Raw genomic sequence first — 55,913 nt, forward strand, 5'->3', positions numbered from 1 at the left:
TGATCTCGACGCGCCCGGTGGTCTTGTCGAGCACGGGCTGGTTGATGCCGCGGTGGCCGAAGGGCAGCTTGTAGGTGCCGAAGCCCAGGGCGCGCCCCAGCAGCTGGTTGCCGAAGCAGATGCCGAAGAACGGCAGTCCGTCGCCGAGGACGGCGCGCAGCAGCTCGACGTGCTGATCCGAGGCCGCGGGGTCGCCGGGGCCGTTGGAGTAGAACGCGGCGACCGGCTCGATCGCGCGGATCTCGTCGATGGTCGCGGACTGCGGGAAGACGTGCACGTCGAAGCCGCGGGCGGCGAGGTTGTCGATCGTCGAGGTCTTCACGCCCAGGTCGAGCACGGCGAGGTTGCCGATGCGCTCCGCGGTGGCGGCGGTCACCTCGACCTCGGTGACGGACACCTCGGCGCTCAGGTTGCGCCCGGCCATGCCGGGAGCCTCGCGGACGCGGCGCAGCTGCTCGTCGGCGTCGAGGTTCGCGAGCTCGCCCGAGAAGACGCCGCCGCGCATGCTGCCCGAGGAGCGGATGCGACGGGTGACGGCGCGGGTGTCGATGCCCGAGATGCCGACGATGCCGTCTTCGACGAGCGCGTCGTCGAGCGAGCGGTCGGCCCGCCAGTTCGACACCATGCGCGAGGGGTCGCGCACGACGTAGCCGGCGACCCAGATGCGGCGCGATTCGGGGTCTTCGTCGTTCACCCCGGTGTTGCCGATGTGCGGGGCGGTCTGCAGCACGATCTGGCCCGCGTAAGAGGGGTCGGTGATCGTCTCCTGGTAGCCGGTCATGCCGGTGGCGAAGACGACCTCGCCGAGGGTCTCGCCGCGCTGGCCGTAGGCGCGGCCGGTGTAGCGGGTGCCGTCTTCGAGGACCAGGACGGCGGGGTCTCGCGAGATGAGTGAGGAAAGGGTCACGGCGGTCATGCGTCGCTTCCTGTCGTGAGGATGAGGGGACGGATGGCGTCGGCGAGGGCTTTCGCCGAGGCATCCTGGGGTCGGAGGTAGGTGTCGACGACGGTGTCGTCGTCGATGCGCCAGCTGATGCGCGTCAGGCCGTCGCGCTCGACCACGCGGTCGATGGCGACGGTGGCCTGAGCGGCATCCACCAGGCGGTCGCGGGTGAGCGCGATGCGGGGCTGGCCGGGCAGGTCGAGGGCGACACCGAGGGTCGTGACCGTGATGTCGACGCGGGAGCGGAAACCGAGACCCTTGATGGCGAGGCGCTCAAGCGGCTCGTCATGACGGGTCGTGGCGACGTAGAGCCCCGGGAACATCGCCGTTTCGACGGCGTTCTCGGGCAGCTCCCCCACCGGGGCCGTGTAGCGCGCATCGCGCCGCGTTCGTCGCACCCAGGCCCAGGCCAGCAGGGCCAGCAGCACGACGGCGACGCCGGCCATGACCAGCAGGGCGCCTTCGCGGCTCACGCGAGCACCCCGGGAGCGTCGAGCAGGGCGCCGTCGACGACCGTGGGGATGCCACGACGCACGGTCCAGCGCACCTCGCCCGGCAGCTCGCGGCCGAGGTACGGCGAGTTCTTGCTGCGGCCGCGCAGGTCGCCCACCCCGAAGGGGCGCGAGGGGCGCGGGTCGTACAGCGTGAACGACGCGGCCTGTCCCGCGGTCAGGGGGGTGCCGTGCCCGTCGAGACGGCCGATGCGCGCGGGGGCGGCCGACATGACCCGGGCGACGTCGGCCCAGTCGAGCAGGCCCGTGTCGACCATGGCCAGCTGCACGACGCGCAGCGCGCTCTCGAGGCCGACCATGCCGTTCGCCGCGGCGGCCCACTCACAGGCCTTCGCCTCGGCGGGGTGCGGGGCGTGGTCGGTGGCGACGATGTCGATCGTGCCGTCGGCCAGACCCTCGCGCACGGCCAGGACGTCTTCTTCGCGGCGCAGCGGCGGGTTGACCTTGAACCGCGCGTCGTAGTCGCGCACGAGTTCGTCGGTCAGCAGCAGGTGGTGCGGGGTGACCTCGGCGGTCACGTTCACGCCGCGCTTCTTGGCCCAGCGGATGATGTCGACCGAGCCCGCGGTGCTGAGGTGGCAGACGTGCAGGCGCGAGCCCACATGTTCGGCCAGCAGCACGTCGCGGGCGATGATCGACTCTTCGGCGACGGCCGGCCAGCCGGTCAGGCCCAGTTCGGCCGAGACGGCGCCCTCGTTCATCTGCGCGCCCTCGGTGAGCCGCGGGTCTTGCGCGTGCTGGGCGACGACGCCGTCGAACGCCTTCACGTACTCGAGCGCGCGGCGCATGATGAGCGGGTCGAACACGCAGAAGCCGTCGTCGCTGAAGACGCGGACGCGCGCGCGGGAGTCGGCCATCGCGCCGAGCTCGGCGAGCCGCTCGCCCTTCTGGCCGACCGTGACCGCACCGATGGGCTGCACGTGCACGTACCCGGCCGCCTCGCCGAGCGCGAGCTCCTGCTCGACGACTCCGGCGGTGTCGGCGGTGGGCGAAGTGTTGGGCATGGCGAAGACGGTGGTGAATCCGCCGGCCGCGGCGGCTCGCGATCCGGTGAGGACGGTCTCGGATGCCTCGAACCCGGGCTCGCGCAGGTGCACGTGCAGGTCGACCAGGCCGGGGAGGGCGATCAGCCCGTCGGCGTCGACGACGGTGGCACCCGCGTGCGACAGACCCGAGCCGGTCTCGACGATGACCCCGTCGCGCACGAGGAGATCGGTGGCATCCGTTCCCTCGACGCGCGCGCCGCGGACCAGAAGCGTCTGGGAGGGGGCGTGGCTCATCGAAGGTCCTCTTTCTCGGTGTCGGGCCGCTCGCCCGCCAGCAGCAGGTACAGCACGGCCATTCGCACGGAGACGCCGTTCGTGACCTGCTCGAGCACCGTCGAGCGAGGGGAATCGGCGGCTTCGGCGGAGATCTCCAGACCCCGGTTCATGGGGCCGGGGTGCAGAACGATGCTACCGCCCGGCAGGGCCTCCAAACGCCGCGCGTCGAGACCGTAGCGCCGTGAATACTCCCGTTCAGTCGGGAAATACGCGGCGTTCATGCGTTCGAGCTGGATGCGGAGCATCATGAGCGCGTCGGGCTCTTGCGCGATGGCGTGGTCGAGGTCGTAGTCGATCTCGACCGGCCAGCCGCGCACGTCCTGGGGAACGAGCGTGGGGGGTGCGACGAGGGTCACGTGCGCGCCGAGGGTGTGCAGCAGCCAGACGTTCGACCGCGCCACCCGCGAGTGCAGCACGTCGCCGACGATCGTGACCCTGATGCCGGCCAGGTCGCGCCCGCGGCTGTCATCGCCGAACAGACGCTTGCGGATCGTGAACGCGTCGAGCAGCGCCTGGGTGGGGTGCTCGTGCGTGCCGTCGCCGGCGTTCACGACCCCGGCGGTGATCCATCCGCTGGTCGCCAGCGTCCGCGGGGCGCCGGACGCGCCGTGGCGGATCACCACGGCATCCGCCCCCATCGCCTGGAGCGTCTGGGCGGTGTCCTGCAGCGACTCGCCCTTGCTGACGCTGGAGCCCTTCGCCGAGAAGTTGATGACGTCGGCGCTCAGGCGCTTCGCCGCCGCCTCGAACGAGATGCGGGTGCGCGTGGAGTCCTCGAAGAAGAGGTTGACCACGGTCTTGCCCCGCAGGGTGGGGAGCTTCTTGTTCTCGCGGCGTTGGGTGTCGGCCATGTCCTCGGCGACGTCGAGGATCGACAGGGCTGCGGTGCGCGAGAGGTGCTGGGTGTCGAGGAGGTGCCTCATGATCCGATCGTCACCTCTTCGACGCCGTCGATCTCGGCGAGGCGCACGTTGACGCGTTCGTCACGGGCGCTGGGGAGGTTCTTGCCCACGAAGTCGGGGCGGATCGGCAGCTCGCGGTGCCCCCGGTCGATGAGGGTCGCGAGGCGCACGGCCGCGGGGCGGCCGATGTCCTGCAGCGCGTCGAGCGCGGCGCGGATGCTGCGGCCCGAGAACAGCACGTCGTCGATCAGCACGACGACCCGGCCGTCGATGCCGCCGGCGGGGATCTCGGTCTTGCGCGGCGCCCGGGTGGGGTTGCGGTGCAGATCGTCGCGGTACATCGTCACGTCGAGCGAGCCGACCGGGACCGGCGCTCCCCCGAACTCGCTGACGAGCGGCCCGATGCGGTTCGCGAGCGTGACACCGCGGGTCGGGATGCCGAGGAGGACGAGTCCCTCCGGTCCTTTGTTGGACTCCAGGATCTCGTGCGAGATGCGCGTCAAAGCGCGGGCGATGTCGGCATCGTGCATAACGGTGCGCGTACTCATCCGTCGCTCCCTTCTCCGCCTCACGGGACGGGGTTAAAGGTTGCTGTGGTTCGTGGTCGAGTCTAGCGGGTGGATGCCGGGACGGCAGGTCCGGGACGGTGGCGCCGTGGCGCCCGCTGCTGCGCCCGCGCGCGCTCAGCCCGCGGCGACCTCGGCCGTCTCGGCGGCGCGCGTCGAGCGGATCGGGTGACCCGTCGTCGTCAGGCAGCGGCCCGTCGCCAGGTCCCACTTCCAGTCGTGCAGCGAACAGGTCAGTACGCCGCCCTCGATCTTGCCGGTCTTGGTCAGGTCGGCGCGCAGGTGCGGGCACCGACGCTGCACGGTCCAGCCGTCGATCTCGGCATCCTCGGTCTGATCCGACTGCTCGGCGTACCAGTTCTCGACGTATTCGATGCGGTCGCGCGAGAGGCACTTGAGGAACGTGGTGAGGAACTCGTTGAACTTGCCGGAGCGACCGACCTCGAACTGCATCGACAGGAAGATCGAGTTCGACCAGTCGATCTCGTGGTCGCGGATGTTCGTCGACACCAGGTCGGCGGGGATCGTGTACCAGTAGATGCAGTCTTCGCCGGCGTACTCGCGCACCTTCGCCTTGGGGAAGTCCACGACCATGTCGAGCTCGCCGATGCGGAAGCGCACCGCTCCCCCGACGCCGTTGCGGATCGTGCGCGCGCGGCGGAGCAGCGGCTCCCACCATTCCTTGATCGCGGCCAGCATCTCGGCGGGCGGCAGGATCTCGGCGCGCGATGCCACCTCGGCAGCGACCTCGCTCTGGCGCGCATCGCGCTGCTCGGCCAGGTAGTTCCACTTGTCGCCGAAGACCCGGTCGATCTCGGCGTCGGTGTAGAGCGTCTGCGTCACGGTGACGTCGGACCCCCGCACCTCGACCTCGGCGCCGGGGAGGAACAGGTAGCCCTTCTGATCGGGGCGCTGCTGCTTCATGTGCGCGAGGAACTCCCACTGATCCGTGAAGATCGAGTCGTTCTCGAGGCCGGTGCCGTTGTAGCGGAAGAGCTCTTCGCGCAGGAACATCGGCGGGCCCGCCATGGGGAAGACGTGCTCGGCATCAACCTTCTCGATGTAGTACATTGCGCGCTTGTTCTGCGCGTCGCGCTTGAGCTGCGCGAAGTTCTCTTTCGCATCGAGCGGCAGGTCGTAGACCATGGGCCACCAGATGGCGCCCGACACCTGCGTGAAGTAGGCGTCGGGCTTGCCGAAGTGCATGAGTTTCTCGAGGTCGAGGGGATGCGAGTCGTTCTGGTTGAGGATCGACGCGGTTCCGTCGTCGACCGACAGCGACGAGTCGCCGATGGGGCCGTCGGAGGGGGCGCGCAGCGGCGTGATCATGAGCTTCAGATCGCCGTACTGCAGGGGGACGCCCGCTTCGGTGCGCACCAGGTTCGTGTACCCCAGGGCCACCAGGTCGCGCTCGAGGTCGTCGGTGGGGTACTCGGGCAGCAGCACGCGGATGTCCTTCGACACGTACCGCTCGAGCACCGCCGGGTCGAAGTGATCGCGGTGGCGGTGCGAGATGTAGAGGAAGTCCGCGGCGCCGTACCGCTCCCAGTCGAGCTGGCGGTTGTCGGGGAACGGGAACCACGAGCCGAAGAAGCTCGGACCGATGACCGGGTCGCAGATGATGCTGCCACCCGCGGTCTCGATGAACATGCCCGCGTGGCCGAGGCCGGTGATTCTCATGTCGCTCCTGTGTCGTTGGCGAACCTGACGAGTCTACGCGGGGGTGGCTGAACGGGTTCGGGGAGCCACGGCGGGTCGCTCGCGAGAACGGATGCCGGGGTGCCCGCGCTGCGCCCCGCGTCAGGGCCCCAGCAGCCCCCGGATGTCGTCGGCGTCGAGCGCGGCCGCGAAGGCGTCGTCGTCGTCGATCACGGCGTCGAACAGTGCCGCCTTGCGATGCTGCAGCGCCCGCACCTTCTCTTCGACCGTGCCCGCGGCGATGAGCCGGTAGACGAACACGCTCCGGGTCTGGCCGATGCGGTGGGCGCGATCGATGGCCTGCGACTCCGCGGCGGGGTTCCACCAGGGGTCGAGCACGAACACGTACTCGGCCTCGGTGAGGGTGAGCCCGAAACCCCCGGCCTTGAGGCTGATGAGGAACACCGGGGCGTCTCCCCCGCGGAAGCCCTCGATCACCTCGCCGCGGCGAGCCGTGCTGCCGTCGAGATGGGCGTAGGCCAGGCCCGCGGCATCCAATCGCGCGGCGGCCAGGTCGAGGAACGAGGTGAACTGGCTGAAGACCAGCGCCCGATGTCCCTCGGCGGCGACCTCGACGAGACGCTCCAGCAGCACGTCGAGCTTGGCCGAGCCCAGGTGCGCGTCGTGCTCGTCGACGAGGCCCGGGGCCAGCGCCAGCATGCGCAGCAGCGTCAGCGAACGGAAGACGATGAAGCGCTGCCGGTCGAGGTCGTCGAGCAGCCCGAGCACCTTCTGCCGCTCGCGCTGCAGCACCCGATCGTAGAGCTCCTGGTGCGCGGGCCCCAGGGCGACCGCGATCTCCTGCTCCTGCTTGGGCGGGAGATCGGAGGCCACGACGTCTTTCGTGCGGCGCAGGAGGAAGGGCCGCACGCGGCGGCGGAGACGGTCCAGCGTCTTCTCGCGGTGCGCGCCGGCCGCGGCGGCCGACAGCGCGGTGGGCGCGTCGGCGGGAAGTTGCTCGATCGCGCGCGTGTAGTCCTCGCGGAACTGCCGGATCGACGGGAACAGCCCGGGCGCGGTCAGCGCGAGCAGGGCCCAGAGATCGTCGAGGCCATTCTCGATGGGGGTGCCGGTCGCCGCGAACACCGCGTCGGTGCGCAGCGCCGCGATCGCGCGATGGATGCGGGTCGCCGGGTTCTTCACGAACTGCGCCTCGTCGAGCACGACCCCCGCCCAGTGCGGATCGGCGAACTCGTCGGCATCGGCGCGCACGACCCCGTACGGGGCGACCACGATGTCGACGTCGGCGGCGACCTCGGCGATGGTGCGGTCGCGACGGACGGCGGTGGCTTCGACGACGGCGACCCGCAGGCCGGGAGCGAACCGCGCGGCCTCGTCGCGCCACGTCGGCAGCACCGAGGTCGGGGCGACCACCAGCCACGGCCGCTCGTCGCCGAGGTTTTTCGCGTGGGCGATGAGGGCGAGCAGCTGCAGGGTCTTGCCGAGCCCCATGTCGTCGGCCAGGATTCCCCCCAGTCGATGCCGGTGCAGCAGGGCCAGCCACGACAGGCCCTCGCGCTGGTACGGGCGCAGCTCGGCGCGGAATCCGGGGGGCGTCGGCACCTGCGGCACGTCGGCGACGTCGCGCAGGGCGCGGGCGAGCCGGCGCCACTCGACCGCCGCCTCGGACTGGTCGGCGAGGTCTTCGAACTCCGCCCACAGCGACAGATGGGTGCGCGGCAGGCGCGGCCCGGCCTCCCATTCGTCGAGGGCCGCCGCCTCGTCGAGCAGATCGCGGAGCCGCTGCAGAGCGGGGTGCGCGAGCGAGAACCACGCGCCGTCGGAGAGCTTGATGCGCGTGCGCCCGCGGGAGAGAGCCGAGAACAGGGTGGCGAACGGGATCGTCCGGCCCTCGATCGTCACCACGATCCCCAGGTCGAACCAGTCGCGGTCGACGGACTCCACCGCCGTGATGCGCAGCGAGGGGTCGCCCCGGAGCTCGCGGAACGACGGTGCCGTGCCGGTCGTGCGCACCCGCACCTCGTCGAGCAGGTCGACGGCGGGGAGCACGCGCGAGACGAACACCGCCGCGTCGGCGTCGCGCAGCGTGGCGCGCGCCGTCACCGGCAGGTCGGATGCCGCCAGCCACGCCGTCTCGAATCGTTCGCCGATCTGCGCTTCGGCGCGGGGGTCGCGCTCGGGGTCGTCGGCCGTGGCGTCGTAGGCGACGCGGTGCGTGCCGGGGTACGCCCAGGTGAGGACGAAGGCCACGTCGTCGTCGACGTACGTCACGGCGACCTCGAGGGTCGGCCGCGGCGGCGGTGGGGCCGGAACCCCCGCCCCCACCGACAGCGGGGCGCGCCGGGCGAGACGGGGGTACATCTCGGCCAGGAACTCCGCCGCATCGGCCGATGACACCTCGACGACCCCGCCGCCGAGCAGGGCGGGCAGGGGCGCCGGTAGCTCGACGGCGGCGAGCACGATCGGCACCGGGTCGCGGTCGAGTTCGTAGGCGAACAGCCCCGCGGCGCCGAGGGCGCGCGCGTGGGCGGCGTCGACGCGCCGCTCGTCGATCTCGAGGTCGGCCGACACGCGCAGCGCTCCCCCGCCCACCGCGTCGAGCGCCACGCGCGCCGTGGCGGTGCGCGCGAGGCGGACGCTCTGCTGCGCATGCATCGGCACGATCGGGATGCCGAGCACCTCGGCACTGCGCAGGAGCGGCCACAGCAGGGGCGAGTCGGCGGCGTCGAGCGCGACCGTATCGCCGGACGGCGCGAAGGGGCCGGTGGTGCGCAGCGCCTGGGCCAGCGCGTGCAGTTCCGCGAACCAGCGCACGTGCGCCGGGTCGAAGCGTCCCGACGATCGGCGCACGGCATCCCAGGTGGCATCGGCGCGGATCCAGGCGTCGCGGGCTCCGCGCACGAGCGGACGTGCGACCAACTGCAGGTCGTCTTGGCGCTGGGCGAGCGAGCGCGGGGTCACCGGCACGACCGCGCGGGCCTCCCACCGCGCCGGGTCGTACGCCTCGCGCTGGCGCAGCTCGACGCCGAGGGCGAGCGGCTCGAACGCGGTCGTCTCGCCCGCGGGGACGAGGTCGCGCCACGAGGTCACGGGAGCATCCTGCCGGGAGCCTCCGACATCGGCGCGGGTGCGGGCGCCCGACGCGCGGACACCCGGGTCTCGGCATCCGGGAAACGACGCGACGCGACCGCCGACACCGGGTCGGGGCCGCGTCGGAACACGTCGAGAGGGGTCAGGACGAACGCGCGATGCGCGCCAGCACGCCGTGCACGAACGAGCCGGAGTCGTCGGTCGAGAACTCCTTGGCCAGCTCCACGGCCTCGTCGATGGCGACGGCCACGGGAACCTCGTCGTTGTAGAGGATCTCCCACGCGGCCATCCGCAGCAGGGCACGGTCGACGGCCGGCATGCGCTGGAGCGACCAGTCCTTCGAGAACGTGGTGATCTGCTCGTCGATGGCGTCGCGGTTGTCGATCACGCCGTCGACGATGTCGCGGGCGTACAGCCACGAGGCTTCACGCGCGGGCTCGGATGCCGCGCGCTTGGCCTCGGCGGCCAGCATGATCGCGAGCTCTTCGCCGCGCACGTCGGCCTGGAAAAGGATGTCGAGGGCGCGCTTGCGCGCCTTAGTCCTCGCGCTCATTTCGTCAGAACCACGGGGTCAGCTGATGCGACCGAGGTAGTCACCCGTGCGGGTGTCGACCTTGATCTTCGTGCCGGTCTCGAGGAACAGCGGAACCTGCATCTCGTAACCGGTCTCGACGGTGGCGGGCTTGGTGCCGGCCGACGAGCGGTCGCCCTGCAGGCCCGGCTCGGTGTAGGTGACCTCGAGGATGACCGACGGCGGCATCTCGACGTAGAGCGGGTTGCCGTTGTTCAGCGCGATCTGCACCTGCTGGTTCTCGAGCAGGAAGTTGGCCGCGTCGCCGACGGTGGCGGCTCCCACGGTGATCTGGTCGTAGTCGAGCACGTCCATGAAGACGAAGCCGTCACCGTCGTTGTAGAGGTAGGTGAAGTCGCGGCGGTCGACGTTCTCGGTCTCGATCTTCGCGCCGGCGTTGAACGTCTTGTCGACGACCTTGCCGCTCATGACGTTCTTGAGCTTGGTGCGGACGAACGCGCCGCCCTTGCCGGGCTTGACGTGCTGGAACTCCACGACGCTCCAGAGCTGACCGTCGATGTTCAGGACGACGCCGTTCTTGATGTCTGCGGTGGATGCCATGAGGTCGCTGTTCCGTTTCGTGTGAGGAGGGTCCGCGCTGTGGCGCGCACCCGGCGACCGAGTCTACGCGATGCCCCGACGCCGGTGCGATCCGCGCCCGGGCGCGGCGCGTCAGCCCTCGGCGCGTCCGGCGATGACGGGGATCAGCAGGTCGACCGCGCGCGCGTAGCCCGGGACGCCCTCGCCGATGACGTGCACGACGGCGACGTCTTCGATGTACGAGAAATGCCGGAACGCCTCTCGCTCTTTGATGTTCGAGATGTGCACCTCGGCGACGGGGAGGGCGACGGATGCCAGGGCGTCGCGCAGGGCGATGGAGGTGTGCGTGAGTCCTCCGGCGTTGATCACGATGCCGGCGCAGTCGAGGCGCGCGTCGTGGATCGCGTCGATCAGCACGCCCTCGTGATTGCTCTGCACGGCGCGCACCTCGAGCCCGTGACGCGCGGCGGCCTCGTCGACGACGCGTTCGACGTCGGCGAGCGTGTCACGACCGTAGATCTCGGGCTGCCGCGTGCCGAGCAGATTGAGGTTGGGGCCGTTGACGAGCAGCAGGCGGCGGGGCGTGGTCATGTCGGGCACGCTATCAGCGCCGCCCCTGCGCGGTGAGGCGCACCGGAGCGGTCCCGGCGCCATAGCCGGCGTAGGCGTCGACGCGCTCCACGAACTCGAAGAAGACCTCGCCGATCGTGCGCGTGTAGAAGTGCAGGTACTCGCCCGCATCGTCGCGGTCGTAGCCGAGGTGCAGGTCGCGCAGCTCGTCGACGGCGGCCTCCGACAGATCGAAGCGGGCGGCGATGTCGTCGTAGTAGTTGGCCGGCATCTCGAGCGGCGCGAAGCCGCGTTCGCGCGCCGCGCGGGCGACGTGGCGCACGTCGTCGCAGACGAAGGCGACGTGCTGCGGGAGTGCGGCTCCCGCGCGTTGCGAGGCCAGGATGGGCGGGGCGACGTTCAGGGGAAGGCGCACGGTGCTCCCCGGCGCGACCAGCACGCGGCTGGCGACGAGACCGCGGGGCCCCGGCACGTCGGTGCTGCTGTCGACGCGCAGCGCGAAACCCGCGGTGTAGAACAGCGTCGCCTCCTCGATCGCGTCCCAGGGCTGGCTGAGGCTGACGTGATCGACACCCGTGATGGCCGTCTCTCGCGCGGCCTCGCCGTGCTCGAACTCGCCCACCCACGCCGGGTCGCCCTCGTCGGCCGCTTGCGCCCAATACACCTCGGTGCCGTCGGGGGCGATGGCGCCGTCGAGGCGCTCCTCGGTGGCGTAGGTGCGGCGGTAGGCCCGCGGTACGCGCAGCTCGTCCATGCGCAGGTCGACCGCCTCGGCGTCGTCGACCTCGAGCCCGACGGCCGCGAGCCGGGGCTCCCAGCCCCGGGCGTGCTGCTCGTTGAGCACCACCCGCGCGTCGCCGGCGGTCCACAGGGTCACGGGCTTCGTGCGGTGGCGTCCGCGCGAGGTGAAGCCGAGCTGGCCGAGCAGCTCCTCGATCGCGGAGGTGTCCTCGGCCTTGACCTCGACGAAGTCGACGCCCGACGGGGCCGCCGAGTCGGGCAGCATCGACAGATCGCCGCGGTGGGTCGTGGCATCCGGGATCTCGCGGGCCACCGCGTCTTCGAGCCAGCGCAGCGACCGGCGGGCGTGCAGCGCCGTGCGGCGCGGGTCGGTCTGGCGGAACGTGTCGTTGAACACCTCGAGCGACCAGGGTCCGGTGTAGCCGGCCTCGACGATGCGCGCGGTGAACTCGGCGAGGTCGAACTCGCCCTCGCCGGGGAACAGACGGTGGTGGCGGCTCCACGAGAGCACGTCCATGCTCAGGCGCGGGGCGTCGGCGAGCTGGACGAAGAAGATCTTGTCGCCGGGGATCGCGGCGATCCCGGCGGGGTCGTGCCCGCGCGAGAGGATGTGGAACGAGTCGAGGCAGACGCCCACCGCGGGGTGGTCGGCCTGCTCGACGATGCGCCAGGCGCGCCGGTAGTCGTCGACGTAGCGGCCCCAGGCGAGGGCTTCGAACGCGATCCGGATGCCGTATCCCGCGGCCAGGTCGCCGAGGCGTCGCAGCTGGTCGGCGGAGACGGCGTCGTCGTCGATCGTGGCGGTGCCGACGTTGCTGCAGCAGAGCACGAGGTCCATACCGAGGCGGCGCATGAGCTGGAACTTGGCCTCGGCGCGGCGGAGCACCGCGGCGAACGCGGCCTCGTCGACGCCCTCCACGTCGCGCATCGGCTGGTAGAGGTCGAGGCTGAGGCCCAGGCGTCCGGCCAGTGCCGCGATCTCTTCGGGGCTCTCGGGGGCGGCGAGCAGGTCGGGTTCGAAGATCTCCACCCCGTCGAAACCGGCGTCGGCGCAGGCGTGCAGTTTGTCGGCGAGCGTTCCGCTGATGCAGACGGTCGCGATGGAGGTCCTCATGGCGGCCGAATGTACCATCTGGTACAAAGCGGGTCCACTAGTCTGACCGAATGGCCGAGGCACGTCGAGACGCCGAGCGCACCCGCGCCGAACTCCTCGCGGTGGCCACGGAGGTCTTCGCCGAAGACGGCTTCTCGGGAGCGCGGGTCGACGAGATCGCCGCACGCACGCGCACCACGAAGCGCATGATCTACTACTACTTCGGCGGCAAAGAGGGCCTGTACCGGGCCGTGCTCGAAGAGGCGTACCGCGGCATCCGCGAGGCGGAGCGGGCGATCGACGTCGATCACGCCGACCCCGTGGATGCCATCCGCGCGCTCGCCGAGCTGACCTTCGACCACCACGTCGGGCACGACGCCTTCATCCGTCTCGTCGCGATCGAGAACATCCACCGCGGCGAGTTCATCCGCCAGATCGAGGGGCTCCGCACCCTGTCGCAGCCGGCGAAGGGCCTGCTCGACGAGATCCTCGAGCGCGGGCGCACCGCGGGGGTCTTCCGCTCCGACGTCGACGCGATCGACGTGCACCTCGTCATCAGCTCGTACTGCGTGTTCCAGGTCGCCAACCGCTACACGTTCGGCCACCTCTTCGACGTCGATCTCACCTCGCCCGACCGGCGCTCGCACCTGCGCGCGGTCATCGGCGACGTGGTCGTCGGTTGGCTGACGGCCCCCGCGCGCTGACCGCGCTCCCGCTCGGCCCCCGCGCGCTGACCGCGCTCGGCCCCCTCCGCGGCCCAGACCCTCATTGAGTGTCCACGACATGCCGTGTCGGCCCTGGGGCGTGCGGCGTGTTTTGGACACTCGACTATCCGGGCGGGCCGCGCGTGCTGACCGCGCGCCGGGTGGGTCCCGCGCGCTGAGCGTGCGCCGGACAGGCCCCGCCCCCTCCCCTCGGCCCCCTCCCCGGCCCAGACCCCGTTGAGTGTCCACGACATGCCGTGTCGACCCTGGGGCGTGCGGCGTGTGTTGGACACTCGACTATCCGGGCGGGCCGCGCGTGCTGACCGCGCGCCGGGTGGGCCCCGTGCGCTGAGCGTGCGCCGGGTGGGCCCCGTGCGCTGGGCGTGCGCCGGGTGGGCCCCGCGCGCCGACCGCGCCCCCGCTCGGCCCCCTCCCCGGCCCAGACCACCGTTGAGTGTCCACGACATGCCGTGTCGGCCCGGCGGCGTGCGGCGTGTCCTGGACACTCGACGATCGCGATGGTCCGGGACGCCCGGGTCCCGGCCGCGGCGCCGTATCGAAGTCGTCGTTGACACGATGCGTTCGGCATGGTTTCCTCTGAACGTACCGGTTAGTACATAACCGGCTCGCGGAGACGAAGGAGTACCGTGATCGACGCGCACCCGTATCTCGTCGGCCTCATCGGCACGGGGGTCCTCCCCTCGTTGACGCCGCCGATGCACATGGCCGAGGCGCGCGCGCTCGGACTCACCTACGTCTACCGTCCGCTCGACCTCACCGCCCTCGGCATCGACCCCGAGCGCATCGGCGACGTGCTGGCGTGGGCCGAACGGCTCGGCTACGACGCCGTCAACGTCACCCACCCGTGCAAGCAGAGCGTGCTCGCGCACCTCGATCGCATCGACCCCGTCGCCGCCGCCCTCGGCGCGGTCAACACCGTGCTGTTCACCCCCACCGGACGCGTCGGATACAACACCGACACGACGGGTTTCGCCGCCGCCTTCACCGACGGACTCCCGGATGCCGCGACCGACCACGTCGTGCAGCTCGGCGCCGGCGGGGCCGGGTCGGCCGTCGCCGACGCCCTGCTGCGACTCGGGACGCGCCGGCTCACCGTCGTCGACCTCGACCCTGCCCGCGCCGCGGCCCTCGCCGACGACCTGGCGTCACGGCATCCGCTCGCCGTCGTCGACACCGCCGCGCCCGACCGGCTCGCCGACGTGCTCGCCGGCGCCGATGGCCTCGTGCACTGCACCCCCGTCGGAATGGCCGAGCACCCGGGGCTCCCCCTCGACGCCGCGCTCCTCCGCCCCGAGCTGTGGGTCGCCGACATCGTCTACCGCCCGCTCGACACCGAACTCCTCGTCACCGCGCGCGAGCGCGGCTGCCGCACACTCAGCGGCGGACGTATGGCGGTCCACCAGGCCGTCGACGCGTTCGCCCTCATCACGGGGACGCGACCCGACCCCGACCGCATGACCGCCCACTTCCTCGACCTCGTCACCACCGACAGCATCCCCGACACGACCGCCGACCCGGCCGTCGCCCGATAAGGAGCACACTCGCATGACCACCCCCGCAACGACGCGGAAGACTCCCGTGAAGGCGGCCACCGCCAGCTTCATGGGCAGCGCCGTCGAGTACTACGACTTCTTCCTGTTCGGCTCCGCCGCCGCCCTGATCTTCCCGACGGTCTTCTTCCCGTCGGGCGATCAGGCGGCGCTCGTGATGTCGTTCGCGACCTTCGGGTTCGCCTACATCGCGCGCCCCTTCGGCGCCGTCATCCTCGGCCACTTCGGCGACCGCATCGGGCGCCAGAAGGTGCTGATGTTCACCCTGCTGCTGATGGGCCTGTCGACCTTCATCATCGGCTGCCTCCCGGGCTTCGCCCAGATCGGGTGGTTCGCGCCCGCGCTGCTGGTGCTGTGCCGTCTCGCCCAGGGGCTGTCGGCCGCCGGCGAGCAGGCGGGGGCCTCGTCGCTCACGCTGGAGCACGCCCCCGACTCGCGCCGGTCGTTCTTCACGTCGTGGACGCTCACCGGCACCCAGGGCGGGCAGATCCTCGCCGCCCTCATCTTCATCCCGGTGGTCGCCCTGCCCGACGACATCAAGTTCTCGTGGGGCTGGCGCATCCCGTTCTGGCTGAGCGCCGTGGTCGTGGTCGTGGCGTTCTTCATCCGCCGGAGCCTTCACGAGACGCCCGAGTTCGAGCAGGCCAAGGCCGACGGGAAGATCGCGCGGATGCCGCTGGTGCCCCTGCTGAAGAACCACTGGCGCGACGTGCTCCGCGTGATCTTCTGCGCCTTCATCGCCGCGGTGTCCACCGTGTTCGGCACGCTCGCGATCGCCTACGGCAAAGAGGTCGGTCTCGCCGCCAGCGTGACGCTGTGGCTCGTCGTCGTCGCCAACGTCGTCGCGCTGTTCACCCAGCCGCTGTTCGGCAAGCTGGCCGACCGCATCGGCCGCAAGCCCGTCTTCATCTACGGCGCGCTGTCGTCGGCGGCGTTCATGCCGTTCTACATGCTGTCGATGGGCGCCGGGAACGACCTGCTCACCTTCGGCCTGGCGATCCTGACGTTCTCGTGCGGGTATGCCGCGGCCAACGCCGTGTGGCCCTCGTTCTACGGCGAGATGTTCAGCACCCGGGTGCGTTTCTCGGGCATGGCGATCGGTACGCAGCTCGGCTTCCTGATGGCCGGCTTCGCGCCGAGCATCGTCGCCGCTCTCGGTGGCGGCGGTGCGGGCGGCTGGGTCGTCATCAGCATCTTCACCGCGGTCATCGCGATCATTGCCTCGGTCAGCGCCCTGACCGCTCGAGAGACGAAGGACGTTCCCACCGACCAGCTGGGTCTGTCGTCGCGCGAGCGCGCGACCGTCTCGGTCTGACGCCCGACCTCGGCCCCGTCTCCCCCGGGAGGCGGGGCTTCGTCGTTCCCGCGCGCGGTCGTGGGTGCGGGGACGCGACGGGTGGGCCAGGCTTCGGCGGCCGTGTCAGCGCAACGAGCGGGTCATGGCGAGCTCGCGGCCGATCGACGTGGTGAACTCCTCGCCCGTCGCGACGAATCCCGCGCGACGATACGCGGCCTGCGCGCGTCCGTTGTCGACGTGCACGTCGAGCGACAGCGTCTCGAATCCCCGCGCCCGGGCCCAGTCGGCGGTGGCCTCGAGCAGAGCGTCGATGACCCCGGACCCGCGGTACGCCGGGTCGACGAAGACGCCGACGATCCCGGCGTGCGCCTGGGTCCGTCGACGGCCCGTGTGGTCGACGTCGCCGGCCCGGCGCACGAGCACCGTCGCCGATCCCGCCCACTCGCCCTCGGTCTCGACCACGAACATCGCGCCCGCGTCGCCGCCCGCGCCGCTCGCCGCGCGGGCATCCCAGAACGCGGGATCGCGCGCGATCTCTTGCTCGTAGCTGGTCAGGAACGCCAGGGCGGCGTTCGGATCACGGACGGCACGTAGCCGCAGTTCACGGACGCGCGCGCCCTCATCCGCGCGCACACGGCGCGCGGCGGGGGTCACGCACCGACCTCCTGGTAGGCCGCGAAGAGCAGTGACTCGTCGGGGGCCTGCAGCACGGTGGGCCGAGCGAGGTCGTCGAGCACGATGAAGCGCAGCATGCCGCCGCGGCTCTTCTTGTCGCGCTGCATCGTCGCCTTGAGCGTCTGGAAGGCCCCGGCACGGTACGACGTGGGAAGACCCAGTGACTCCAGCACCGAACGGTGACGCTGCGCCACGTCGTCGGGAAGACGGCCGGCCAGACGCGACAACTCGGCGGCGAACACCATGCCGACCGAGATCGCGGCACCGTGGCGCCAGCGGTAACGCTCGGCGTGCTCGATGGCGTGGCCCAGGGTGTGACCGTAGTTCAAGACCTCGCGAAGACCCGCCTCGCGCAGGTCTTCGCCGACGACGCGCGCCTTCATGTCGATCGCGAGCTCGATGCAGCGGCGGAATCCGTCGCCCCGCGGATCGACGATGTTCTCGGGGTCGGCCTCGATGAGGTCGAGGATCTCGGGATGCCAGATGAAACCGGCCTTGACCACCTCGGCGAACCCGGCGGTCGCCTCGTTGCGCGACAGGGTCTCGAGCAGGTCGAGGTCGCAGACGACCGCGACGGGCGGCCAGAAGGCGCCGACGAGGTTCTTGCCCTCGGCGGTGTTGATCCCGGTCTTGCCGCCCACGGCGGCGTCGACCATGCCGAGCACGGTGGTGGGCACCTGCACCAGCGCGACGCCGCGCAGCCAGGTCGCAGCGACGAAGCCCGCGAGGTCGGTCACCGCTCCACCGCCGAAGCCGATGACCGCGTCCGTGCGGGTGAAGTCCGCCTGCCCCATCACCTGCCAGCAGAACGCGGCCACTTCCACGCGCTTGCCCGCCTCGGCATCCGGGATCTCGGCGAGCAGCACCTCGCGATCGCCCACGAGCTGCGCCCGCAGCGCCTCGGCTTGAGCCGCGAGCGTCGGCGGGTGCACGATGAGCACCTTGCGGGCCGCCGGCGGCAGCTTCTCGCCGAGCGAGGCCAGCAGGCCGCGTCCGACGGTGATGTCGTAGCCGGGGTCGCCGGCGACGCTGATGGTGGTGGTGTCGGTCATGCCGTCTCTCCGGCCGGCACACGGCGTGCCCAGGCCACGATGTCGTCGACGACCCGCGCGAGCGGGCCCGACGACGTGTCGAACACGATGTCGGCGGCCTCTTCGTACACGGGCCGTCGTTCATCGAAGATGCGCTGCCACCGGGCCACGGGGTCTTCGCCGCCCAGCAGGGGTCGCTCGTCGCCGTGGATCCGCGACGCCACGACGTGCATCGCGACGGTGAGGAGCACGACGCGGTGCGCGTGGAGCCGCTCGCGGGTCACGGGGTCGAGCACCGCTCCCCCACCCAGCGCCACGACGCCGCCGCGGGCCAGTGCCTCGGCCACGGCGTCGCGCTCGAGCGCGCGGAAGTGGGCCTCTCCGTGCGCGAGGAACAGATCGCGGATCGGCCCGTGGTCGCGCACGACGATCTTGTCCGTGTCGGCGAAGGGCTCGCCGAGCGCGCGCGCCACGCGGCGCCCCACGCTCGTCTTGCCCGCTCCCATGGGGCCGATGAGCACGACGGCGGGGCCGTTCGCGTCGGCGCCGGTCGAGAGGCCGCCCGTCGCGTGCTCGGGCGCGACCTCAGGCGAGGTCATGCGCGAGCAGCGCGGCGTCGGACGCGTCGGTGGTGCGCAGCGTCTCGGGCAGGTGGGCCAGGTACGTCTCGAGGTTGCGTCGCGTCTCGGCGATGTTGTCGCCGCCGAACTTCTCGAGCACCGAGTCCGCGAGGGTGATCGCCACCATCGCCTCGGCCACGACACCCGATGCGGGCACGGCACAGACATCGGAACGCTGGTGGTGGGCGGCGGCGGTGTCACCGGTGGCCACATCGACCGTGCGCAGGGCCTTGGGGATGGTCGCGATCGGCTTCATGCCGGCGCGCACGCGCAGCACGGTGCCGGTCGACATGCCGCCCTCGGTGCCGCCCGCGCGGTCCGACGAGCGCGTGATGCCCTCGCCGGTGGCGAACAGCTCGTCGTGCGCCTGCGAGCCGCGGCGGGTGGTCGTGAGGAACCCGTCGCCGACCTCGACACCCTTGATCGCCTGGATGCTCATGATCGCCTGGGCGAGCTTGGCATCGAGGCGTCGGTCCCACTGCACGTGCGAGCCGAGTCCCGGGGGCAGGCCGTAGGCGAGCACCTCGACGACGCCGCCGAGCGTGTCGCCGTCCTTCTTCGCGGCGTCGACCTCGGCGACCATGGCGGCGCTCGTGTCGGCGTGGAAGCAACGCAGCGGATCGGCGTCGAGCAGGTCGACGTCGTCGGGGGTCGGCAGAGCGGCGTCGTCGGGAACGCGCACGGGGCCGATCGAGAGGGTGTGGCTGACGAGGCGGATGCCGAGCTCGCCGAGGAACGAGCGCGCGATCGCGCCGAGCGCCACGCGGGCGGCGGTCTCACGGGCCGACGCGCGCTCGAGGATCGGACGGGCCTCGTCGAAGCCGTACTTCTGCATGCCCACCAGGTCGGCGTGGCCCGGGCGCGGGCGCGTGAGGGCGGCACCGCGTCCGCGCGAGCGGTCCGACAGCTCGACGGGCTCGGGGCTCATCACCTCGGTCCACTTCGGCCACTCGGTGTTGCCGATGCGGAGCGCGATGGGGCTGCCGATGGTGAAACCGTGCACGATGCCCGTCGACAGCGACAGTTCGTCTTCTTCGAACTTCATGCGCGAGCCGCGGCCGTAGCCCAGTCGGCGTCGCGCCAGTTCGGCGCGGATCTGCGCGGACGAGACGGGAACGCCGGCGGGCATCCCCTCCATGAGGGCGATCAGTTCGGGGCCGTGGGATTCGCCGGCCGTGAGAACGCGAAGCATGGACCTAGTCTCCCATGAGCGCGGTGCGCATCGCGGCCAGGACGGCGTCCTCGCGATCCACGGGGAGCGAGGGGTCGCCCCCGACGAAGACGCGCACCTGCAGCAGCGCCTGGTGCAGCAGCATCGTCAGGCCGTCGTGGGCGGGTCGACCGGCGCGTTCCCACGCCTGTGCGAGCGGGGTGGGCCAGCCGCCGTAGACGACGTCGACGAGGGGTCCCGACGTGGATGCCAGGGCCTCGGCGAGGGGTCCGAGATCGGTGCCGCCGGGAAGAGCCGCGATCGTGGCATCCACGGGCTCCCCGTCCGAGGCGGCGTCGGCGAGGGCATGGACGCGTACGTCGATCCCCAGCTCCGGCCCGAGCGCGCGGAGCGAGGCGGCCGCCTCGACGCGCCGGGCGCGCACCTCGACGACGCCGGCGCCCGCTCGCGCCGCCGCGACGACGGCCGAGGTGGCGGTCGCTCCCGCACCGAGCACGCGGATCACGCCCGGCTCGCGAACCCCGAACTCGTCGAGCGCGCGCGCGAGCCCGCCCACGTCGGTGTTGAAGCCGCGCGGACCATCGGCGTCGAGCAGGTAGGTGTTCACCGCCCCGGTCCGTCGGGCGTCGTCGTCGAGCGAGACGGCACTGCGAGCGGCTACGTGCTTCAACGGCATCGTGAGCGAGAGGCCGCGCCAGTCGGCATCCAGTCTGCTCAGCGCAGCCGGGAAGCCCGCCTCGTCGACCCGTTCGCGGCCGTAGCGCCAGTCGAGTCCGAGCACCTCGTAGGCCGCCGCGTGCAGTCGGGGCGACCGCGAATGCGCGATCGGGTCGCCCCAGACGGCGAGGCGCGTGCGGTCGGTCAGCATCCGCCGTCGGGGTTCGCCGCGCACCACGCCTGCCACTGGGCGACGGCCTTCTCGTGCTCGCTGTAGGTCGAGGTGAAGACCGTCTCACCGGTGTCGAGGTTGACGGTCACGAAGTACAGCCACGGACCGTCGGCGGGCTTCATGGCCGCGTCGATCGCGAGGTCGCCGGGGTTCGCGATCGGACCGACGGGCAGGCCCGGGTACATGTACGTGTTCCACGGGTTGTCGGAGTTGCGCGCCTCGGTCGAGGTGCTCACCGAGCCGCTACCCATCTCGCCCGCGCCATACTGCACGGTGGAGTCCATCTCGAGCTTGCCGAACGTCTCTTGGTTCGTCGGCTGCAGACGGTTCTCGATCACGCGCGAGACCTTGTAGAAGTCCTCGCTGCTGCGCGCCTCGCGCTCGATGATCGAGGCGACGGTGAGGATGCGCTCCCGATCGGCCTCGGGCACCCCGGCGGCGTCGAGCGACTGGATCGTGCGCTGCACCATGCGCGTGATGGCGTCTTTCGCGGTGACGCCCTCGTCGAAGTCGTACGTGGCGGGGAAGATCCAGCCCTCGAGGGTGCCGGCGGGCACGCCGTACTGCGAGGGATCGGCGGCCGCGGCGGTGAGCTCCTCGCGCGGGATGCCGATCTGCTCCGAGATCAGGTCGAGCGACTGGTTGAGGGTGAGCCCCTCGCGCAGCTGCACGGAGTTGTCGAGACGGTTCGCCGGGTCGCGGAGCGCCGTGAGCACGGCCTCGGACGTCATCTGCTGCTGGAGCTGGTAGATGCCCGGCTGGAACGTGAAGACGACGGAGTTGTCGAGCATGTACTTGTACAGCGAGTTCGAGGCCTTGGTGATCCCCGCGTCGAAGAGCTTCGGCGAGACCGACTCGCCGGTGTCACCCGCGACGATCGTGATGCGGGCTTCGCCTGTCGCCTGACCGGCGTCGAACTCGATCGGCTCGCTCGTGCCGAAGAACGCCTGCACGCGCGTGCCGTAGGTGTTCCACAGCGCGAAACCTCCACCGACGATGCCGGCGAGGAGGAGAAGGACCACGCCGAGGGCGATCCAGCCGCCGATGCGACGGCGCTTCTTCGGCGGACGCGGCGGCGGGGAGCCGATGTCGTGCGTGGTGGTCTCGCCGGTGAAGAGCTCCTCGAGCGATCCGGATGCCACCGGCCCCCGCGACGCGGACGCGGCCGACGCACCGACGCCGGCGCCGACGAGAGCGGGCTCGCGGTCGCGCGACGGCTCGGTCGTCCGGGGCGTCTCGGCACGGCGAGCGGCGTCGGGACGCCGGGCGGCGGGGACGTCGGTCGACGCGCGGCGCGGCGACTCGGCGGAACGCGGGGTGGCGGCGGGGGCATCGGCGCGTCGGGCGGCGTCGAAGCGCCGTGTGACGGGGGGCTCGGCCGCCGCGGTCGGGCGGGGAGCCTCGGCGCGAGGCGCGGAGACGTCATCGCGCGCAGCGGCCACGGCCGGCCGGGGAGCCGGAGCGTCGCCGGCGGCCGGGCGTGACGCGTCGTCGCCGACGGCGGATCGCGGGGCGTCCACGGGACGCGCGGCGGCGTCGGGAGCGCCCGCGGCGGGCGCGGGGGACGACGGCGTGGCGGTGTCCCCGACGGTCGAATCGCCCTGCGCGGGGGTTTCCGACACGTTCGAGTCCGCCGCCGAGGTGGCGGTGGGACCGGTCGCGGCGCGGCGGGCCTCGCGGGCGGCGCGGCGCGGCGAGAGGGTCTCTCCCTCGGCACCGTCCGGCGTCGAGGCGGCAGATGGGCGTGCGCCCGTGCGCGGGTCGGGAAGGCGCCCGTACAGATCAGCGAACGGATCGTTCTCGGGAGGCTGGTTCTCGGGCATGTCAGGCGGGCTCCTGTCCCGGTGAGACGGTGGGTCCGGCCGGCTCGCCGGACTGTCGCTCCACGTCGAGCGCCTGCTGCAGCAGCACCACGGCGGCGACTTGATCCACAATGCTACGAGACGCTCGCTGGGAACGGCCTGCCTCTCGCAGGACGCCGTGCGCCGACACCGTGCTCAGACGCTCGTCGACCAGGCGCACCGGCATCGGCAACGCCTCGGCGAGGGCGACGGCGAACGCGCGGGCGTCGGTCGTCGACGGGGTGTCGTCGCCCCGGAGGTTCAGCGGCAGGCCGACCAGCACCTCGAACGCCTCGTACTCCGCCGCGAGCTCGACGATCCGCCGCACCGGCTCACCCTTTCGCGGCACGGTCTCGACGGGCACGGCGAGCACGCCGTCGGGGTCCGAGCGGGCTACGCCCACCCGGGCGCGCCCGACGTCGATCCCCAGGCGGATACCGCGCCGGAATCCCGTCACGCGGCGGTCGCCCGCACGTCGGTCACGATGCCCTCGAGCGCCGTCGGCAAGGCCGCGGCATCCGTTCCGCCGCCCTGGGCGACGTCGGGGCGTCCGCCACCCCCACCGCCGAGCACGCCCGCGGCGTTCTTGGCGAGGGCACCCGCGGCGAGGCCGCGCTCGCGCGCGCCCTCGTTGGTGACGACGACCACCGTGGCGCGCCCGCCGGCGACAGAGGCCAGGGCCACGACGGCGGGGTCGGAGCCGAGTCGGTCGCGCACCTGCAGGGCGAGCGAGCGCACATCGTCGGCCGAGGCGCCCTCGCCGAGGCTCTGGGCGACGACCCGCACGGCGCCGACCGCGACGGCCGACTCGACGAGCTGCGGCAGACGCCCGCTCAGGGCCTGAGCCTCGAACGCGGCGATCTTCTTCTCGGCGGCCTTGAGGCTGGCCGCGAGGTCGGCGATGCGGGTGGTGAGCTGTTCGCGCGGCGTCTTGAGGCTCGAGCTCAGCTGCGACACGATCGCCCGCTCGGCGGCGAGATCGCGGAACGCGTCGAGCCCGACGAGCGCCTCGACGCGGCGGTTGGAGGCACCGACGGACTGCTCCCCCACCAGGTTGACCAGGCCGATCTCGGAGCTGCGGGCGACGTGCGTGCCACCGCAGAGCTCGCGCGACCACGGTCCGCCGACGTCGACCATGCGCACCGTGTCGCCGTACTTCTCACCGAACAGCGCCATGGCACCCGCGGCCTTCGCCTCGTCGAGCGACATCACGCGCGTGGTGACCTCGAGGTTGTCGCGGACGGCGTTGTTGGCGATGTCCTCGATCTCGGTGCGCGTCTCGGGAGACAGCGCGGCGCCCCAGCTGAAGTCGAAGCGCATGTAGCCCGCGCGGTTGAGCGAACCGGTCTGCGTGGCGCTCTTGCCGAGCGTGTCGCGGATCGCGGCGTGCACGAGGTGGGTGGCGGTGTGCGCCTGCTGCGCCGAGTGGCGGTTGAGGGCGTCGACGACGGTCGTGGCGCGGGCGCCCACCGACACCTCGCCGGTGCTGACCTCGACGGTGTGGCTGACGAGGCCCGGAACGGGACGCTGCACGTCGAGCACCTCGAGCTCGTACCCGGGGCCGACGATCACGCCCTTGTCGGCGACCTGGCCACCCGACTCGGCGTACAGCGCGGTCTCGGCGGTGATGATCTCGGCGATCTGTCCCTCGGCGGCGCGGTCGGTGCCGCGGCCGTCGATCAGGATGCCGAGCACCGTCGACTCCGTCTGCAGCTCGGTGTAGCCGGTGAACACCGTCTCGCCGAGCGCGCGGAACTCGCGATAGGCGCTCTGGTCGGCAATGGTGCCCTTGCGGGCACGGGCATCGGCCTTGGCGCGGGTGCGCTGCTCGAGCATGAGCTCGTCGAAAGCGGCGCGGTCGACGGACAGGCCGGCTTCTTCGGCGATCTCGAGCGTCAGGTCGATCGGGAAGCCGTAGGTGTCGTGCAGCAGGAAGGCCTCCGAGCCCGACAGCGTCGTGCCCCCGTCGTTCTTCGCCTCGACGACGGACTGATCGAGGATGGCCGAACCCGCGGCCAGCGTGCGCAGGAAGGTCTGCTCCTCGGCGATCGCGTAGGCCGAGAGGCGCGCGTAATCGGTGCCGACCTCGGGGTAGGACTCCTTCATCGCATCGCGCGAGGCGGCGAACAGCTCGGGGAAGGTCGCACCCTCGACGCCCAGCAGGCGCATCGAGCGGATGGCGCGGCGCATGATGCGGCGCAGGATGTACCCGCGGCCCTCGTTCGAGGGCGTGACACCGTCGGCGAGCAGCATGAGCGAGGAACGCACGTGGTCGGCGACGATGCGCAGGCGCACGTCGTCTTCGTGCGACTCGTGGCCGTAGGCCTTGCCGGCCAGCTTCGCCGCCAGGTCGAGCACGGGGCGCACCTGGTCGGTCTCGTACATGTTGTCGACACCCTGCTTGAGGAACGCGATGCGCTCCAGGCCCATGCCGGTGTCGATGTTCTTGGCGGGGAGCTCGCCGACGATGTCGAAGTCGTACTTCGAGCGCACGTTGGTGATCTCGTACTGCATGAACACGAGGTTCCAGATCTCGACGTAGCGGTCGTCGTCGGTGGCGGGGCCGCCGTCGATGCCGTACGCGGGTCCACGGTCGAAGAAGATCTCGGAGCAGGGACCGGCGGGACCGGGAAGACCGGTCGACCAGTAGTTCGTGTCCTTGCCCAGGCGCTGGATGCGCTCCTCGGGCAGGTCGGTGAGCGAGCGCCACAGATCGTGCGCCTCGTCGTCTTCTTCGTAGACGGTGACCCACAGGTCTTTCGCGTCGAAGCCCAGGCCGCCCTCGGATTCGGGCGAGGTCAGCAGTTCCCAGGCGAAGCGGATCGCGTCTTCTTTGAAGTAGTCGCCGAAGGACCAGTTGCCGAGCATCTGGAAGAACGTCCCGTGGCGGGGGGTCTTGCCGACCTCTTCGATGTCGTTGGTGCGGATGCACTTCTGCACGTCGGCGGCCCGGGGGTACGGCGGCGGAACGACACCGCTGAGGTACGGGATGAACGGCACCATGCCCGCCACGGTGAAGAGCAGGGCCGGGTCGTCGGTGACGAGCGAGGCCGACGGGACGATCGTGTGATTCTTCTTCTCGAAGAAGTCGAGGAAGCGCTGGGCGATCTCGGCGGTTTTCATGGCGGGTCTTTCCGTGCGCGTGAGGTATCGGCCCCGCCACGCGGAACCCGATGCCGGGGAGGTCAGTCGGAGGGCGAAGCGGCTTTCTTGGCGGCTGCTGCGGCGTCGTCGACGGCGTCCGCTGTCTTGTCGACCGCCGAGGAGGCCACGCTCTTGACGTCGTCGATGATCTCCGACAGACGCGTCTCCTGCTGGCGGTACGCGTCGCTCATGTGATCGGTGAACTCGCCGATGCGCGAGTCGAGCTGGGCGAGGACTTCCTGCCCGCGGGGGTCCTTGTTGACCATGTGGGCGGCGACGAATCCGCCGACGATGCCCAGGGCGAACCAGACGAGGCTTCTCACGATCACCACTTCTTCCTCGATACGACGCCGCGGTCGCGGCATCCCTCATCGTAGGCGACCACCCCTGTCCGCCGCGAAAGAGGGATCGATGGATGCCGTGCCCGCCGGCATCCGAGGGCGATCGGGCGGTGAGCGGGGAGCGCGTTCGGAACGAAAGAAGGGCGCCGGGAGAACCCGGCGCCCTTCAGCTCGCTGAGATCAGCGGGCGGCGTAGTACTCGACGACGAGCTGCACGTCACACGTGACGGGCACCTCGGCGCGCTTGGGGCGACGGAGCAGGCGAGCCTGCAGCGTCGCCAGGTCGACCTCGATGTAGCCCGGAACGGGGGGCAGCACTTCGGCGTGCCCACCGGCGGCGGCGACCTGGAAGGGCTCGAGGCCCTCGCTCTTGGTCTTGACGTGGATCATCTGGTTCGGCTTGACGCGGAACGACGGGCGGTCCACGAGCTGGCCATCGACCATGATGTGGCGGTGCACGACGAGCTGGCGAGCCTGCGCGGTGGTGCGGGCGAAGCCCGCGCGCACGACGAGGGCGTCCAGACGCATTTCGAGCAGCTCGACCAGGTTCTCACCGGTCAGGCCGTCGGTGCGGCGGGCCTCGTTGAACGCGATGCGCAGCTGCTTCTCGCGGATGCCGTACTGCTCGCGCAGACGCTGCTTCTCGCGCAGACGAACGGCGTAGTCGCTGTCGGCCTTGCGCTTGGTGCGACCGTGCTCACCCGGAGCGTAGGGACGCTTCTCGAGGTAGCGGGCGGCCTTGGGGGTGAGCGCGATGCCGAGGGCTCGCGACAGACGCACCTTACGGCGGTCCTGAGACTTCGTGGTCACGAAGTGCTCCTTCCGATGACGCGGCCGCGCCTTTCGCGGCTCGCGGGCGTATCGCCCCCTTCCGCCCGATCCGAAGCGCACGCCGGGGCGCACCGGAAGGTGATCACTGGAAGGAGGGGATGCCCGAAAACCCTGTTTCGAGCCGGTTCATGCTATCAGAGCACTCGGCGAGAGCCCTGCGCGGGTGTCACTGCCCGTCGAGGATGCGGCGGATCTTCTCGAGCCGTGCCGAGACATCGCGCTCGGTGCCGTGGTTCGTGGGCTCGTAGTAACGCTTGCCCCGCAGCTCGTCGGGGAGGTACTGCTGCGTCACGATGCCGATCTCGCTGTCGTGGGCGTACTTGTAGCCCTTGCCGTGGCCCAGGCGCTTGGCGCCCGGGTAGTGGGCGTCGCGCAGGTGCATCGGGACGCGTCCGAAACCGCCGGCGCGCACATCGGCGATCGCCGCATTGATGGCGTTGTACGCGGCGTTGGACTTGGCTGTGGTCGCGAGGTACACGGTCGCCTCGGCGAGCGGGATGCGCCCTTCGGGCATGCCGATGAACGCCACGGCGTCGGCCGCGGCGACGGCGATCTGCAGGGCCTGCGGGTCGGCCATGCCGATGTCTTCGGCGGCCGAGATGACGAGGCGTCGGGCGATGAAGCGCGGGTCCTCCCCCGCTTCGATCATGCGGGCGAGGTAGTGGATCGCGGCGTCGGGGTCGGAGCCGCGCACCGACTTGATGAACGCGCTGATCACGTCGTAGTGCTCGTCGCCCTGACGGTCGTATCTCAGTAGAGCGCGGTCGACGGCTTGGGCGATGTGGTCGGCGGTGATGACCGGCAGATCGTCGGCGGGACGCGAGGGGTCGTCTGCCCCGGCATCCGATTCGTCGTCGTCGTCATCGTCATCGTCATCGCCGTCGTCGTGACGGGTGGCCACCGGCGCGGCGACGCCGCCGTCGTCACCGGCGACCGCGGCGGCGGCCTCGAGGGCGGTCAACGCGCGACGTGCGTCGCCCGATGCCAGGCGCACCAGCGTGGCGCGGGCCTCGTCGTCGAGCACGACGCGCCCCGCGAGTCCGCGCGGGTCGGTCACCGCCCGATCGACGAGGGCGCCGAGGTCGTCGTCGCCCAGGGGGCGCAGCGTCAGCAGAAGGGAGCGCGAGAGCAGCGGGGAGATCACCGAGAACGAGGGGTTCTCGGTCGTCGCGGCGATGAGCACGACCCACCCGTTCTCGACTCCCGGCAGCAGGGCGTCCTGCTGGGCCTTCGTGAACCGGTGGATCTCGTCGAGGAAGAGGATGGTCGACTGCCCATACAGGTCGCGTTGCGTCAGCGCCTCTTGCATGACCTCCCGAACGTCCTTCACTCCCGCGGTGATCGCCGACAGCTCGACGAAACGACGCCCCGACGAGCGCGCGATGGCCTGCGCCAGCGTGGTCTTGCCCGTTCCGGGAGGACCCCAGAGGATGACCGACACCGCCGAGACGGATGCCGAGGAGTCGGTGGTCGCGAGGGTGACCAGCGGAGAGCCGGGGCGCAGCAGGTGACCCTGGCCGGCGACCTCATCGAGGCTGACGGGTCGCATTCGCACCGCGAGCGGGGTTGAGCCCTGGAAGAGGGCGGAGGCACGGGTCACTGCTCCAGGCTAACCGGGGCCTCCGACACCGGAGCGAGCAGCGGTCCCCGCCGCTCTCGTCGGAGGCCGCCGGACGACCGCCGGCACCTCGGTCCGTGGGGCCCGTGCGTAGGATCGAGGCGTCCGAGCGCGAGGAGGTCGATGTGGCGACGCGGGGGAAAGACCGTCAGACACGGGAGCAGCGCGAGCGCGCGCGGGTCTACCAGGCGCGCCTCGAGCTGCACGAACGCCAGGGGCGTCGGCGTCGCCGCGACACCGTGATCGGCGTCGTCGTCGGACTTGCGGTCATCCTCGGTGCCGGGGCCGCTCAGACGTTCTACTTCGTCGCGGGTCCGGGCGCACCCGTGCCCGCCGTCACCGATGCGCCGACCCCGGCGCCGACGGCCGTTCCCGAGACGCCCGCACCGGTGCCGACGGAGTGAGCCGGGGCGGCATCCTGTTCCGTGGGTGCGGCCCGTACTAGGCTCGGAGAGTCCTACTCCCCCAGGCGGTTCTGCCGCGATGAGGTGCTACCCGTGACTTCCGCTCCCACCCCCGAGACCTCCGACCCGCGCGACGGCGCGAGTGATGCCGAGGTCGAACCCACCGCCGCGCCCGAGGGCGCGACGGCCGCCGAGGCCGATTCCGCGCCCGGCCTCGACTCGCCCGTCGCCTCCGACGACCACGGCGCCGACTCCGTCCCCGACGTGGACCCGTCCGCGGCATCCGATGACACGGACGATGCAGCCCCTGACGCCGACGCGGTCGACGCCGCGTTCGGCACCCCCGCCGCGACCGACGGCGACGAGCCCAGTGCCGATGAGCCCAGTGCCGATGAGCCCGGTGCCGATGAGCCCAGTGCCGATGAGCCCAGCGCTGACGAACCCAGCGCCGACGAGCCTGCCGCCGCCGAACAGTCGGAGGAGCCCGCCGCGCCTCGCACGCCGGCGCCGTCGCCGCGTCCCGCCGCCACCCCCATGGCTCGTCCGCGCCCGGGTGCCCCCGTTCCCTCGAAGCCCGCCGGCGCTCCCGCGTCGAGCGCGCCCACCGAGCCGTGGGGCCGCGTCGACGACGACGGCACCGTCTCGGTGCGCGAGGGTGACGACTGGCGCGCCGTGGGACAGTACCCCGACGGCACGCCCGCCGAAGCACTCGCCTACTTCGAGCGCAAGTACTCCGACCTCGCGAGCGAGGTGACCCTGCTCGAGGTGCGCCACCGCCGCGGCGGTGCGTCGGCCGGCGATCTGCGCTCGACGGCCAAGACGGTGCGCGGCAAGCTCGACGGCGCCGCCGCCGTCGGCGACCTCGCCGCCCTGGTAGCGCGCCTCGACGCCCTCACGTCGCAGCTCGCCGAAGCCAGCGAGACCGAGGCGGCCGCCGCGAAGGAAGCCGTCGACGAAGCCGTGCGCGAGCGCACGGCCATCGTCGAGCAGGCCGAGGCCCTGGCCGCCCGCGACCCGCAGACCGTGCAGTGGAAGCAGATGACCGCCGATATGGCGGCGCTCTTCGATCGCTGGCAGGCCCACCAGCAGAACGGGCCCCGCCTGTCGAAGTCGACCGCGCAGCAGCTGTGGCGCCGGTTCCGCGACGCCCGCGCGACGGTCGACCGTCACCGCCGCGAGTACTTCTCGCAGCTCGACGACACCCACAAGTTCGCGCGCGACGCCAAGACGCGTCTCGTCGAGCGCGCCGAGGCCCTGGCCCCGCGCGGCGAGGACGGCATCGGCGCCTACCGCGACCTGCTCGACGCCTGGAAGGCTTCGGGCCGCGCCGGCCGCAAGGTCGACGATGCTCTGTGGGCACGTTTCAAAGCCGCCGGTGACGCCCTGTACGGCGCTCGCATCGAGCGGGAGTCCGCCGAGACCGAGGCCTCGAAAGAGAAGATCGAGCAGAAGAAGGTGCTCCTCGCCGAGGCGGCTCCGCTCGTCGACGAGAAGAACCTCGCCACCGCGCGACAGAAGCTCACCGCCATCCAGCGCCAGTGGGACGAGATCGGTCGCGTGTTCCCGCGCGACAAGGAGCGTGCCCTCGACGACGACCTGCGCAAGATCGAGCAGAGCGTGCGCACCCGCGAAGACGCCGACTGGAAGCGCAACGATCCCGAGCAGAAGGCGCGTGCCAACGACATGACGCGCCAGCTGTCCGACGCGATCGACAAGCTCGAGGCCGAGCTCGCCGACGCCACCGCGCGCGGCGACAAGCGCGCGGCGGCTCAGGCGTCCGAGGCCCTCGAAGCGCGACGGACCTGGCTGCGCGCCCTCGGCGGCTGAGCGGGTTCTCCACAGATCTCTACGGTCAACAGGAAGGGCGACACCCTCGCGTCACACTGACGGGATGGTGTCGCCCTTCCTGTTCTTCGCCGACGAGCGCATGGCCCTGGCCGAGCTCACGGCCGCGTGCCTCGACGGCATCCTGGTCGCCCTGGGCGAGGGGTTCATGCCCGCCGATGCCGTCGAGAGCCCGTGGATGCGTGCGCGAAGCCTCCGTCCGCTCCTCGGAGACCGCTGGGCGGCGGTACGCGCGAGCGCGGCGTGGATCCACGGTGGACAGACCGTCGAGCCGACCCGCCACCACGCGCAACGGGTGAGCGCGATACGCCACATCGTGCGGGGAACTGCCCGCGCGCAGTATCACGAGGTGCGTCTCGGGGCGGCCGACGTCGTCACCGTCGCGGGGGTGCACGTCACCACGCCGGCGCGCACCCTCATCGATCTCGCGCGCTCCGGCGACGCCGCCGAGCGAGCCGTGGCCTGCGCGTGGGCCGCCGAGGAGCCGAGGATCGCCGCCGCAGCGACGCTCTGGCTGCGGGCGCACCCCCGCTTCCCCTACGGTCGGCGAGCTGTCGACGCGCTGCGGTGCGCCCGCGGAGCAGCAGAGCCCGGCTACGCCGCGCAGCACGAGGCACGGAGCAGCGATATGTCCCACGGTCACCCGGGATCACCGGGTACGGCCATCGCCCGTGCCGGCGCGGACGAGGACCGCGTCGCCCCTCAGGAAGACGTGACGCGGTAGACGTCGTAGACCGCGTCGATGCGGCGCACCGCGTTCAGCACCCGATCCAGATGCACGGTGTCGCCCATCTCGAACACGAACTTGCTGAGCGCGAGTCGGTCGTTCGTCGTCGACACGGTGGCCGAGAGGATGTTGACGTGGTGCTCGCTGAGCACCCGCGTGACGTCGCTGAGCAGGCCCGAGCGATCGAGGGCCTCGACCTGGATCTGCACGAGGAACACGCTCTTCGAGGTCGGCGCCCACTCGACCTCGATGAGTCGATCGGGCTCTTCTTTGAGCGACTTCACGTTCGTGCAGTCGCCCCGGTGCACCGAGACGCCGCTGCCGCGCGTCACGAAGCCGACGATCTGATCGCCCGGCACGGGGGTGCAGCACTTGGCCAACTTGACCAGGATGTCGGGCGCGCCGCGCACGAGCACTCCCGAGTCGCCACCGCGCGGGGCCCGGCTGCGTCCGACGGGGATGTCGATGGGGCCGGTGTTCGACTCCTCGACGTTGACCAGAGCCGTGACCTTCTCGATCACCGACTGGGTCGAGACGTGACCCTCGCCGACGGCGGCGTACAGCGCCGAGACGTCTTCGTAGTGGAAGAGCCGCGCGACCTCGGTGAACGAGTCCTGGCTCATCAGACGCTGCAGGGGAAGGTTCTGCCGGCGCATGGCGCGGGCAATGGAGTCCTTGCCCTGCTCGATGGCCTCTTCGCGACGTTCCTTCGTGAACCACCCGCGGATCTTGTTGCGCGCGCGGGTGCTCTTGACGAAGCCGAGCCAGTCCTGGCTGGGGCCGGCGTCGGGGTTCTTCGACGTGAAGACCTCGACCACGTCGCCGCTCTGCAGGGCCGACTCGAGGGGCACCAGGCGACCGTTGACCTTCGCCCCCATGGTGCGGTGGCCGATCTCGGTGTGCACGGCGTACGCGAAGTCGACGGGCGTCGCCCCCGTGGGCAGACCCACGACGCGCCCCTTCGGCGTGAAGACGTAGACCTCTTTCGCGCCGATCTCGAACCGCAGCGAGTCGAGGAACTCCCCCGGGTCGGCGGTCTCTGCCTGCCAGTCCGAGATGTGCGCGATCCAGGCCATGTCGGCGTCGACGGCCTTGGCATCCGTCTTGCCGCCGGCCATGCGCTCTTTGTACTTCCAGTGGGCCGCGACACCGAACTCGGCCTGCTGGTGCATCTCGTGCGTGCGGATCTGGATCTCGACCGTGCGGCCACCCGGTCCGAGCACCGTCGTGTGCAGCGACTGGTAGAGGTTGAACTTGGGAGTGGCGATGTAGTCCTTGAAGCGCCCCGGCAGCGGCGTCCACCGCGCGTGGATCGCACCGAGCACGGCGTAGCAGTCGCGCACCGTGCCGACGAGGATGCGGATGCCGATGAGGTCGTAGATGTCGTCGAACTCACGCCCGCGCACGACCATCTTCTGGTACACCGAGTAGAGCTGTTTGGGTCGCCCCATGACCCGGCCGCGTACCCGCAGTTCGCGCAGGTCGGCGTCGACGGAGTCGATGACGTTCTGCACGTACTGCTCGCGCTGCGGAGTGCGCTGCCTCACCAGGCTCTCGATCTCGGCGTAGAGCTTCGGGTGCATCACCGCGAACGAGAGGTCTTCGAGCTCGCTCTTGATGGCCTGGATGCCGAGACGATGCGCCAGCGGGGCGTAGATCTCGAGCGTCTCGGTCGCCTTCTTCGCGGCCTTGTGCGGGGGGACGAATCCCCAGGTGCGCGCGTTGTGCAGGCGGTCGGCGAGCTTGATGAGCAGCACGCGGATGTCTTTCGACATCGCGACGATCATCTTGCGCACCGTCTCGGCCTGGGCACTGTCGCCGTACTTGACCTTGTCGAGCTTGGTGACGCCGTCGACGAGCATGGCCACCTCGTCGCCGAAGTCGGCGGCGAGTTCGTCGAGGGGGTAGCCGGTGTCTTCGACGGTGTCGTGCAGAAGCGCCGCCGCGATCGCCTTGGGCCCCAGACCCAGCTCGGCGAGGATCTGCGCCACCGCCAACGGGTGGGTGATGTACGGCTCACCGCTCTGGCGCTTCTGTCCGTCGTGCGCCTTGTCGGCGACCGCGTAGGCCCGTTCGACGATCGCGAGATCGCCCTTGGGGTGGTGCGTGCGGACGGTGCGGAGCAGCTTGTCGACGTCGTCGCGGCGGGCAGCACGTGAGAAGATGCGCGGCACCAGGCGACGCAGTGACGACGGGGGCGGCGTGGACGACGTGGTCTCGGTCATCGCCACCTCTTCCTCACGGCCAGTCGATCAAGTCTACGCCCCGCGGGGCGGGGCCCCGGCGTCAGGCCGGGACGCCCGCCTTCTCGCGTGCGGCCACGACGCGGGCGTCGCGATCGGCGATCGGCTTCTCCTTCTCACGCAGGAGGGCGTACATCGGGACGGCGACGAACAGCGTCGAGTACGCCGCGACGATCGTGCCGACGAAGATCGACAGCGAGATGTCGCTCAGGGTGCGCGCGCCCAGCGGCACTCCGATGAACAGGATGGCGCCGACGGGGAGGATGGCGACCACCGTGGTGTTGATCGATCGGATCAACGTCTGGTTCGCGGCGAGGTTGACCGACTCCGCGAACGTGCGGCCGGAGATCTCGCCGTCATCCCGGGTGTTCTCTCTCACCTTGTCGAAGACGACGGTGGTGTCGTACAGCGCGTACGAGAGGATCGTCAGGAAGCCGATGACGGCGGCCGGCGAGATCTCGAAGCCGAAGAGCGCGTACACGCCGATCGTGATGACGAGCACGTCGACGAGGCCGATGATCGCGGCGACCGACATCTTCCACGTGCGGAAGTACAGCGCGAGGATCAGGAAGGTCAGCGCGAGGAAGATCGACAGACCCCACAGCGACTGGCGCGTGACGTCGTTGCCCCAGGTGGGTCCGATGAACGAGTTCGTGATCTCGGACGCATCGACGCCGTAGGCGGACGCCAGGGCGGCGGCCACCGCCTGGGTCTCGTCGTTGTCCATCTGGTCGGTCTGCACGCGCACGGCCTGGTCGCTGATGGTGCTGACGCGCGTACTCGCACCGGGCACGACCGAGGTCACGGCGTCGGTGGCGAGCGACTGGTCGAACGAGGCCGGGTTCGACACCGTGAACTGCGAGCCGCCGGTGAACTCGATCGAGAACTGCACCGGGCGGATGAGCGGCACCAAGGCCGCGCCGATCACCAGAACGGCGGCGATGATGAACCAGAGGCGACGGCGCTGAACGAACGGGAACGAGGTCTTCCCGGAGTAGAGGTCGTTGCCGAGCTGCGTCATGGAGCGCATCAGACGTCTCCCTCTTTCGTCGAGCGGCTATCGCTGCGCGCGGCGGCGAGCTCGGCCTGCTTGCGTTCGGCGATCGTCTGGCGGCGCTGGGCCTCACCGCGCGAGCGCTTCGCACGGCCGGCGTCGGCGACGGGAGCACGGAACTCGGCGCGGCCGCGGTAGACGGCGCCCAGCGCGTGCGGGTCCATTCCCGACAGGGGGTGTCCCGACCCGAAGAACCGGGTACGTGCCAACAACTGCATCACGGGGTGGGTGAACAGGATGAAGATCAGGATGTCGATCGCGGTGGTGAGCCCCAGCGTGAACGCGAAGCCCTTCACCGTGGAGTCGGCCAGGATGTACAGCACGACGGCGGCGAGGATGTTGATCGACTTCGAGATGTAGATGGTGCGCTTGGCGCGCGACCATCCGTCTTCGACGGCGGCCGTGATCGACTTTCCGTCGCGCAACTCGTCGCGGATGCGTTCGAAGTAGACGATGAACGAGTCGGCCGTGAAGCCGATCGTCACGATCAGACCGGCCACACCGGCGAGCGACAGGCGGAAGCCGGCCCGCCACGCCAGGATGCACAGGGCGAGATAGGTCAGCACCGCCATCACGCCCAGCGAGGCGATGATCACCGTGCCGAGGGCCCGGTACACGATCAGGGAGTAGATCGCGACGAGCCCCAGACCGATCAGACCGGCGATGAAGCCCACCTGGAGCTGCTGCGAACCCAGGGTCGCCGACACCGTGTCGGAGCTGACCACCTGGAAGCTCAGGGGCAGGGCGCCGTACTTGAGCTGGTCGGCGAGGGCCTTCGACGACTCCTGCGTGAAGCTTCCCGTGATGCTCGGGCGGCCGTCGACGATGATGCCGTTCATCGACGGCGCCGACAGCACGCTGCCGTCGAGCACGAAGGCGAACTGGTTGAGCGGGGCCTGAGCGCCGTAGAGGCGCTGGCTGATCTCGGCGAAGGTCTGCGTGCCCTGGTCGTTGAAGACGAGGTTCACGGCCCACTGGCCGGTGTTCTGCTCCTGGCCGTTCGTGGCGTTCGAGATGTCGGTGCCGTCGAGCTCGACGGGACCGAGGATGTACTTGGTCGAGTCGCCCTGGCCGCACGTGATCATGGGCTGATCGGCGGGAGCCTGCGCCGGGTTGCTCGGCGGGTTCGCGCAGTCGTATGAGAGGAACTGCGCCTGCAGCGCCGGGGTGATCCACGCGGGGTCGCTGCCGTTGGTGGGCGACGCGGTCGGGGTCGCGGGCAGCGACGGGTCGGGCGTCGGGTACGGCGTGGTGTTGCCGTCCTGGCCGACGAACGTCGTGGCGGGCGAGCCGGTGAACAGCACCGGGCGCAGCTGCAGCTGAGCCGAGCTCTGGATCCGTTCGCGGGTGGCCTCGTCGGCCTCGCCCGGGATCTGCACGACGATGTTGCGGCCGCCCTCGGTGGCCACGTCGGCCTCACTCACGCCCGAGGCGTCGACGCGCTGGCGGATGATCGAGACGGCCTGTTGCAGCTGTTCGCTGTCGGGGTTGGCCCCGTCGGTGGTCTGGGCCTGCAGGATGATCTGCGTGCCGCCCTGGAGGTCGAGCGCGAGCTCGGGGGTCCAGGAACTTGCGGAGAAGGCGTACACGCCCAGCGCGTTGATACCGAAGAGCACGCCGGTGATGGCGAGCAATCCGGTCAACACGCGCCAGGCATGACGGACAGGAGTCGAGGGCGCCACGGAGTCGGCTTTCTGTGCGGCGGTGAACGAGGAAGGGCCGGTGAGGGCGTCAGACCTGCGGGCGGTCCTTGTCGGCGCGCTCGGCGTCGGTGAGGCCGGCCTCGGTGTGCTCGTCGTGACGCGCGGCGCGGCGGTCGTCGCTGATCGAGGTGATGTCGCCGTCGGCGACCCCGGCGACGTACTCGGCCTCGGCCTCTTCGGCCTCGATGAAGTCGTCTTCGGTCACGAAGCCCTCGGCCGGGTTGACGATGCGGAGCACGGCCTGGCTGTGCACCTTGATCACGACGCCGGGAGCGATCTCGACGTGCGCGGGCTTGTCGAGGTCTTCACCGTCGTACTCGACGATGGTGCCGTACAGGCCGCCCTGCAGAAGGACCTCGGCGCCGGGAACGGTCTCGCGCGCCTTCTGCTCGATGTCGGCCTTCTGCTTCTTCATCCGACGGCGCGAGCTGTAGAACATGAAGACCAGCAGGCCGATGAGCAGGATGATGATGCCGTAATCGGCGAAGAACCGGGCGATATCCATCGAGGCGGTGCACCTTTCAATTCAGGCGCGCCGTGCGGCACTGCCTAGCGGGGGTCGGGGAATCCCTCGCCGAGTATAGGTCATGACCCCTGGCTGAACCGGAGGACGCCGTCGGGGTGGGGAGCGCCGAGGTGGTCGTACGCCTCGGGGGTGGCCACGCGTCCGCGGGGCGTACGCCCCATGAAACCGATGCGCACGAGGTACGGCTCGACCACCGACTCGATGGTTTCGGGCTCCTCGCCGACGGCGACGGCGAGGGTGCTCAGCCCCACCGGTCCCCCGCGGAAGCGGCGGACGAGCGCGTCGAGCACCGCGCGGTCCAGGCGGTCGAGCCCGATGGCATCCACGTCGTACAGGTCGAGGGCGGCGCCCACCGTCCGCACGTCGGCGTCTCCCTCGGCGGCGCCGTCGGAGGGGCCGTACACGACGAGGTAGTCCCGCACGCGGCGCAGAAGGCGGTTGGCGATGCGGGGCGTCCCGCGCGAGCGTCGCGCGATCTCGGACCGAGAGGTGCCGGGCAGGCCCACGTCGAGCATGGATGCCGATCGGGACACGACCCGCTCGAGCTCTTCGGGTTCGTAGTACTCCAGGTGCGCGGTGAAACCGAAGCGGTCGCGGAGGGGGTTGGGGAGGAGCCCCGCGCGTGTCGTCGCCCCGACGAGGGTGAAGGGGGCGAGATCGAGCGGGATGCTCGTCGCGCCCGCGCCCTTGCCGACCATGATGTCGATGCGGAAGTCCTCCATCGCGAGGTACAGCATCTCTTCGGCCGAGCGCGCCATGCGGTGGATCTCGTCGATGAAGAGCACTTCGCCGGGGGTGAGCGACGACAGCAGGGCCGCCAGGTCTCCCGCGTGCTGGATCGCCGGTCCGCTCGACAGACGCAGCGGGCGTCCGCTCTCGTGCGCGACGATCATGGCGAGCGTCGTCTTGCCGAGACCCGGGGGGCCCGACAGCAGGATGTGGTCGGGCGAGCGCTGCTGGATGCGGGCGGCGTCGAGCAGCAACTGCAGCTGCCCGCGCACCTTCTGCTGGCCGACGAACTCGGCGAGCGAGGTGGGGCGCAGGGCGCCCTCGATCGCGAGCTCGATCTCGTCGTCGGGCGTGCCGGCGTCGCGCACGTCAGCCACTCACCGGCTCCTTGCGCGCGGGGCCGAGCAGGGCGAGGGTGAGGCGCAACAGCGCCTGCACCGACGCGCGGTCGGCCTCGGAGGCGTTCTCGGCGACGGATGCCACGGCTTCGGCGGCGGTCCGCTCCGTCCAGCCCAGACCGATGAGCGCCTGCGTCACCTGCGCGGGCACGGCGCCGCGGACCGAGGCGACCGCGGGGGCGGCGGCGGCGGCCACGGCGAGCTTGCCGGCGAGCTGCACGACGATGAGCTTCGCGGTCTTCGGGCCGATGCCCGACACGCGACGGAACGGGGCGTCGTCGTCGTCGGCGACCGCCTGCGCGATCTGCGGCACGGTGAGCGACGACAGTACGCCGAGCGCCGACTTGGGACCCACCCCGGTGACGCCGATCAGCTGGGTGAACACCGTCAGCTCCTCGCGGGACTCGAAGCCGAACAGCGAGAGCGCGTCTTCACGCACGATGAGGTTCGTGTGCAGGTGCACGTCGTCGCCGATGTGCACGGTGCGGGCGAGCTGGGAGGTCACGGCCACCGAGAAGCCGACGCCGCCGACCACGATGACCAGTGAATCGTCGGCGACGTGGGCCGCCGAACCGTGCAGCGAGGAGATCATCCTCCGAGCCTAGGGCGCGGTTCGTACATGTGTTCGAGCGACACGCGTGGGGGGCGTGCGTCGCTTCTCGGCGTCGCGCCAGGCGCGCTGCGCGGGGGTGAGTGCCGAGTCGTCCGAGGGGGATGCCGCTCCCCCGCGCCACGCGTGGCAGAGGGCGATCGCCAGGGCGTCGGCGGCATCGGCGGGCTGTGGCAGGGCGTCCAGGCGCAGCACGCGGGCGACCATCGTCTGCACCTGCAGCTTGTCGGCGGCGCCGTACCCCGTGACCGCGGCCTTCACCTCGCTGGGGGTGTGGGTGGCTGCCGGGATGCCGTGCTCGGCGGCCAGCAGCAGGGCGATGCCGCTGGCCTGGGCGGTGCCCATGACCGAGTGGCGGTTGTTCTGTGCGAAGACGCGCTCGACGGCGACGACGTGAGGATCGTGCGCGTGCAGCACCTCGCGAATCCCCGCGGCGATGGCCGCCAGGCGCTTCTCGATCGGATCGGTCGGCGCGGACCGCACGACGCCCACGTGCACGAGCGACGCCGTGCGGGTGGGCGAGACGTCGACGACGCCGATGCCGCAGCGGGTCAGGCCGGGGTCGATGCCGAGGACGCGGAGGGAACGGGACACGGCCCCCACGCTAAGCGCAGGAGCCGTGTCGCAAACGAGGGCGCGCCCTTACTCGTCGTTCTCGAGCTCGGCCTGCACCTCGGCGCTGAGGTCGAAGTTCGTGTAGACGTTCTGCACGTCGTCGCTGTCTTCGAGCGCGTCGATGAGGCGGAACACCTTGCGGGCGGTGTCGGCGTCGACCTCGACCTTGAGCGAGGGGACGAACTCGACGTCGGCAGAGTCGTACTCGATCCCGGCGTCCTGCAGGGCGCTTCGTACCGACACGAGGTCGCTCGCCTCGGTGATGACGCCGAAGCCTTCGCCGTGGGGCTCGACCTCTTCGGCGCCGGCCTCGAGCACGGCGAGCATGACGTCGTCTTCGCTGGTGCCCTCGGAGGGAACGACGATGACGCCCTTACGAGCGAAGTTGTAGGCGACGCTGCCCGGGTCGGCGAGGGTACCGCCGTTACGGCTGAGGGCGGTGCGCACCTCGGCCGCGGCGCGGTTCTTGTTGTCGGTCAGACACTCGATGAGGAACGCCACGCCGTTGGGTCCGTAGCCTTCGTACAGGATCGAGGCGTACTCGACGGCCTCGCCGCCGATCCCGGCGCCGCGCTTGATCGCACGGTCGATGTTGTCTTTGGGGACCGAGGTCTTCTTGGCCTTCAGCACCGCGTCGAACAGCGTCGGGTTGCCCTGCATGTCGGCCCCACCGAGCTTCGCCGCGACCTCGATGTTCTTGATGAGCTTGGCCCACGACTTGGCGCGGCGGGAGTCGATGACCGCCTTCTTGTGCTTGGTCGTGGCCCATTTGGAGTGTCCGGACATGCGTTCCAGTCTAGAGCGCGGGCGCGCCCGCACCGCGTCGGGCGCGAACGCGATCCAGGAAGCGACGGTGGAAGCGCAGCTCCCCGGTCGACTCCGGGTGAAAGGCGGTGCCCAGGAGCGCACCCTGTTCGATCGCGACGACGCGTCCGTCGGGAAGCGCGGCGAGGGGCTCGGCATCCGGACCCCACTCGACGACCGCGGGGGCGCGGATGAAGACGGCGTGCACGGGAGGGGCGCCGAGGGCGGGGACCTCGAGGTCGGTCTCGAACGAGGCGGTCTGGCTGCCGAAGACGTTGCGCGCGACGCGGGCGTCGAGGCCGCCGAAGGTCTGCTGGCCCTCGATCGCGCCGTCGAGGCGATCGGCGAGCAGGATCAGGCCCGCGCACGTGCCGTACATCGGCATGCCGTCGGAGATCGCCGCGCGGATCGGCGCCTGCATCCCGAACGCGCGGGCCAGCTTGTCGATGACGCTGGACTCGCCGCCGGGAAGGACGAGTCCCTCCACTGCGGCGAGCTCCTCGGGCCGACGCACCGGACGGGCGTCGGCGCCGAGGGCCGTCAGCGCGGCGAGGTGCTCCCGCACGTCGCCTTGCAGGGCGAGGACGCCGACGCGGGGACTACCAGCCACGCTCGGAGAGTCGGTGCGGGGCGGCCAGATCCGACACGTTGATGCCGACCATCGCCTCGCCGAGCCCGCGCGACGCCTCGGCGACGATCTTGGGGTCGTCGTGGAAGGTGGTGGCCTTGACGATGGCCGCGGCGCGCTGGGCGGGGTTGCCCGACTTGAAGATGCCGGAGCCCACGAAGACGCCGTCGGCGCCGAGCTGCATCATCATGGCGGCGTCGGCCGGGGTGGCCACTCCCCCGGCGGTGAAGAGCACGACGGGCAGCTTTCCGGTCTCGGCGATCTCGGCGACGAGGTCGTAGGGGGCCTGCAGCTCCTTGGCGGCGACGTACAGCTCGTCCTTGGTCTTGGCGCGCAGGGCGTTGATCTCGCCGCGGATGGTGCGGATGTGCTTGGTCGCCTCCGAGACGTCGCCGGTGCCGGCCTCGCCCTTCGAGCGGATCATCGCGGCACCCTCGGTGATGCGGCGGAGCGCCTCGCCCAGGTTGGTGGCGCCGCAGACGAACGGCACGGTGAAGTCGTACTTGTCGATGTGGTTCACGTAGTCGGCGGGCGAGAGCACCTCGGACTCGTCGATGTAGTCGACCCCGAGCTCCTGCAGGATCTGCGCCTCGACGAAGTGGCCGATGCGGGCCTTGGCCATGACGGGGATCGACACCGACGCGATGATGTCGTCGATCAGATCGGGATCGCTCATGCGCGCCACGCCGCCCTGGGCCCGGATGTCGGCGGGCACGCGCTCGAGCGCCATGACGGCGACGGCGCCGGCGTCTTCGGCGATGCGGGCCTGGTCGGCCGTGACGACGTCCATGATGACGCCGCCCTTGAGCATCTCGGCGAGACCGCGCTTGACGCGGGAGGTTCCGGTGTCGGTCATGTCCACTCCGTTCCGCGCTTCGGGGCGCGTTCATTGACTTAGGCCAAAACGTAGCATGGCTCAGGACATAGGCTGGACGCCGACCCAGGGGGGCGTATGACCATCGACATGACCGGCCGGTCGGCATCCGGAATCGCCGCGGACCTGCGCACGCGCATCGAGCGCGGGGAGCTCGCCCCCGGCACCCTGCTGCCATCGGTGCGGGCCGTGGCCGCCGACCTCGGGGTCAACCGCAACACCGTCGTCGCCGCCTACCGTCAGCTCGCGCAAGCCGGCCTCGTCGAGGCGCGTGGCCGCGGCGGCACGCGGGTCGCCGACCGCGCCGCCGTCGCTCAAGAGGGGTACGCGCCCGACACCGTGCTGCGCGACGTCGGCACGGGGAACCCCGACCCCGGGCGCATCCCCGACCCCACCGCGGCCCTCGCACGCTCGACCCGACCCGTGCTGTACGGCGAACCGGTCATCGACCCGGGCCTCGAGGCCTGGGCGCGCGAGTGGATGGCGGATCAGCTCCCCCACGACGAACTGCGCATCACCGTCACCAGCGGTGCGAGCGACGCGATCGAACGCCTGCTGGCCCAGTCCCTGCAGCGCGACGACGCCGTCGCCCTCGAAGACCCCTGTTTCCTCTCGGCGTTGCACACCGTGCGCACCGGCGGGTATCGCGCGGTGCCCGTGGCGGTGGATGCCGAGGGCATGACCGTGGAGGGGCTCCGCGTCGCACTCGAGGCGGGGGTGCGCGCGGTGATCTGCACGCCTCGCGCGCACAACCCCACGGGGGCCAGCCTCACCGCGGAGCGCGCGGCGGCCCTCCGTGCGGTGCTCGCCGAGCATCCGTACGTGCTCGTCATCGAGGACGACCACTTCTCGCTGCTGTCGCGGGCGGCACTGCATTCGGTGATCGGCCCGGGTCAGCGCCGGTGGGCGCGTATCCGGTCGATGTCGAAGTTCCTCGGACCCGACACGTGCCTGGCGGTCACGGCGTCCGACGTCGACACCGCCGACGGCCTCGCCGTGCGCCTGACCCCCGGCACCACCTGGGTCAGCCACCTGCTGCAGCGCATGACCCTCGCGCTCGTCACCGACGAGGCCGTGCGCGCCGGCATCGAACGGGCGGCGGCGCACTATGCGCACCGCAACGCGGCCTTCGCCGAAGCGCTGAGTGCGCGCGGGCTGGCGGTGAGCCCGGGCGACGGCCTGAACCTCTGGGTTCCGCTCCCCGTTCCCGCAGCCGCCGTGCGCGAGGATCTCATGCGGCGCGGCTGGCTCGTGCGCGAGGGCGATCCGTTCTTCCTCGCGCCCGAGCACGCGGGATCGTTCCTGCGTCTGACCGTGCACGACCTCGACGCGGACTCGGCCGACTCCCTCGCCGACGACATCGCGATCGCCGCGGGCACACTGTCGGCGGGCGTGCTCCCCGCGCGGGCGCGAAGTGGGAGGATCGACACATGAAGGTGCTTTCGATCCAGTCGGCCGTCGCGTACGGGCACGTCGGCAACTCCGCAGCCGTTTTCCCGCTGCAGCGCATCGGCGTCGAGGTCCTGCCGGTCTACACGGTCAACTTCTCGAATCACACCGGATACGGCGCGTGGCGCGGACCCCTCATCGCGCCCGACGACGTGGCCGCGGTGATCGCCGGCATCGAGGACCGCGGGGTGTTCCCCGAGATCGACGTGGTGCTCTCGGGCTATCAGGGCGGCGAGGGCATCGCCGACGTCATCATCGACACCGTCGCGCGGGTCAAGCGGGCGAATCCGGATGCCGTGTACGCCTGCGACCCCGTCATGGGCAACGCCAAGTCGGGCTGCTTCGTGGCACCGGCCATCCCCGAGCTGCTGCGCGAGCGCGTGGTGCCCGTTGCCGACATCCTCACCCCCAACCAGTTCGAGCTCGGTTTCCTCACCGGCACCGAGCCCGGTAGCATCGACTCGACGCTGGACTCGGCCGACGCACTGCGCGACCGCGGTCCGCGCACGATCCTCGTCACCAGTGTCGAGCGCCCCGACCGCGAAGCCGACACGATCGAGATGATGGTCGTCGACGACAACGGCGCGTGGATCGTGCAGACCCCGCTCATCCCGATGAAGGCCAACGGCTCGGGCGACGTCACGGCCGCCCTCTTCACCGCGCATTACCGCCGCAGCGGCGACGCGGCCGACGCGCTCGCGCGCACGGCGTCGAGTGTCTTCGACCTGCTCACCAACACCTACGAGTCGGGCTCGCGCGAGCTGCGTCTCATCGAGTCGCAGGAGGCGTACGCGCACCCGCGCCTGCAGTTCTCGGTGCGCCAGGTGCGCTGAGCGGCCGTCGCACCGCGATCGCCCGCGCGGCGCGGTCCGATCGGTCGCTTCGGCGTCGGCGGGAGGCGTCAGCCTCCGTAGACCTCGAGGTACGCCGCCTGCCACGCGGGGGCGTCGTCGGGGCAGAGGAACGACGTTCCGAAGACCATGACGCTGGCGACGTTCCGCTCGCCCGCGGCCCGCGTCGCGGCGTCGGTGTCTTTCGGCAGGATCGCGGCGAACAGCGGAGACGTGTCGACGTGGGTCTGCAGGGTGGTCGCATCGACCTCGTGCGCGCTGAGGATGGCGGTCTCGCACGCGTCGGCCGCCAAGGCGAGCGTGATGCTCTCGTCTTGCGCCGACCAGGACGCCCCCTGCCCCTCGACGTACGCGCGCTGCTCGGCGATGAACTGCTTCTGTGCGGGCGTCACCGCGACCAGGGGCGTACCGTCCATCGGCAGTTGCTGGGCGCGGAAGAACTCCTCGCGTTCGGCGAACGCGTCGCCCAGCTCGTCGGCGTCGGTGTCGTCGTCGGGGCCGCGGACGACGACCCATCGGTCGGCGACTCCTCGGTGGTCGGCCCGGGAGTGGCGACGCTCTCGGCATCTCGCGGGCTCGGGAGCGGGATGCAGGCGGTCGCGCCCAGCAGCACTCCGACGAGCGTCAACGAGAGAACGAGAGGGCGGAGGCGAAGGTCCATTCGCTCACGCTAGTCACTGCGCGACATGTGCGCCGACGGGTGTGAATGAATCCGCTCAGGCGTTCCAGGCCTCGGCCACCGTGCGGCGCACGTCTCCCAGAAGCTGCGGGAGCGCCTTCGTCTTGGCGATGATCGGGAAGAAGTTCGCGTCCGACGCCCAGCGCGGAACGATGTGCTGGTGCAGGTGCCCGTCGACTCCGGCGCCGGCGATCGCGCCCTGATTCATGCCCAGGTTGAAGCCGTCGCAGTTCGACACCGCGCGCAGCACGCGCATGCCCCGCTGGGTGAGCGCGCCGATCTCGGCGACCTCTTCGTCGGTCGCCTGGTCGTACGTGGCGATGTGACGGTACGGGCACACCAGCAGGTGGCCCGAGTTGTACGGGAAGAGGTTGAGCAGCACGTACGCGGTCGTGCCGCGCGCGACGATCAGCCCGTCCTCGTCGGACTTCTCGGGCGCCGCGCAGAACGGGCAGTTCTTCTCCATGGGCTCGCGGCCCGCCGAGATGTACGCCATGCGGTGCGGCGTCCACAGTCGCTGGAACTCGTCGGGCACGCCCGCGAGATCGGCGGCGTCGACGATCGACGGCTCGGCCGCCGCCCCGGCATCCGGATCGTGCGTCACGCCAGATCCTCGGCGGTGTTCACGAGCGTGCGGCCCGCGATCGCGCCGGTGATGCGGGCGACGGCCTCGGCGACGGGGACACCGTTGAGCTGGGTGCCGTCACGGAAGCGGAACGAGACCGTGCCGGCGGCGCGGTCCTGCTCGCCGGCGATCAGCATGAGCGGCACCTTGTGGGTGGTGTGCGTGCGGATCTTCTTCTGCATGCGGTCGTCGCTGTGGTCGGCCTCGGCGCGAACGCCCTTCGACTTCAGATCGGTGACGATCTCGGCCAGGTAGTCGCCGTACTCGGCCGCGACGGGAACCGCCACGACCTGCACCGGTGCGAGCCACACCGGGAACGCGCCCGCGTAGTGCTCGAGCAGGATCGCGAAGAAGCGCTCGACCGAGCCGAAGAGGGCGCGGTGGATCATCACGGGGCGGTGCTTCTCGCCGTCGGGACCGGTGTACTCGAGCTCGAAGCGCTCGGGCTGGTTGAAGTCGAGCTGGATTGTCGACATCTGCCAGGTGCGACCGATGGCATCGCGCGCCTGCACCGAGATCTTGGGTCCGTAGAACGCCGCCCCGCCCGGGTCGGGCACGAGCTCGAGTCCCGAGGCCTCGGCGACCTCGCGCAGCGTCTCGGTCGCCTCGACCCAGAGCGCGTCGTCACCGATGAACTTCGGGTTGCCGTCTTCTTTCGTCGACAGCTCGAGGTAGAAGTCGTTGAGGCCGTAGTCGCGCAGGGTCTGCAGCACGAAGTCGAGGCTGTGGGTCAGCTCGCCCTTCACCTGCTCGGCGGTGACGTAGATGTGCGTGTCGTCCTGGGTCATGCCGCGTACGCGCGTGAGGCCCGCGAGGGTGCCGCTCTTCTCGTAGCGGTAGACCGATCCGAACTCGCTCAGGCGAAGCGGCAGCTCGCGGTAGCTGCGGCCGCGCGAGCGGAAGATGAGGTTGTGGAACGGGCAGTTCATGGGCTTGAGGTAGTACGCCTGACCCTCGCGCGAGACGTGCCCGTCGGCATCCACCACCTCGTCGAGCACCATCGGGGGGTACATGCCGTCGGCGTACCACTGCAGGTGACCGCTCGTCATGAACAGGTCGCCCTTGGTGATGTGCGGGGTGTTCACGACGTCGTAGCCGTTGGCGAGCAGGCGCTCGCGCATGTAGCGCTCGATCTCGTAGCGGATGATGCCGCCCTTGGGGTGGAACACCGCCAGCCCCGGGCCGATCTCGTCGGGGAACGAGAACAGGTCGAGCTCCTTGCCGAGCTTGCGGTGGTCGCGCTTGGCGGCCTCTTCGAGGCGGTGCTGGTACGCGCGCAGCTCGTCTTTCGTGGGCCACGCGGTGCCGTAGATGCGCTGCAGCTGCGGGTTCTTCTCGCTGCCGCGCCAGTACGCGCCGGCGATGCGGGTGAGGTCCCAGCCGTTGCCGATCAGGCGGGTACCGGGAACGTGGGGTCCGCGGCACAGGTCTTTCCACGCGGTCTCGCCGTCGCGGGTGACGTTGTCGTAGATCGTCAGCTCGCCCGCGCCGACCTCGACCGAGGCTCCTTCTGCGGCTTCGGCGGAACCGCCCTTGAGCCCGATGAGCTCGAGTTTGAACGGCTCGTCAGCGAGTTCGGCCCGCGCCTCGTCGTCGGTGACGACGCGGCGCACGAACCGCTGGTTCTCGCGGACGATGCGCTCCATCTCTTTCTTGACGACCTTGAGGTCCTCGGGAGTGAAGGGCTCGTCGACCTGGAAGTCGTAATAGAAGCCGTCGGTGACCGGGGGGCCGATACCGAGGTTGGCCTGGGGCTTGACGCGCTGGACCGCCTGCGCGAGCACATGCGCAGTGGAGTGGCGCAGGATCGAGAGTCCGTCGGGGCTGTCGATCGTGACAGGCTCCACCTGGTCGTCGGCCGTCACGGTCGTGGCCAGGTCTTTCAGTTCCCCGTTGACGCGCAGAGCGACGACCGAACGGTCGGGGAAGAGGGCGAAGCCATCGGCGGGGAAATCAGTCACAGAGCATCTCCTGAAGGGGTCGTTTCCAGGCTACCCGGCGGGCGTGGTCTCGACCGCACCCGACGTGCCCCATAGTGGAGCGGTGACTCTGGCCATCATCGGCGGCGTGCTGTGGATCCTCGGGATCATCGCGCTGCTCACCGGCATCTTCCCCGCTGACGACGCCCTCGCCGTCGCCGATCGCGTGTGGCCGATCCTGCTGTTCGTCGTCGCGGTCACCGTCGTCGCCGAACTGGCGTCGAAAGCCGGCCTGTTCGACGTCGTCGCCGCGCGCCTGGCCCGGATCGCCCGGGGACGGACGGCGCTGCTGTGGGTCCTGGTCGTGGCCCTGGCGACGGTGGCGACGGCCTTCCTGTCGCTGGACACCACCGCGGTGTTGTTGACGCCGGTCGTGGTGTCGATGGCGGTCGCGCGCAAGCTCGATCCGCTGCCCTTCGCGTTCGTGACCGTGGTGCTCGCCAACACCGCCTCGCTGGTGCTGCCGGTGTCGAACCTCACCAACCTGCTGGCATCCGAAGCTCTCGGCGGTGGGCACGACCCGGTCGCGTTCCTCGCTCTGCTCGGACCCTCGGCATTCATCGCGATCGCGGTTTCGGTCGTGGTGCTGACGCTGGTGTTCCTGCGTCGCCTGCCCAAGACGTACCCGGATGCCGCCTCCCCCACCGTCTCGGATCCCGTGCTGCTGCGCGTATCGGGGGTGGTGACCCTCGCCCTGCTGCCGCTGCTCGTGATCGGCCTCGAGCCGTGGATGCCGGCCGTCGGCGCTGCCGTCGTGCTCATCGCGGTGTTCGCGTGGCGGGCGCCCCGGACTCTCGGCATCCGGCTGGTGCCGTGGTCGCTTCTCGTGTTCGCGGGCGGTCTGTTCCTGGCGGTGGGCGCGCTGGAAGCCCTGGGGATCGGGCGGATCACCTCGGTGCTCGCCGGAACGGGCGACGACCTCGTCTCGCTCTGGCAGCTCGCCGGGGTGGGGGCGCTGGCGGCGAACGGCATCAACAACCTGCCGGGCTACCTGGCGCTCGAGTCGGTCGCCGGGTCTCCCGTGCGATTGGCGGCCCTGCTCGTGGGTGTCAACGCGGGACCGATCGTCACGCCGTGGGCGTCACTGGCGACCCTTCTCTGGCACGACCGGTTGGTCGCGGCGGGCGTCGAGGTGCGCTGGAGTCGCTTCGTGCTCCTCGGCGCGGTGATCGCGCCGATCATCCTCGTCCTCGGCGTGCTGCCGCTGGCGTTCTGAACGTCAGCTCTCGTACGCGCGTGCCCACGACTTGCGGGGCTCGATGAACCACACCGCCAGTCCCTCGCGCATCTCATACGGCGCGCCCGTGTACAGGGTGGAGATGCGGTCGACGTACGGCAGGGCTGCGTCGCCGTCGATGCGTCCCCCCGCTTCGCCGCGCACGAACGCCATCGCGTAGGCGTTGTCGGCGCCCGTGACCGAGATCGCCACGCGGGGGTCGCGGAGCAGGTTGCGGTCCTTCAGCGTGTCCACCTCGGTGAAGATCATGAGGCGATCGCCGTCGACGCCCACCCACAGCGGGACGGAGTGCGGGGACCCGTCGCGCATGAGGGTTGCGAGGTGCGCGATCGCGTCGGTTTCGAAGTAGGGCTTGGCTTCGGTCCAGTCGCTCATGCCCGTCTCAACCGTCGCCGTCGGGTGGGCTATTCCCGTTCAGGGCTTCGTGAACGCGGGATGCTGGTCGTTCGGCACCTCGCGGAAGACCATCTCATCGCGCGGAGCGCTGTCGCGCGGCGTGAACTCGTCGGGTTCGGGGATGACGTAGAGGCCGCGGCCGGAGTTGGCGTTGTGGGTCAGCGCGTGCAGCCAGGCCGAGCTCAGCTGCGGAGTGCGGCTGCCGTGGTACTTGAACACCAGCGAGACGTTCGGGTGGATGTAGACCGTCGTCCGCCCGCCCCCGGTGCTGATGTCGTCCTTCCAGGTGAAAGGAAAGCTCTCCCCGCGACGTACTTTGGCCATGATCACGGCCTGCAAGTGGGCGAGGAGGCGGTCCTCGAAATCGACCTTGATGTTGCTGTCGTGAATGAACTTGCCCATGATGCCCTCGAGGATCGAAGCCCGGGGCCGCGCATTCCTCGGCGAGAATGTCGAACGCGGTGGCCGGGGGGTGTCGACCGGTTCTTCACCACTAACGTCTCGCGAATGCCCGGGAGCCGAAAACCCCCTTGCGTCGTCGTGCGGTTTCCGGCTAGGCCGTGACGTTGCGCGGCCTTCTCGCCGATCCGCTCTCCGTGCTCAGCGCGAGATGCGGATGATGACGCGGTCGCCGGGCTTGCGCTGGACCCGGCGCACGAGGGCTTCGAATCCGAGGATCAGCCGGTACTGCAGGCGATACTTGCGGCGCAGGGCCGCGTCGGCGTGCGCGTCGTCGGTCGCGGCCGCAGCGATGCGCCCGTGCGCCTCGACCGTGATGGCATCCGGCTCCACTGCTCCCATCCGACTGCAGGGGCGCAGGGTCACCCGCTGGTCGTTGCGCAGGCGCTTCACCTTGCCCGTGTTGCGCTCGCTCGTCACGACGAGCTCGTCGCCGTCGCGGGCGACCCACACCGGAACCGCGACGAGGGCGCCGTTCTTGCGATAGGTGCCGAGGGAGACGAACGGGGATGCCGCGATCTCGCGCCAGAGGGTGTCGGGAACGGTCATGTCGCCTACGGTACTGCGCGGTCCCCGCGCACTCACCGGGGTTGCGCTCGTCGATGAGTGTTCCCGGACCGATCGCGCGCGCCCTGTGCACTTCGCGCACATGTCGTGGGAGCGCTTCCATGGCACAGATGAACGCTCTACGGTGAGGACATGGGGAGCTATGTGGTGCCGCGCGTGGGGGCTGTCGTGGTGTCGTTGCACACCCACGAGTTCGGGCTGTCGAACGACTCCGTGACGCTTCTGACGGCCGTGCGGCGCCCCGGCGGCCAATCGGTCGACACCGTCGCGCACGAACGCGTCGCGCAGTACCTGGAGAGCATCGGGGTGCTCTGATCCCGACGTCGAGCGACCGGGACGTGCAACCTCAAGGTCGACTGAAGAGAACCTCAAGGTGGGCGCAAGTCTGCCCGCTACCCGTCCCCCACTTGGGGGACATGCCCTAGCGTCAGAACGTTCCCGCCGTCAGGCACTTCACCAGCCCCCCTTACTGGCGGCGGGAACGATTCCCCCCTCGCCCAGATCCGCCGTGCGCCCCGCGCGCCGTGTGTCATCGCGCGACACGCAGCGACGGAGCGAGAGGGGTCCGTGTCCCCCATTTGGGGGACAATCGTGTAGCCTCGTCAAGGCTCCCGCCCCGCCCCCTCGGCACCCCCCTGCCTGGGGCGGGAGTCTCCACCTCGGGTTCCCGGGTGCGCCGGTGGGATATCCCCCTCCCGGCGGAGGTCGCCGTCGATGGTCCTGCCTATCGTGGGGCTCATGACGGACAAGAAGGACACTCCCCCGCAGATCGCCGGGTGGCTCTTCCTCGCGGCGATCCTCGCCTTCGCCTCCGCGTCTCTTCTCGACGGGACGGGGCTGTGGCGATGGAACGTGGTGGTGCTCGGTTTCGCGTTCATCATCATCGGTTGCGTGCGCCTCGGCGTCGAGCTGGGCGCCCGTCGTCGGCGCAAGCCGCCGGAGGCGTGAAACCGGCTCGAAGCGGGTCGCTCCCCCACGGCACGGTGCCGGCACTCGTCGACGGGATGCCGATCTCCGGCGAATCGCGATCGTCAAGGGCGCCGTGTCGTAACGCAAAAAACCCCCGGAAGTCCGGGGGTTTTCGACGATACTGAGCTGTGCGCGATACTGGGATCGAACCAGTTTGTGGCGTCCTAGACCGATCCGCACGGATCGGCGTATTTTTCCCGCTATCACTGGCATCGTGGACCCTCCTGCTACCCTCACGAGTACGCAAAGGGGCGCACAATCCAGCATGGCTAAAGGCACGCTGGGGGCACGACACGAGGGCACGCTGATGGCACGCAAGGCAACACGTCGCGAGTGGGGCAAGGTCCGCACTCTCCCGAGCGGGCGGCGGCAAGCGAGCTATCTAGGGCCGGACGGGCTGCGCTACAACGCCGTGATGACCTACGACAACGAGACGGACGCGCGCGCCTGGCTGGCATCCGTGCGCAGCGAGATCGCACGCGGCGTGTGGGTGTCCCCCGCCGAGCGAGCTGAGCAGAAAGCGCAGGGCGACCGCACTCTGGCCGACTACGCCAAGGCGTGGCTGAGCGAGCGCACGAACGCGCGCGGGGACCACCTCCGACCGCGCACACAAGCCGAGTACCGCCGCCTCCTGGATGGACCGCTGGCTGACCTCGGGGCCACTCCCCTGGGCTCCATCACACCGGCCAAGGTACGCACCTGGCGCGCGGCTCAGCTCGCCACCGGACGCAAGACTCAGACCAGCCGTGCGTACGGCCTCCTGAACGCCATCATGGTCACCGCCGAGGGTGACCGCCTGATCGAGTCCAACCCGTGCACGATCAAAGGCGGCCAGGCAACACACACCGGCCGCAAGGTCGTGCCCCCCCCACAGACGACGAGCTGGACGCCATCCTGTCGGCGATGCCCAAGCATTGGCGTGCGCTCGTGTGGGTCGCGGCCGAGGGCGGGCTGCGCTGGGGCGAGGCCACCGAGTTGCGCCGCAAGGACGTGACCGTGGAGCGGGCCGACGACGGCGCGGTAGTGCGGGCGCTGGTGAATGTGGAGCGTGCCGTGACCGTCTCCAGCGGGCTACCCGATTCTCTGCCTCACGGCGCGCACCTGTGTGACTGCCGCCGCGGGTGCCTTATCGGTGAGCCCAAGTCAGCCGCGGGCACGCGCTCGCTCTACCTGTACGGCGACGCCGCCGAGGCCCTGGCCGACCGCCTCGCCCGCCACGCTCTGCGGTTCGGCAACCCGCTGCTCTTCCCGGCGCGGGGTGACGACTCGGGCCAGCGCCACCTCTCGCAGTCCACGTTCCACACCCCGGCGTGGTCGGACGCTCGCAAGGCCGCCGAGCGCGAGGATATGCCGTTCCACGCTCTGCGGCACTACGCCGGGACCCGCTACGCCCAGGCCGGTGCGACGCCGCGCCAGACGATGGCCCGCCTGGGCCATTCCTCCGTCAACGCTGCGATGCGCTACCAGCACGCGGGCAACCGCGACGAGGAACTGGCGGCGCGGATGGCTCGGCGCAGCACCAGCGCCTGAGCACCACCCGGTAAGCCTAGAAACCGCGCCCCGACCAGGATCGCGGGGCACAAAGTGTCTGCGGTCGGGCGTGAGATCACGCCAGACGATCGTTCATGGCGGGCTCCAGGACGGTATCCGACCGACCGCACCCCGCCGACGCGCGGGGCTCCTCTTGGAGGACCGCCGCATGGCGTTGGACCTTGGAACGCTGACCGGGTGTTCGAACCTAGACGACAAGAAGTACGACGACGTGCTGGACAACCTGCCGGGCAAGCTCAACGTGAGCGGGACGGCCATGAAGCTGGCCGCGTCCTGTGGAGGCGTCGCTGCCGCTCTCCTCGGCGGCCAGGGCGGTCCCCAGAACCTGCACGTGACCGACAGCCTGGCGGGCGCAGTCATCAAGATGGACGTGGACGGCACGTCCATCTTGGCCGAGGTGCGCGAGCAGATCGTGGACGCGAGCGAGGAGCAGCGCAGCGCTGTGGTGACTGGAGCTGGTGGGGTGGTGTTCTCGTGATCGCCTGGGACGCCATCGTGCGCGCCGTCCAGCGCCCCGGGCACGCTCTCATGGCCCTCCTCGGGCGGTGGTGGGCGCGGTGACTGACGACGCCTCGCGCAAGGGCGGCAGGCCCCCGGTAGATGAGGCGACCCGCGCGCGCATCGTGGAGCTGGCGCGAGCCGGGATGAGCCGCAAGGCCATTCACCGCGAGACAGGCGTGGGGGCCACGACCGTCAGTCGGGTCTGCCGCGACGCCCAACCGCCTGTGTCGTTCGAGCGCAAGCAGACCGCTGCCGCCGTCGCCGCCCGGAGCTACGACGCCAAGGCGGAGCGCGCCCGCCTGTCTCAGCGGATGCTTGCCGAAGCGAACGCTGCCCTCGACCGCCTGCACGCACCGCACGTCGTCGTCGGCTGGTATCGGGGCGATTCGTTCGAGCACGAGCTGGCGCACCCGACTTCCGGCGACGTGAAGAACTACATGCTGGCTGCCGCCGTTGCCGTGGACAAGCACATCGCACTGGAGCGCCACGACGGATCGGACCTGGAGCTGTCGGCTGTGGATCAGTTCATCCTGTACGTCTCGAGGGGCATCCTCGCCTGATGTGGAAGCCCGGGAGCACTTATCGGCGACCAAGCCGACCAGTACCCCCCCCCCCCGGGCAGGGACCAACACGCGAGTGCGAGCCTACGCCGATCCAGCGACGGTCGCGGGGGGGGGGGGGGGGGGGGGGGGGTCAACGGCCGCGGTGCGTGCCGCTCAGCTCGGGGCGGACCTTGTGAATGTTGACGTAGGCGGTGTACAGGCGAGGAACCGCGATGAGGAACACCAGGAGAACGTAGGTCGCGAGAGCAACGGCAATCGCAGCAAGGGGGCCTGAAACCGCCCCTGTTGCGGGGTTGGCCGCCAGATTCATGGCGAGAACGAGAACGAGAGCGGTGCAGCCGGACAAGACGGATGCCACGAGTAGGTGCGCGGCGGTTTCGTCCAAGGCATCGCGATCGACCTGCTGCGCCGTTTCGAAATCGGCGGCGCGCTCCGTCAACCGCAGACGCAGACTAGCGACCTGGCCCCACGCGGCCAGGAAGCTACCGGCCAGCAGAGCCACTCCGGCGAGAATCGCGCCCGGCGCAGCGAGCTGCGCCCCGGGAATGAACATGGCACCACCGGCCAGAAGCGGCAGCACTAGGAGAATCGCCCGCGTCCAGCGATCGGCGATCGGATTCTTCTGCCGGTAGTCGCTGAGGCCCTTCCAGTGACCGCGAAACAGCTCGACGGCCACGAAACGACTGCTCATGAGCTACTCCTATCCGCTTGAGTCTGCGACGCTGAGATCGGCCTGGATGCCGAGAGTTGGGGCGATGCGTTGCACCACTGGAGCCGCTTTACTCCGGAGGTCCATCGCGGTCTTCATTCGCTGGGACCCGATCGGGTAGACGAACAACTTGTCAACGGTTTCCGAGGTCACCGTCTGAGTCTTCCCGTTCTCCTTGAACGAGATCTCTGCGTCAGTAAACTCTACGCCTCCGACATTGGGCTCCACGAGGGTGACCACATCCGCCGCAGCCGCTCTCCGACGAGCCTCCTCGGTGTCTGAGCCCTTCCTGTGCGCCATGTCGAGGATCACCTGCGTGAGCCTCTCAATGGGGGTGGACTTCAAGCCGAACTGGACCAGCTCGATGTCGTAGGAGCCTCTGTTGCCCTGCGCGTTCACGGTGTTCCGGCGCAACTTGATGGCGTGATCGGACGAACCGTTCAGGATGCCGTCTAGCCGGTCGCCGTCTACACACGGCGTGAGCTTCCAGTTCAGCCATGGGTCCTCGGTCTTGTTGCCCTTCTCGTCCTGGCGCACCTTCTCGCGCTGCGCAGTCCGGGTGAGCAGCTCGAACAGCTCGACGCCCGCGAACGTGCGGCCACGGACCTCGGACACCATCAGCGCGCGGTCTCCCTTTCGCGGGAAGGCGAGAACGACCCAAGACCGCCGCACTGCGGCCTTGCGACGGATTGGCTCTTCCTGACCATCACGGGTTCTGATGCCGTCGTGGTCCTGTTCTCGGCCCGTCTCCACCAGAATCTCGATCACACGGTCCTCGCGGTCCACCTTCAAGATCGTGAGATAGGGCAGGTCGTTCGCTTCGTCCATGTCTGCCTGCCGGAGGGCCTCGTGCTCGTCGCTCACGAAATACGTGGGACGGCCGACGTGCGTCTCGTCTTGAAGAGCGAGCAACCGTCGATGCACGTCCTCGATGGCGTCCGTGTCGTCCGAGGCCTGACTCACGTCCTCAACGGTCAGGAAGTTCTGGGTGCGGCGGATGTGCGGCTCCAGATAGTGGACACGGTAGCCATAGGTCGCCATGTAGTGGCCAATCTCTCAGGTATCGGCAGCAGTCTGCACTGGAAGTACATTCAGCCGGATGTGCCACGCGGAGGGGTTCTGGCCCAGTCCATTCCCAAAACGCGCACGCGGGGCATGCGGTTAGGTCGTGGCTGCGAGCGTCGAGCGCACGCCAATCAGGCTGGCCTCGTCGCGCACCTGAACGTGGTCGCAGTGACCGCACAGCCAGGCATCGCCGTAGAACGTGCTGACGCCATAGACATTCGCGTGGCCGCGGGGACACAGCGGGGGCTCGCCCCACCCGTCGCGGTTCGCTGGCTGATTTATGACGGCCGCCTGGGGCAGATCGGATGGCACCCGGACGTTCTCGGGCACCTCCTCCTCGGTGATGACTGCGCGGACCCGCCAGGCCACCCTCGCCAGCCACCGAGCGTTCGCGCCGTACGCGCGTAGGTCGGTGAGCGAGTGAGTGTGTGGCCTCGACGCCCCCGGCTTGCCCTTCACCGACTCGAACGCCCACAGCATCGGCTCTTTGGTGCCCTCGAACCTGCCGACGAGCGGCGGCCCGCCATGCGCGAGGCGGTCGCGGACGGCCTTGGTGTCGGCGTAGGTGTTCCGATACGCCGTGACATGCAACGGGTAGGCGACCGTCTCAGCCAGCGCCACGAGGGCATCCAGCCGCTCCTCATCGCTGAGGCGTAGGCGTCGCCTCACCAGCTTGCCGACCGGCTCGGACAGCGCCCCGCCTAGGTACTTGTGGAGCGCCAAGCCGATCTCCTCCTGGGCCATCGCGAATCGTGCGATCACGTCCAGGCTGGCGGCCTCGACGGCGTTCTCGGGGTAGCCCGTGGGTGCATTGGTCTGCATGGCTCGAACCTACGGCGCGCAGCCCTCACTCCCCCGCAGCGACGCCCCGCGAGCGGCACGATGCTGGCTTCACCCCAGTAGCGTCGGTG

56 protein-coding genes (1 of these 56 only partly in view) are annotated in these 55,913 nt (G+C 70.4%); 14 read left to right on the forward strand and 42 right to left on the reverse strand.

Annotated elements, in window-relative coordinates:
- The 11 genes from carA to IFU40_RS05350 all read right to left on the reverse strand — a co-directional run.
- Window positions 1–916, reverse strand: partial view of a glutamine-hydrolyzing carbamoyl-phosphate synthase small subunit gene (gene carA / locus IFU40_RS05300; RefSeq protein ID WP_055837389.1) — the 5' portion only. 254 nt of this gene lie to the left of the window's left edge; the window shows 916 of its 1,170 coding nt (coding positions 1–916); the start codon lies at window positions 914–916; its stop codon lies beyond the left edge, outside the window.
- Window positions 913–1,416 carry a PH-like domain-containing protein gene (locus IFU40_RS05305; RefSeq protein WP_055837386.1) on the reverse strand — a complete coding sequence of 168 codons (504 nt, stop codon included), beginning with the start codon at window positions 1,414–1,416 and terminating at the stop codon, window positions 913–915. The genes carA and IFU40_RS05305 overlap by 4 nt, the downstream gene beginning before the upstream one ends.
- On the reverse strand, window positions 1,413–2,735 hold the full coding sequence (locus IFU40_RS05310; RefSeq protein ID WP_191925645.1) for a dihydroorotase: 1,323 nt from the start codon (window positions 2,733–2,735) through the stop codon (window positions 1,413–1,415). The genes IFU40_RS05305 and IFU40_RS05310 overlap by 4 nt, the downstream gene beginning before the upstream one ends.
- Window positions 2,732–3,700, reverse strand: coding sequence for an aspartate carbamoyltransferase catalytic subunit (locus IFU40_RS05315; RefSeq protein ID WP_055940225.1), 969 nt, complete (start codon window positions 3,698–3,700; stop codon window positions 2,732–2,734). The genes IFU40_RS05310 and IFU40_RS05315 overlap by 4 nt, the downstream gene beginning before the upstream one ends.
- Window positions 3,697–4,227, reverse strand: coding sequence for a bifunctional pyr operon transcriptional regulator/uracil phosphoribosyltransferase PyrR (pyrR, locus tag IFU40_RS05320; RefSeq protein WP_191925646.1), 531 nt, complete (start codon window positions 4,225–4,227; stop codon window positions 3,697–3,699). The genes IFU40_RS05315 and pyrR overlap by 4 nt, the downstream gene beginning before the upstream one ends.
- A 135-nt stretch (window positions 4,228–4,362) precedes the next feature.
- Window positions 4,363–5,925, reverse strand: coding sequence for a Rieske 2Fe-2S domain-containing protein (locus IFU40_RS05325; RefSeq protein WP_191925647.1), 1,563 nt, complete (start codon window positions 5,923–5,925; stop codon window positions 4,363–4,365).
- A gap of 120 nt (window positions 5,926–6,045) precedes the next feature.
- The gene (locus IFU40_RS17020; RefSeq protein ID WP_191925648.1) at window positions 6,046–8,994 is read right to left on the reverse strand and encodes an SNF2-related protein; all 2,949 of its coding nucleotides are present in this window, start codon (window positions 8,992–8,994) and stop codon (window positions 6,046–6,048) included.
- A gap of 142 nt (window positions 8,995–9,136) precedes the next feature.
- Window positions 9,137–9,547 (reverse strand): transcription antitermination factor NusB, encoded by a 411-nt coding sequence (nusB, locus tag IFU40_RS05335; RefSeq protein ID WP_055837367.1) that lies wholly within the window; start codon window positions 9,545–9,547, stop codon window positions 9,137–9,139.
- Between the two features lie 18 nt (window positions 9,548–9,565).
- Window positions 9,566–10,126: an elongation factor P gene (gene efp / locus IFU40_RS05340; protein WP_055837365.1), complete on the reverse strand. Its 561-nt coding sequence runs from the start codon at window positions 10,124–10,126 to the stop codon at window positions 9,566–9,568.
- A 111-nt stretch (window positions 10,127–10,237) separates the two neighbouring features.
- Window positions 10,238–10,696: a type II 3-dehydroquinate dehydratase gene (locus IFU40_RS05345; RefSeq protein WP_070408004.1), complete on the reverse strand. Its 459-nt coding sequence runs from the start codon at window positions 10,694–10,696 to the stop codon at window positions 10,238–10,240.
- Window positions 10,697–10,709: 13 nt separating this feature from the next.
- Window positions 10,710–12,530, reverse strand: coding sequence for a bifunctional sugar phosphate isomerase/epimerase/4-hydroxyphenylpyruvate dioxygenase family protein (locus IFU40_RS05350; RefSeq protein ID WP_191925649.1), 1,821 nt, complete (start codon window positions 12,528–12,530; stop codon window positions 10,710–10,712).
- A gap of 50 nt (window positions 12,531–12,580) precedes the next feature.
- On the opposite strand from IFU40_RS05350, the gene IFU40_RS05355 reads away from it, so the two are divergent.
- From IFU40_RS05355 to IFU40_RS05365, 3 genes are all read left to right on the forward strand, one after another.
- Window positions 12,581–13,213 carry a TetR/AcrR family transcriptional regulator gene (locus tag IFU40_RS05355; RefSeq protein ID WP_191925650.1) on the forward strand — a complete coding sequence of 211 codons (633 nt, stop codon included), beginning with the start codon at window positions 12,581–12,583 and terminating at the stop codon, window positions 13,211–13,213.
- Window positions 13,214–13,860: 647 nt separating this feature from the next.
- Complete coding sequence (locus tag IFU40_RS05360; protein ID WP_191925651.1) at window positions 13,861–14,766, forward strand: shikimate dehydrogenase; 906 nt, start codon at window positions 13,861–13,863, stop codon at window positions 14,764–14,766.
- A gap of 13 nt (window positions 14,767–14,779) precedes the next feature.
- Window positions 14,780–16,099, forward strand: a complete 1,320-nt coding sequence (locus IFU40_RS05365; protein ID WP_055837349.1) for an MFS transporter — start codon at window positions 14,780–14,782, stop codon at window positions 16,097–16,099.
- Window positions 16,100–16,204: 105 nt separating this feature from the next.
- On the opposite strand, the gene IFU40_RS05370 is transcribed toward IFU40_RS05365, so the two are convergent.
- The 11 genes from IFU40_RS05370 to IFU40_RS05420 form a co-directional block, all read right to left on the reverse strand.
- Window positions 16,205–16,735: a GNAT family N-acetyltransferase gene (locus IFU40_RS05370; protein WP_191925652.1), complete on the reverse strand. Its 531-nt coding sequence runs from the start codon at window positions 16,733–16,735 to the stop codon at window positions 16,205–16,207.
- Window positions 16,732–17,808, reverse strand: coding sequence for a 3-dehydroquinate synthase (gene aroB, locus IFU40_RS05375; protein ID WP_191925653.1), 1,077 nt, complete (start codon window positions 17,806–17,808; stop codon window positions 16,732–16,734). Before aroB ends, IFU40_RS05370 begins: the two co-directional genes overlap by 4 nt.
- Window positions 17,805–18,293, reverse strand: a complete 489-nt coding sequence (locus IFU40_RS05380; RefSeq protein WP_055837939.1) for a shikimate kinase — start codon at window positions 18,291–18,293, stop codon at window positions 17,805–17,807. The genes aroB and IFU40_RS05380 overlap by 4 nt, the downstream gene beginning before the upstream one ends.
- A gap of 79 nt (window positions 18,294–18,372) precedes the next feature.
- Window positions 18,373–19,599 carry a chorismate synthase gene (gene aroC / locus IFU40_RS05385; protein WP_191925654.1) on the reverse strand — a complete coding sequence of 409 codons (1,227 nt, stop codon included), beginning with the start codon at window positions 19,597–19,599 and terminating at the stop codon, window positions 18,373–18,375.
- A 4-nt stretch (window positions 19,600–19,603) separates the two neighbouring features.
- Complete coding sequence (locus tag IFU40_RS05390; RefSeq protein WP_191925655.1) at window positions 19,604–20,446, reverse strand: shikimate dehydrogenase family protein; 843 nt, start codon at window positions 20,444–20,446, stop codon at window positions 19,604–19,606.
- Window positions 20,440–22,290: an endolytic transglycosylase MltG gene (mltG, locus tag IFU40_RS05395; RefSeq protein ID WP_191925656.1), complete on the reverse strand. Its 1,851-nt coding sequence runs from the start codon at window positions 22,288–22,290 to the stop codon at window positions 20,440–20,442. The genes IFU40_RS05390 and mltG overlap by 7 nt, the downstream gene beginning before the upstream one ends.
- Before the next feature lies 1 nt (window position 22,291).
- Window positions 22,292–22,765 (reverse strand): Holliday junction resolvase RuvX, encoded by a 474-nt coding sequence (gene ruvX, locus IFU40_RS05400; protein ID WP_191915106.1) that lies wholly within the window; start codon window positions 22,763–22,765, stop codon window positions 22,292–22,294.
- Complete coding sequence (gene alaS / locus IFU40_RS05405) at window positions 22,762–25,431, reverse strand: alanine--tRNA ligase (protein ID WP_191925657.1); 2,670 nt, start codon at window positions 25,429–25,431, stop codon at window positions 22,762–22,764. Before alaS ends, ruvX begins: the two co-directional genes overlap by 4 nt.
- 62 nt (window positions 25,432–25,493) lie before the next feature.
- The gene (locus IFU40_RS05410; RefSeq protein WP_258027510.1) at window positions 25,494–25,775 is read right to left on the reverse strand and encodes an ATPase; all 282 of its coding nucleotides are present in this window, start codon (window positions 25,773–25,775) and stop codon (window positions 25,494–25,496) included.
- Between the two features lie 198 nt (window positions 25,776–25,973).
- Window positions 25,974–26,603 carry a 30S ribosomal protein S4 gene (gene rpsD, locus IFU40_RS05415; RefSeq protein ID WP_055837326.1) on the reverse strand — a complete coding sequence of 210 codons (630 nt, stop codon included), beginning with the start codon at window positions 26,601–26,603 and terminating at the stop codon, window positions 25,974–25,976.
- 187 nt (window positions 26,604–26,790) lie between these two features.
- Window positions 26,791–28,224, reverse strand: a complete 1,434-nt coding sequence (locus IFU40_RS05420) for an AAA family ATPase (protein ID WP_191925658.1) — start codon at window positions 28,222–28,224, stop codon at window positions 26,791–26,793.
- Between the two features lie 143 nt (window positions 28,225–28,367).
- On the opposite strand from IFU40_RS05420, the gene IFU40_RS05425 reads away from it, so the two are divergent.
- The 3 genes from IFU40_RS05425 (at window position 28,368) to IFU40_RS05435 (ending at window position 31,215) form a co-directional block, all read left to right on the forward strand.
- Window positions 28,368–28,646, forward strand: a complete 279-nt coding sequence (locus IFU40_RS05425) for a dioxygenase (RefSeq protein ID WP_070409792.1) — start codon at window positions 28,368–28,370, stop codon at window positions 28,644–28,646.
- A 93-nt stretch (window positions 28,647–28,739) separates the two neighbouring features.
- Window positions 28,740–30,473: a DUF349 domain-containing protein gene (locus IFU40_RS05430; RefSeq protein ID WP_342343489.1), complete on the forward strand. Its 1,734-nt coding sequence runs from the start codon at window positions 28,740–28,742 to the stop codon at window positions 30,471–30,473.
- 64 nt (window positions 30,474–30,537) lie between these two features.
- Window positions 30,538–31,215, forward strand: a complete 678-nt coding sequence (locus IFU40_RS05435) for a hypothetical protein (protein WP_191915101.1) — start codon at window positions 30,538–30,540, stop codon at window positions 31,213–31,215.
- Here IFU40_RS05435 and IFU40_RS05440 read toward each other — a convergent pair.
- The 10 genes from IFU40_RS05440 to pdxS form a co-directional block, all read right to left on the reverse strand.
- Window positions 31,194–33,443, reverse strand: a complete 2,250-nt coding sequence (locus IFU40_RS05440; RefSeq protein ID WP_070407995.1) for a RelA/SpoT family protein — start codon at window positions 33,441–33,443, stop codon at window positions 31,194–31,196. The genes IFU40_RS05435 and IFU40_RS05440 overlap by 22 nt on opposite strands.
- 61 nt (window positions 33,444–33,504) lie before the next feature.
- A complete protein-coding gene (secF, locus tag IFU40_RS05445; protein WP_070407994.1) occupies window positions 33,505–34,491 on the reverse strand; it encodes a protein translocase subunit SecF in 987 nt (328 codons plus the stop codon).
- Window positions 34,491–36,197 carry a protein translocase subunit SecD gene (secD, locus tag IFU40_RS05450; protein ID WP_055837311.1) on the reverse strand — a complete coding sequence of 569 codons (1,707 nt, stop codon included), beginning with the start codon at window positions 36,195–36,197 and terminating at the stop codon, window positions 34,491–34,493. Before secD ends, secF begins: the two co-directional genes overlap by 1 nt.
- A gap of 49 nt (window positions 36,198–36,246) precedes the next feature.
- Window positions 36,247–36,723 (reverse strand): preprotein translocase subunit YajC, encoded by a 477-nt coding sequence (locus IFU40_RS05455; protein WP_070407992.1) that lies wholly within the window; start codon window positions 36,721–36,723, stop codon window positions 36,247–36,249.
- An 80-nt stretch (window positions 36,724–36,803) separates the two neighbouring features.
- Window positions 36,804–37,850 carry a Holliday junction branch migration DNA helicase RuvB gene (ruvB, locus tag IFU40_RS05460; RefSeq protein WP_055837305.1) on the reverse strand — a complete coding sequence of 349 codons (1,047 nt, stop codon included), beginning with the start codon at window positions 37,848–37,850 and terminating at the stop codon, window positions 36,804–36,806.
- On the reverse strand, window positions 37,843–38,463 hold the full coding sequence (gene ruvA / locus IFU40_RS05465; RefSeq protein ID WP_191925659.1) for a Holliday junction branch migration protein RuvA: 621 nt from the start codon (window positions 38,461–38,463) through the stop codon (window positions 37,843–37,845). Before ruvA ends, ruvB begins: the two co-directional genes overlap by 8 nt.
- A gap of 9 nt (window positions 38,464–38,472) precedes the next feature.
- Entirely contained in the window at window positions 38,473–39,075 is a 603-nt protein-coding gene (gene ruvC / locus IFU40_RS05470) for a crossover junction endodeoxyribonuclease RuvC (protein ID WP_055940465.1), read from the reverse strand.
- 48 nt (window positions 39,076–39,123) lie between these two features.
- The gene (locus IFU40_RS05475; protein WP_055837296.1) at window positions 39,124–39,882 is read right to left on the reverse strand and encodes a YebC/PmpR family DNA-binding transcriptional regulator; all 759 of its coding nucleotides are present in this window, start codon (window positions 39,880–39,882) and stop codon (window positions 39,124–39,126) included.
- 10 nt (window positions 39,883–39,892) lie between these two features.
- Window positions 39,893–40,510 (reverse strand): pyridoxal 5'-phosphate synthase glutaminase subunit PdxT, encoded by a 618-nt coding sequence (pdxT, locus tag IFU40_RS05480; RefSeq protein WP_055940248.1) that lies wholly within the window; start codon window positions 40,508–40,510, stop codon window positions 39,893–39,895.
- Window positions 40,500–41,384: a pyridoxal 5'-phosphate synthase lyase subunit PdxS gene (gene pdxS, locus IFU40_RS05485; protein WP_055837293.1), complete on the reverse strand. Its 885-nt coding sequence runs from the start codon at window positions 41,382–41,384 to the stop codon at window positions 40,500–40,502. The genes pdxT and pdxS overlap by 11 nt, the downstream gene beginning before the upstream one ends.
- Window positions 41,385–41,480: 96 nt before the next feature.
- On the opposite strand from pdxS, the gene IFU40_RS05490 reads away from it, so the two are divergent.
- Entirely contained in the window at window positions 41,481–42,836 is a 1,356-nt protein-coding gene (locus tag IFU40_RS05490) for an aminotransferase class I/II-fold pyridoxal phosphate-dependent enzyme (RefSeq protein ID WP_191925660.1), read from the forward strand.
- Entirely contained in the window at window positions 42,833–43,684 is an 852-nt protein-coding gene (gene pdxY / locus IFU40_RS05495) for a pyridoxal kinase PdxY (protein ID WP_191925661.1), read from the forward strand. The genes IFU40_RS05490 and pdxY overlap by 4 nt, the downstream gene beginning before the upstream one ends.
- A gap of 68 nt (window positions 43,685–43,752) precedes the next feature.
- On the opposite strand, the gene IFU40_RS05500 is transcribed toward pdxY, so the two are convergent.
- From IFU40_RS05500 to thrS, 4 genes are read right to left on the reverse strand one after another with little or no spacing between them, the layout of a single operon-like run.
- Window positions 43,753–44,118 carry a hypothetical protein gene (locus IFU40_RS05500; RefSeq protein ID WP_191925662.1) on the reverse strand — a complete coding sequence of 122 codons (366 nt, stop codon included), beginning with the start codon at window positions 44,116–44,118 and terminating at the stop codon, window positions 43,753–43,755.
- On the reverse strand, window positions 44,091–44,363 hold the full coding sequence (locus tag IFU40_RS05505; protein WP_191925663.1) for a hypothetical protein: 273 nt from the start codon (window positions 44,361–44,363) through the stop codon (window positions 44,091–44,093). Before IFU40_RS05505 ends, IFU40_RS05500 begins: the two co-directional genes overlap by 28 nt.
- 55 nt (window positions 44,364–44,418) lie before the next feature.
- A complete protein-coding gene (locus IFU40_RS05510) occupies window positions 44,419–44,985 on the reverse strand; it encodes an HIT domain-containing protein (RefSeq protein ID WP_191915096.1) in 567 nt (188 codons plus the stop codon).
- On the reverse strand, window positions 44,982–46,967 hold the full coding sequence (gene thrS / locus IFU40_RS05515; RefSeq protein WP_191925664.1) for a threonine--tRNA ligase: 1,986 nt from the start codon (window positions 46,965–46,967) through the stop codon (window positions 44,982–44,984). Before thrS ends, IFU40_RS05510 begins: the two co-directional genes overlap by 4 nt.
- Window positions 46,968–47,049: 82 nt before the next feature.
- On the opposite strand from thrS, the gene IFU40_RS05520 reads away from it, so the two are divergent.
- On the forward strand, window positions 47,050–48,201 hold the full coding sequence (locus IFU40_RS05520; RefSeq protein ID WP_191925665.1) for an SLC13 family permease: 1,152 nt from the start codon (window positions 47,050–47,052) through the stop codon (window positions 48,199–48,201).
- Window positions 48,202–48,204: 3 nt separating this feature from the next.
- On the opposite strand, the gene IFU40_RS05525 is transcribed toward IFU40_RS05520, so the two are convergent.
- The 3 genes from IFU40_RS05525 to IFU40_RS05535 all read right to left on the reverse strand — a co-directional run bounded on the left by IFU40_RS05525 (window position 48,205) and on the right by IFU40_RS05535 (window position 49,626).
- Window positions 48,205–48,597 carry a TIGR03618 family F420-dependent PPOX class oxidoreductase gene (locus tag IFU40_RS05525; RefSeq protein WP_070407986.1) on the reverse strand — a complete coding sequence of 131 codons (393 nt, stop codon included), beginning with the start codon at window positions 48,595–48,597 and terminating at the stop codon, window positions 48,205–48,207.
- A gap of 39 nt (window positions 48,598–48,636) precedes the next feature.
- A complete protein-coding gene (locus tag IFU40_RS05530) occupies window positions 48,637–49,020 on the reverse strand; it encodes a DUF7882 family protein (RefSeq protein WP_191925666.1) in 384 nt (127 codons plus the stop codon).
- Window positions 49,021–49,218: 198 nt separating this feature from the next.
- Complete coding sequence (locus IFU40_RS05535) at window positions 49,219–49,626, reverse strand: PPOX class F420-dependent oxidoreductase (protein ID WP_070409789.1); 408 nt, start codon at window positions 49,624–49,626, stop codon at window positions 49,219–49,221.
- Window positions 49,627–49,776: 150 nt separating this feature from the next.
- Here IFU40_RS05535 and IFU40_RS05540 point away from each other — a divergent pair, with 150 nt between their 5' ends.
- The 5 genes from IFU40_RS05540 to IFU40_RS05560 all read left to right on the forward strand — a co-directional run bounded on the left by IFU40_RS05540 (window position 49,777) and on the right by IFU40_RS05560 (window position 53,225).
- The gene (locus IFU40_RS05540; RefSeq protein WP_156458880.1) at window positions 49,777–49,959 is read left to right on the forward strand and encodes a hypothetical protein; all 183 of its coding nucleotides are present in this window, start codon (window positions 49,777–49,779) and stop codon (window positions 49,957–49,959) included.
- A 423-nt stretch (window positions 49,960–50,382) separates the two neighbouring features.
- Window positions 50,383–50,592, forward strand: a complete 210-nt coding sequence (locus tag IFU40_RS05545) for a hypothetical protein (protein WP_191925667.1) — start codon at window positions 50,383–50,385, stop codon at window positions 50,590–50,592.
- A gap of 924 nt (window positions 50,593–51,516) precedes the next feature.
- The gene (locus IFU40_RS05550; RefSeq protein WP_191925668.1) at window positions 51,517–52,143 is read left to right on the forward strand and encodes a tyrosine-type recombinase/integrase; all 627 of its coding nucleotides are present in this window, start codon (window positions 51,517–51,519) and stop codon (window positions 52,141–52,143) included.
- Between the two features lie 169 nt (window positions 52,144–52,312).
- On the forward strand, window positions 52,313–52,642 hold the full coding sequence (locus tag IFU40_RS05555; RefSeq protein ID WP_191925669.1) for a hypothetical protein: 330 nt from the start codon (window positions 52,313–52,315) through the stop codon (window positions 52,640–52,642).
- A gap of 79 nt (window positions 52,643–52,721) precedes the next feature.
- Window positions 52,722–53,225: a helix-turn-helix domain-containing protein gene (locus IFU40_RS05560; RefSeq protein ID WP_191925670.1), complete on the forward strand. Its 504-nt coding sequence runs from the start codon at window positions 52,722–52,724 to the stop codon at window positions 53,223–53,225.
- A 133-nt stretch (window positions 53,226–53,358) separates the two neighbouring features.
- Here IFU40_RS05560 and IFU40_RS05565 read toward each other — a convergent pair whose 3' ends face one another.
- The 3 genes from IFU40_RS05565 to IFU40_RS05575 form a co-directional block, all read right to left on the reverse strand.
- Window positions 53,359–53,919: a hypothetical protein gene (locus IFU40_RS05565; protein WP_191925671.1), complete on the reverse strand. Its 561-nt coding sequence runs from the start codon at window positions 53,917–53,919 to the stop codon at window positions 53,359–53,361.
- Window positions 53,920–53,928: 9 nt separating this feature from the next.
- On the reverse strand, window positions 53,929–54,978 hold the full coding sequence (locus IFU40_RS05570; RefSeq protein WP_191925672.1) for a hypothetical protein: 1,050 nt from the start codon (window positions 54,976–54,978) through the stop codon (window positions 53,929–53,931).
- A gap of 120 nt (window positions 54,979–55,098) precedes the next feature.
- Window positions 55,099–55,824, reverse strand: a complete 726-nt coding sequence (locus IFU40_RS05575; RefSeq protein ID WP_191925673.1) for a hypothetical protein — start codon at window positions 55,822–55,824, stop codon at window positions 55,099–55,101.
- Window positions 55,825–55,913: the final 89 nt, after the last annotated feature.

Origin of the sequence: Microbacterium sp. CFBP 13617 (genome assembly GCF_014839445.1) — a bacterium.
GTDB lineage: Bacteria > Actinomycetota > Actinomycetes > Actinomycetales > Microbacteriaceae > Microbacterium.

Coding starts and splice junctions, on each gene's coding strand:
- IFU40_RS05455 (WP_070407992.1), bottom strand. CDS start 36,723: ATGGATATCGCCCGGTTCTTCGCCGATTACGGCATCATCATCCTGCTC.
- IFU40_RS05310 (WP_191925645.1), bottom strand. CDS start 2,735: ATGAGCCACGCCCCCTCCCAGACGCTTCTGGTCCGCGGCGCGCGCGTC.
- IFU40_RS05525 (WP_070407986.1), bottom strand. CDS start 48,597: ATGAGCGACTGGACCGAAGCCAAGCCCTACTTCGAAACCGACGCGATC.
- IFU40_RS05545 (WP_191925667.1), top strand. CDS start 50,383: ATGACGGACAAGAAGGACACTCCCCCGCAGATCGCCGGGTGGCTCTTC.
- pdxS (WP_055837293.1), bottom strand. CDS start 41,384: ATGACCGACACCGGAACCTCCCGCGTCAAGCGCGGTCTCGCCGAGATG.
- IFU40_RS05540 (WP_156458880.1), top strand. CDS start 49,777: ATGGGGAGCTATGTGGTGCCGCGCGTGGGGGCTGTCGTGGTGTCGTTG.
- IFU40_RS05355 (WP_191925650.1), top strand. CDS start 12,581: ATGGCCGAGGCACGTCGAGACGCCGAGCGCACCCGCGCCGAACTCCTC.
- IFU40_RS05535 (WP_070409789.1), bottom strand. CDS start 49,626: ATGACCGTTCCCGACACCCTCTGGCGCGAGATCGCGGCATCCCCGTTC.
- IFU40_RS05435 (WP_191915101.1), top strand. CDS start 30,538: ATGGTGTCGCCCTTCCTGTTCTTCGCCGACGAGCGCATGGCCCTGGCC.
- IFU40_RS05365 (WP_055837349.1), top strand. CDS start 14,780: ATGACCACCCCCGCAACGACGCGGAAGACTCCCGTGAAGGCGGCCACC.
- IFU40_RS05380 (WP_055837939.1), bottom strand. CDS start 18,293: ATGGGAGCGGGCAAGACGAGCGTGGGGCGCCGCGTGGCGCGCGCGCTC.
- IFU40_RS05575 (WP_191925673.1), bottom strand. CDS start 55,824: ATGCAGACCAATGCACCCACGGGCTACCCCGAGAACGCCGTCGAGGCC.
- IFU40_RS05500 (WP_191925662.1), bottom strand. CDS start 44,118: ATGGACGGTACGCCCCTGGTCGCGGTGACGCCCGCACAGAAGCAGTTC.
- IFU40_RS05550 (WP_191925668.1), top strand. CDS start 51,517: ATGCCCAAGCATTGGCGTGCGCTCGTGTGGGTCGCGGCCGAGGGCGGG.
- pyrR (WP_191925646.1), bottom strand. CDS start 4,227: ATGAGTACGCGCACCGTTATGCACGATGCCGACATCGCCCGCGCTTTG.
- IFU40_RS05530 (WP_191925666.1), bottom strand. CDS start 49,020: ATGGGCAAGTTCATTCACGACAGCAACATCAAGGTCGATTTCGAGGAC.
- nusB (WP_055837367.1), bottom strand. CDS start 9,547: ATGAGCGCGAGGACTAAGGCGCGCAAGCGCGCCCTCGACATCCTTTTC.
- mltG (WP_191925656.1), bottom strand. CDS start 22,290: ATGCCCGAGAACCAGCCTCCCGAGAACGATCCGTTCGCTGATCTGTAC.
- IFU40_RS05345 (WP_070408004.1), bottom strand. CDS start 10,696: ATGACCACGCCCCGCCGCCTGCTGCTCGTCAACGGCCCCAACCTCAAT.
- IFU40_RS05315 (WP_055940225.1), bottom strand. CDS start 3,700: ATGAGGCACCTCCTCGACACCCAGCACCTCTCGCGCACCGCAGCCCTG.
- IFU40_RS05440 (WP_070407995.1), bottom strand. CDS start 33,443: ATGACCGAGACCACGTCGTCCACGCCGCCCCCGTCGTCACTGCGTCGC.
- alaS (WP_191925657.1), bottom strand. CDS start 25,431: ATGAAAACCGCCGAGATCGCCCAGCGCTTCCTCGACTTCTTCGAGAAG.
- IFU40_RS05490 (WP_191925660.1), top strand. CDS start 41,481: ATGACCATCGACATGACCGGCCGGTCGGCATCCGGAATCGCCGCGGAC.
- secF (WP_070407994.1), bottom strand. CDS start 34,491: ATGCGCTCCATGACGCAGCTCGGCAACGACCTCTACTCCGGGAAGACC.
- IFU40_RS05390 (WP_191925655.1), bottom strand. CDS start 20,446: ATGCTGACCGACCGCACGCGCCTCGCCGTCTGGGGCGACCCGATCGCG.
- IFU40_RS05325 (WP_191925647.1), bottom strand. CDS start 5,925: ATGAGAATCACCGGCCTCGGCCACGCGGGCATGTTCATCGAGACCGCG.
- efp (WP_055837365.1), bottom strand. CDS start 10,126: ATGGCATCCACCGCAGACATCAAGAACGGCGTCGTCCTGAACATCGAC.
- pdxY (WP_191925661.1), top strand. CDS start 42,833: ATGAAGGTGCTTTCGATCCAGTCGGCCGTCGCGTACGGGCACGTCGGC.
- IFU40_RS05570 (WP_191925672.1), bottom strand. CDS start 54,978: ATGGCGACCTATGGCTACCGTGTCCACTATCTGGAGCCGCACATCCGC.
- ruvA (WP_191925659.1), bottom strand. CDS start 38,463: ATGATCTCCTCGCTGCACGGTTCGGCGGCCCACGTCGCCGACGATTCA.
- IFU40_RS05350 (WP_191925649.1), bottom strand. CDS start 12,530: ATGAGGACCTCCATCGCGACCGTCTGCATCAGCGGAACGCTCGCCGAC.
- aroC (WP_191925654.1), bottom strand. CDS start 19,599: ATGCTTCGCGTTCTCACGGCCGGCGAATCCCACGGCCCCGAACTGATC.
- IFU40_RS05505 (WP_191925663.1), bottom strand. CDS start 44,363: ATGGACCTTCGCCTCCGCCCTCTCGTTCTCTCGTTGACGCTCGTCGGA.
- aroB (WP_191925653.1), bottom strand. CDS start 17,808: ATGACCGACACCACCACCATCAGCGTCGCCGGCGACCCCGGCTACGAC.
- IFU40_RS05555 (WP_191925669.1), top strand. CDS start 52,313: ATGGCGTTGGACCTTGGAACGCTGACCGGGTGTTCGAACCTAGACGAC.
- IFU40_RS05475 (WP_055837296.1), bottom strand. CDS start 39,882: ATGTCCGGACACTCCAAATGGGCCACGACCAAGCACAAGAAGGCGGTC.
- IFU40_RS05565 (WP_191925671.1), bottom strand. CDS start 53,919: ATGAGCAGTCGTTTCGTGGCCGTCGAGCTGTTTCGCGGTCACTGGAAG.